Origin of the sequence: Pseudomonas sp. AE27, from assembly GCF_037113495.1 — a bacterium.
In the GTDB taxonomy this organism is placed as follows: domain Bacteria; phylum Pseudomonadota; class Gammaproteobacteria; order Pseudomonadales; family Pseudomonadaceae; genus Aquipseudomonas; species Aquipseudomonas palmensis.
This window is the reverse complement of sequence record NZ_CP146966.1, coordinates 3,898,148-3,954,297: the sequence shown is the minus strand read 5'-3', so window position 1 is coordinate 3,954,297 and position 56,150 is coordinate 3,898,148. Positions and strand designations below refer to the sequence as shown.

Sequence of the window (56,150 nt, the reverse complement as noted above, 5' to 3'; positions counted from 1 at the left end):
CTGTAGTGCTCGGCCTGCAGCACCAGTTCTTCCTTGCGTGCGCCGGCGTAGTCCTGCCAGGTGCCGAGCAACTGGTCGAGCAGCGGTGACAGGCGGTGCAGCTTGCCGCGCAGGATGTCGCGCTGGGCCACGCCATTGGCCAGGGCCTCGACCAGCGGGCCGGCGGCTACCAGCGAGTTGTAGTCCTGTTCCATGCGCCGCACGTCGCGGAAGGCTTCTTCGCAGGCGGCGATGTAGTCGACGCTGCCCGAGCGCAGGCTGTGCTCGAACGCATCGAGGAACAGCTGCTTGAGCTTGGCCGCGGTAATCTCGCGCATGTGCAGCAGGTTGATGAACAGGGCGCGGAAGGTCTTCAGGCTCTGCTCGCTGGTGGAGCGCAGCGGAATCAGGGTCAGGTCCAGCGGCACCGAGGTGTGCCCGCCCACCAGCAGCCGGCGCAGTTCGTCGGGCTTGAGCTCGTAGGCTTTCAGGCCGTTGCGCTCCAGGTTGGTGAACAGCTCCTTCTGGCGCAGGCAGGTGTCGTTCTTCTGGTAGTGGCCCAGGTCCAGCTCGCCGGCATAGGCGAAGAACTGGTGGCCGAAGCCGCCGCCAGGGCCGCGCCCGACCACGCCGATCACGTGCGGGCCGTGGGGCAGGTTGACCTCGCAGAGGATGTAGCTGGTGTCGCTGGCGAAGTAGAAGCGGCGTGACTGCTCCAGGCTGTACTTGCCGAAGCTCATGTCCGACATGCGCGCCAGGATCGGGAACTGCAGGGCGTTGATCGACGCACTCTTGCCCAGGTTGTTGGCGCCGTACACCGACAGCGGGTGCTCCAGCGGGAACAGGCCCAGGCTGTAGCCGGCGGTGTTGAGCAATGCAAAGCGGCGAATGCCGTAGCGGTCCTGGCTCATGCGTCAATCTCCTGTTGCTCTTGGGCAATGGCACGGGCCAAGGCGTCTTCTTCGCTTTCCTCGAACGGGCTCAGGTCGAGCGGGTCGTCGGTCCTGTTCAGCTCTTCAGGGGTTTCTTCCACCACCAGCACCGGGGTCGGCAGCGGCAGGGCACTGTGCAGGCTGGCGGCCAGGTCGCGGTCCTGCTGCACCGACAGGCACACGTCGAGGAAGCGGTGCATCGGCGGCAGGAAGCGGTAGATGCCGTTGTCTTCGCTGGCAAAGCCGAGCTGGGTCATGCGGCGCATGATCTTCTCTTCCAGCTCGTCGGGGGTCTGCACCTCGGCCTGCAGGAACAGGTCGCGGTACTTTTCCAGCAGCGAGGGCAGCTCGTCGCGCCCCAGGCTGCCGCCGTCGAGCACCGACATCGGGTCGCGGCCCTGGTCGGCCAGGTGCTCCACCAGGATGAAGGTGAACAGCGACAGGCGCTGGGCGGTCTTGTTGACCTGGGCAGCAGCCAGTTCCGGCACGAAGTAGTAGAAACCACGGGTGTCGCACACCAGTTCGAAGCCCAGGGCCTTGAACAGGCCGCGGTACTGGTCCTGGAAGTTCGACAGCTGGGCGTACAGCTCCGGGTCGCGCCGGCTGATGTGGAAGCCCTTGAACAGCTCGCGGAAGATCGGTGCGAGCTGGGACAGTTCGGAAAGATCAAGATGCATGGGTAGGGCTCGCAGTAGGCTCGGGCGACGGTTCGCGGCTTGAAGTCAGGGCGAACGAGCGCAGGCTGACCAGGTGTTCCTGAGTGGTGTACTCGCGGCGCTCCAGGCGCGCGCGGGTAAAGCGTTTTTCCCGCGACAGGCGCGAGAACCAGTACAGCAGTTCGTCGGTGGCGCCTTCGGGCTCCTGCTCCAGCAGCCACACCATCAGGTCGGGCAGCGGCAGGGCGTCTTCGCAGCGCTCGAGCATTTCCTTGACCGTGCGCGGTGCACGCGGCGCGGCGCCCTTGTGGCTCTTGTGCGCCTTGGGGAACTGCGCCGGCTTGGCTTCGAAGCGGGCCAGGGCATACACGTAGGCCTCGACCTGGCTGGCGCTGCCGAGGAAGGTGCTCTGCGGGCGGGTGAACAGCGGCATGGCCGCCTGCGGCACGGCGTCGATGCCCTTGCGCCGGATCACCGACAGCGCCAGTGCGGCGCCACGGGTCACGGCGTTGTGCCGGCGTGCCTCTTCACGCAGCGGCAGCAGCAGCTCGCGGGCGTGGCGCAGGGTCAGCTGGGCGCTGGTCTGCATCTCGAGGATGCGCGCGTGGGTGCGCAGCAGCATGTCGTCATCGACCAGGTGGCCCAGTCGCGCCTGCTCGCCCAGCAGGCGCAGCAGCACGGTCTCGACCTTGCGCACGCCCTGTTCGAAGGCGCCGTCGGCGTTCACCAGCTGGATCATCGGCTCGACGTATTCGTCCCAGGTGGCCAGCACTTCGGCGTAGCGCTGGCGCAGCGGGATCTGCCGGTCGCTGGTCTTGGCCCGCTCGGCCACCGCCACCAGCGCCTGCTCGTCGTTGTCGAGTTTTTTCAGCACGTCACGCACGCGCATGTCGAGCAGACGCAGCTGGCGCGCCAGGTCGTTGCCGTCGCGGATGTCGAAGGCGTCCTGGATATGCCCGGCCAGGCGCTCGAGGTGGCGCAGGTAGGCTTCGATCTCCAGGCACAGGCCCAGGCGGTGCTCGCGCCGCAGGTAGGCCAGGAAGTCGTGGATCTGGGCGTTGAGCTCGAAGCGGTTCGGGCTCTTGGCCACCGGGACCAGGATGTCCAGGCGAATCCACACGTCCAGCAGGTTGGTGATGTCCTGGGGCGTACTGTCGAGCTGTTGTGCGGCCAGTTGCCCGCGCAGCTCGGCCAGGCTCAGGGTGCCCCCGTCGAAGCGCTCGCACAACGGCTCGAGCAGGGCCCAGTGTTCGGCTAGGGCGCGCAGGACGCGCTTGGGTTCGATCATTGGCGGGTCGACTCGCTGCCAAGTAAAAGCGCCGATTGTACTGCATCAGGGGGGGATCGATTCACCCCCTGATCGTTTGCCGGTGTTGTCGGGCGGTTTTGTGCCTGCAACGGCGGCGTAACGGCGGTAGAATGCTCGCCCCGACTTATCCACAGATGGCCGCCCTTTGCTTACCGAGTCCCGCCGCCGCGCCTACCTGAACGCCATGCAAGTGGTGCACTGGCTGCCGCGCGCCGAACTGCCGTTCGCCGCGCCATCGCGCCCCGAGCTGCTGCGGGTACCCGAACCGCTGGTCGAGGCGCCGGTGGTGCTGCCGGCAGTGGTGGCCAAGGCGTCTGCACCGGCTGCCAAGCCGGCCGAGCGGCCAAAAATCGAGATTCCGCGACCGACGGTCAGCGCCAAGCCGGCCAGCAAGCCGGTGCTCGATGCCGAAGAAACCGCCGCCGTGGTCAAGCCAGCGCTGGTACCGCCGCCCCGCTTTGCCTTGCAGTTGCTGCGTGCCGGCGATTGCCTGGTGCTGGTGGAGCTGGTCACCGGTCAGCCGTTCCAGAGCCGCGACCCGTCCTACCTGCTGCTCAAGGACATGCTGCGCGCCGCCGGCCTGCCCGACAGCCCGCAGATCATCGGCGAGCCGGTACGCTGGCCGTTGCTGGTGCGCGGCACTCTCGACCAGGGCCCGCTGGCGGCGCGTGATTTTGTCCAGGGTTTCATCCAGGCCCGCCTTGAAGAGGCGCCCTGCAGCTGCCTGTGGCTGGTCGGCCTGCCGGCGGTGCGCTTTGCCGGTGAAGCCGACGAGCAGGCGTACTACCGCGAATTGCCGGTGGAGGGCCTGGGCAACTGCTGGGCCTTGCCTGGCCTTGAACTGTTGATGGACGAGCCCGCCCGCAAGGCGCACGTCTGGCAAGCCATGCGCCGGCTGATGGCGCGCTGGAAACCACGCAATGAGTGACAACATCAGTTTTCGCCGCATGACCGAGGCGGATCTGGATGCCGTGCTGAAGATCGAATACGCCGCCTTCAGCCACCCGTGGACCCGGGGGATCTTTCTCGACGGGCTGAAGAACTACGAAATCTGGCTGATGTTCGAAGGCCAGCAGCAGGTGGGCCACGGCGTGATCAACGTGATCATCGACGAGGCGCACCTGCTCAACATCACCGTCAAGCCCGAAAGCCAGGGCCGTGGCCTGGGCCTGCGCCTGCTCGAAGAGCTGATGAAGCGCGCCTACGCCAGCAACGGCCGCGAGTGCTTCCTCGAAGTGCGCGCCAGCAACCAGTCGGCGTATCGCCTGTACGAGCGCTTCGGCTTCAACGAGATCGGCCGACGACGCGACTACTACCCGGTGGCGGGTGGCCGCGAAGATGCGCTGGTGATGGCCTGCACGCTGTTCGAAGAATAACCCTTCAGCGCTCGCGCTTGCCGTCCAGCGGGTCGCGGCGCGCCAGTTCGGCCTCGTCCAGGCCGTTGCCGCCGCCAATGTCATCTTCGTCGACTACGCTCAGGTCCCAGTCGGCCGGGTGGTCGCCGCCGACTTCATCGGCTGAGCGGGCGCCGTCTTCGGGGATCAGGGTTTCGGGCGTCAGGTCATCGTCGCTGGGGTCGTAGTGCGTGTCGGTCACCGGTGGGTCTTGATCGAAGTCCAGCGGCTGCACCGAGCCCATCTTGTCCTCGATGGTATCGATCGGTGCGGGTTCCGGGGCATGCGGCGGGCGATGTGATTCGGTCATGTCTATTCTCCTGCGGGTGGCCTGTAAGGGGTGGACCGGCCACTGGCGGGAAGATTCAAAGGCGTGACCCGAACGGGGTGGCGCCAGTCACACATGCGCATTCCCATGAGGCTTGACCATGCACGATCTACAAGAACTGATTGATAACAACGCGCGCTGGGCCGATGCGATCAAGCAGGAAGATCCGGACTTCTTCGCCAAGCTGGCGCGTCAGCAGACTCCGGAATTCCTCTGGATCGGCTGTTCGGATGCGCGGGTGCCGGCCAACGAGATCGTCGGCATGCTGCCGGGCGACCTGTTCGTGCACCGCAACGTGGCGAACGTGGTGCTGCACACCGACCTCAACTGCCTGTCGGTGATCCAGTACGCGGTGGACGTACTCAAGGTCAAGCACATCCTGGTGACCGGGCACTACGGTTGCGGCGGCGTGCGGGCCTCGATGCAGGACCGTCAGCTGGGCCTGATCGACGGCTGGCTTCGGGCGATTCGCGACGTGTACTACGAGCATCGTGTGGAATTGTCCAAGCTGGCGACCGAGGAAGAGCAGGTCGACCGCCTGTGCGAGCTGAACGTGATCCAGCAGGTGGCGAACGTGGGGCACACCAGCATCGTGCAGAACGCCTGGCATCGCGGGCAGAGCCTGTCGATCCATGGGTGCATCTACGGGATCAAGGACGGCCTGTGGAAAAGCCTGAACACTACCATCAGCGGGTTCGAGCAGCTGCCGCCGCAGTACCGGTTGCGTCCGCAGGACTGACCGCCCATTGGCTGTTGCAGGAGCCAGCCTGGCTGGCGAAGGCCGCGCTACCTGTCCGTGGTGCGGCCTTCGCCGGCAAAGCCGGCTCCTACAGGTTGCGTAACGCCCGCGTCATTACCCCCGTATTGCACTTGGCATGGGCCTGCTCCGGCGTCATCTGGCGTACCGTGCGGAAAAACAGCCCGCAGGTCTGCTTCTTCTCCTTCACCTGCCATTTTTGCGTGCATGCCCCCAGCGTGGCACTTGCATCCGCCTTCGGGTTGCGCCCCATTCCCGCCTGCCAGCACGCCGCGCTCAAGTCCTGCCCCATCATCCGCAAACCCGCCGCATCGGCCTTGTCCGGGTCGTTGTCGTTGTTCTTCGGGTCGGCGGCGTACCAGATCGCGCTCGGGTGATTTGCGCCCAGCACCGGCACGTTGCGCCCAGGCACCGGGCTGATGCTCACCAGCCCCAGTACCTTCACCTCTGGCCCGTACTGCTGCTGCACCCAACTGCGCACCGGCGCACCGAACGCCACCATCGGCAGGCTGGCGCCGTCAGCGGCCGCGGTCATGTCCCTGACCATGCGCACCTGGTAGTCGGTGAAATACCCGTACACCCCTTCAAGGTCCTTGCCGGCACTGGCTGGCGCGGCAATCGGCGCGATGTCCACGATGGTCTGGTAGGCCGGGGTGTGTTGCGCCGGCACGCCGTTGAAGGTCAGCAGCTGGGCCCAGCGGTCGGTGGTGTTGGAGCGCAGGTAGTCCTGGGCCTGGGTCAGCGAGTAGTCCGGCGGAAAGTGCAGCAGCTCGATGCTGCGCCGGTTCTCCAGGGCCATGCCCAACGGCAGGAACAACGCCCAGTTGTACGCCCACTTGCCCTCGCGATTGAGCCGGTCGGCACCTGCATAGGCCAGTTCGCCGCTGTCGAGCAGGGCCTTGAGCGGGGCCGCGTAGGTGGTCGGTACGCCGCTGATGTCGGCATGCAGCTGGTCGTGCTCGCGACGCACCGTCACCGTGGCGGTCGGGTAGCCATCGCGCTGCACGCTCTGGGTCAGGTAGTGCTCCACGGTGCGCTCCAGCGACCAGTCGCGAAAGCAGATCACCCCGCAGTTGTTGGGGTAGGCGAATAGGCGGGTCACGCGCTGCGCATCGCCCAGCGGTACGCGGGCGTCGGCCAGCACGGCGCTGCTGGCGGCAAGGGCGATCAGGCCCAGGGCAAAAGGTGTACGCATGTTCAACTCCTTGTCGATGAACTCCCGATGTGCGGAAGGCTTGCCATACTGGGGTAGTTCTCAGGACGAGGGGAAGGGGGCAGGACCATGAAGGGGTATCCGGGCATTGCACTGTTCGCCGGGCTGTTGAGCGTGTTGCCGGCCCACGCCGACGAGCGCGACCTGTGGTCGTTCGCGCAGTGGACGGGCAGCCACGATACGCGCGCGTTTCGCGAAATGCTGGTGCAGGCGCGGCTGTATGGGGTAGTGCCGTTGTACCAGCTGCTGCGCTCGGCCAGCGACTGGCGCCTGTGCAACGCCGAACCGTTCGCCGTGGCGCCGCCCGACCAATGGCCGGCGGTACGCTCGACCCTGCAGTTGCTCAAGACCCTGGGCGAGCAGCAGCGCCTGAAAACCTACGAAGTGGTCTCGGCCTATCGCAACCCCACCCTCAACCGCTGCGCCGGTGGTGCCCGCGACAGTGCGCATACCCGCGCCTTCGCGATCGACCTGCTGCTGCCGGCGTGGGCCGATCCGCGACCATTGTGCGAGTTCTGGCAGACCCAGGGCCAGGTCTGGAACATGGGGCTTGGCCGCTACCCGTCGGGGCGCATCCATATCGACACCGCCGGCTACCGCACCTGGGGCGGCGACCTGAGTGCCGACTCGTCGTTTTGCCCGCGCCTGGCGCCCAGCTCCTGAACAGCTCGGCGATGGCGGGGCGAGGAACTCCTGGGCCCCGCAAGGTACGGAAGTAGTTCACCCCCTGCACATCAACCCGCCCCGAGGAACCGCCCAATGCTCGAATCGACCTGGACTGCGCTCAAGCATCATCAGCGTGTGCGCGAGATTGTCGTGGTGCTGGCCAACTTCGGCGCCCAGGACGTGCTGTTCCGCCTGGGGCTGGGCAGGCTGCTGGGGGAGGCCGAAACGGTGGCCGGCCTGCCCGCCGACGAAGGCACCCCGCAACGCGTGCGGCGGGCGCTGGAGGCGCTGGGCCCGACCTTCGTCAAGCTCGGGCAGATCCTCTCCAGCCGCAGCGACATTTTGCCGGCGGCATGGATCGACGAGTTGCAGGCCCTGCACAGCAGCGCCGCTACCTTGCCCTGGGCGCAGCTGCAGGCCCAGGTGCTCGAAGACCTGGGCGCCGAACTGGACCAGGTATTCGCCGAGTTCGACACCACCCCGCTGGCGGCGGCGTCCATGGCCCAGGTGTATCGGGCACGCCTGCTCGGGGGCGAGGAGGTGGTGGTCAAGGTTCAGCGTCCGGGGCTGCGGCGCAAGATGACCGCCGACCTGCAACTGCTCGAAAGCGTTGCGCAACTGGTCGAGCAAAACACCGCCCTGGCCGACTACCAGCCGCGCAAGATGGTGCGGCAACTGGCCCGGGCCATGCTCGAAGAGTTGGACTTCACCCAGGAAGGCAGCCACTGCGACGCGGTGGCGGCCAATTTCGCCAGCCAGCCGCACATCGTCATTCCGCGCATCTACTGGGCCCACAGCAGCGAGCGGCTGCTGGTGCAGCAGTACCTGCCCAGCCATACCCCGCTGGAGCGCGAGGCGCTGATCGAGCAGGGCCTGGACCCGAGCCTGCTGGCCAGCCGCGGCGCCGCCGCGTTCATCAAGATGCTGCTGGAGGACGGGCTGTTCCATGGCGACCCGCACCCGGGCAACCTCAAGGCCATGGACGACAACCGCGTAGGGTTCATCGACTTCGGCATGGTCGGGCGCCTTGGCGAGCGCCGTCGGCTGGAGGTGATGACGTTCATGCGCGCCCTGACAGAGGGCAACAGCGATGCACTGGTGACGGTGCTGGTGGACTGGAACGACGACGGCGTGCGCAACATGCCCGCCATCGAGCAGGCGGCCGGCGAGTACATGGCGCGTCACGGCGGCAAGGCGCTGAAGATGGGCGCGCTGATCGAGGATTTTCTGGGGCTGATGCGCGAATACCGCCTGCTGCTGCCCCCGGACCTGCTGGTGCTGTTCAAGGCCCTGGTGACCGCCGACGGCGTACTGACCCGGCTGGACCCGCAACTGGACCTGGTGGCCACCGCCAGACCGGCGATCAGGGCTCAGCTCAAGGCGCAACTGAGCTGGAAGATTGCCAAGCGCCTGGGGCTCGATGGCCTGGAACTGGGACGCGGCCTGCTCGGCGAATTGCCGCAGCTGACGCGGCTGCTGGTGAACCGCTTCAAGCATGGTGTGCTGGAGATGCGCGTCGATGTGCCGGGGCTGGAGCGCCTGGAGCGTTCGTTGCGCCTGGCCTCGACGCGGCTGTCGCTGGCGTTGCTGATCAGTGCGCTGGTGATTGCCTTCGGCCCGCAGATCGCCGCTGCCGGTCCGGTGTGGCTGGGCTTGCCCGCCGTCAGCTGGCTGGCGGCGATCGCCACCCTGGGCGGCTTGCTGGCGTTTTTGCGCAGCCTGTTCAAGAGCCCGTGAGCCAGTCGGCAAAGCGCCGCTGCGCCGTGCCGGCAGCGAAGGGCTCGGGGCTCAGCAGGTAGTAGGCCGAACCGTCCTCGGTGAACCCGTAGGGTGCCACCAACTGCCCGCTGTCGAGCTCGTCCTGCACCATCATGCGCGAGGCCAGCGCCACGCCCAGCCCGGCCAGGGCGGCCTGGATGCACAGGTAGAAGTGTTCGTAGCCGGCGCGGCTGCTGCCCCTGGCCGACTGGCCGCTCAGGCGCAGCCAGTGCTTCCAGGCGTCGGGACGGGTGGCGCTGTGCAGCAGGCGGGTACCGGCAAAGCCCTTGCCGGGCAGTGCCAGGTCGGCGCGACACACCGGCCCTACTGCCTCGTTGCAGAGCTTGAGGCTGTGCAGGCTGGCATCCCAGTGGAAGTCGTCGCGGCGCAGCGCCAGGTCGATGCCGCTGCGGGCAAAGTCCACCGGCCCGCCGGCGGCCACCAGGTGCAGCTGGATGTCCGGGTGCGCGGCATGGAACGCCGGCAGCCGCGGGATCAGCCACTTCATCGCGATGGTCGGCTCGCATGACAGCACCAGCACGTTGTCGCGGGCCTGCTGCAGGCGTTGCACGCTGGCGTGCAGCTGCTCGAACACCGACAGGGTGGTGTCGTGCAGGGCGCGCCCGGCCGGCGTGAGGAAAATGGCGCGGTTGCGCCGCTCGAACAACTGCACCCCCAGGGATTCTTCCAGCAGACGCACCTGACGGCTCACCGCACCGTGGGTGACGTTGAGCTGCTGGGCCGCGCGCACGAAGCTTTCGGTCTGGGCGGCGACGTCGAAATAGCGAAAGGCGGCGAGGGCGGGCAGTTTCATATGTGTGAGGAAAACTAGCGGATTTGCGCCACTATAAATCGCTTTTTTGCCGTGCTGAAGCTTTCGATAATGGCGCTGCGCAGAATCATCTGCGTCATTTCATGGAGTATCGACGGTGGGTGAATTGCTGGCGGTGGCCTTGATTACCGTATTGGCGGTGATCAGCCCGGGGGCGGACTTTGCCATGGTGACACGCAGCAGCTATGCGTTTGGCAGGCGCAGCGGATTGCTCGCCGCCCTGGGGATTGCCTGCGGCGTGCAGGTGCATGTGGTGTACACGGTGCTGGGGGTGGCAGTGCTGATCAGCCAGTCGCCGGGGCTGTTCATGGCCATGAAGGTGGTGGGGGCAGGGTACCTGATCTACCTGGGGTATCGGTCGCTGCGCACTCGTGCGCCGGTGGCCCTGGAGGGCGCGGCGGGGGTGACGGGGCGCGGTGCATGGGGGGCGTTCGCATCGGGCTTTCTGACCAATGCGCTGAACCCCAAGACCATGCTGTTCGTGGTCAGCGCCTACAGCCAGGTGGTGCAGCCGGGGGCCTCGCTGGGGCTCAACTTTGCCTATGGGGCGTTCATGTCGCTGGCGCATTGGGTGTGGTTCAGCCTGGTGGCGCTGTTCTTTTCGCGGGAGGCGTTGCGCCAGGCGATGCTGCGCCGCCAGCGCATGGTGGACCGGGTGATCGGGGTGGCGTTGATCGGCCTGGGGGTGGCGGTGGTGTTCGTGAATGTGCGCTGAGCGCCTGGCCGCTGCGCTGGCTTGCCAGCGAAAGGCGCACCACCGATCCCGCCATTGCATCTCCCACCAGCGGCGCCATAAGATATAACCATTCTCATTTAGTGCCGCCGACATGAAAGCCACCCCACCCGCCGACAGTCTCGCTTCGTTGTACAAGGGCTACCACGGCTGGCTGCTGGTGTGGCTGCGCCAACGCCTGGACTGCCCGCACAACGCTGCCGACACGGCCCAGGACACTTTCATGCGCCTGCTCAGCGCCGGCAGCTATGTGGCCCCGCGCGAGCCGCGGGCCTTCCTGGCCACCGTGGCGCGGCGTCTGCTGATCGACCGCGGGCGCCGGCAGAAGCTCGAACAGGCCTACCGCGAAGCGCTCGCCCGGCATGTCGAGTACCTCGACCAGGCACCTTCTCCCGAGCAGATGCTGGCCGCCCTCCAGGCCCTGGAGCACATTGCCCGCGCCCTCGACCTGATGAGCGTGCGTGCCCGCGAAGTGTTCATCCTGCGTCACCTCGAAGGGCTCAGCCATGCCGAGATCGCCGCACGCCTGAACGTCTCGACCAAGACGGTGCAGAACCACCTGGTGCAGGCCCTGCTGCACTGCCACGCTGCCACGGATCCTGCCCTGTGAACCTGCCTGCGGCCACCCTGCGCAAGGCTGCCGAATGGCTGGTGCGCCTGGACGACAGCGCCAGTGCCGGCGACCAGCAGGCCTTCGAGGCATGGCTGGCCAGCGACCCGCAGCACCTGGAGGCCGTGCGCCAGTTGCAGGGCAGCCTCGCGCCACTGCGTGAACTGCCCCGTGCGCCGGCCCGCGCGGCGCTCAAGCGCATTGCGCCGCAACCCCGTGGCAAGCGCGCGCTCAAGGCGCTGGCAATCAGCCTGGGCCTGCTGCTGCCGGCCGGCCTGGTGCTGCAGCACTATCCGCCGGCTTATCTGATGGCCGATATCCGTACCGGCAGCGGCCAGTGGACTACACAGCAATTGCCGGACGGCAGCCGCATCAGCCTGGATGGCCGGTCGGCGGTCGACCTGCAGTTCGACGCCCAATCGCGCACCCTGCGCCTGCTCAGCGGCGAGATCCTGCTGGATGTGGCCAAGGACGCCAGTCGCCCGTTCCGCGTGGTCACCGAACACGGCAGCATCCGTGCCCTGGGCACCCGCTTCATGGTCGAGCGCAGCGAGCACAGCACACGCCTGGCCATGCTCGAGTCGAGCACCGAGGTCAAGAGCGCCGGCAGCAGCCGCACGGTCAGCGCCGGCCAGCAGGTGCGCTTCGACGCCACTGGCATCCAGCCACTCCAGGCGGTCGACGCCGCCGGGCTGGAGCAGGCCTGGGCCAGCCACCAGATGATGGTCAAGGAGCAGCCGCTGGGCGAGGTGCTGGAACGCCTGGCACGCAACCACGGCGGCTACCTGCTGTTCGATACCAAGGCGCTGGCGCACCTGAACGTGACCGCCGTGTTGCCCGCCGACGACAGCGAGCGGGCGTTGCGCCTGCTGGCGCGCAGCTTCCCGATCCGGGTGCAGCACTACACCCCGTGGGTCACGCGAGTCACTCTTGAATAGAAATCCTTATCAAACGCTTCCAGTTCCCGTTACCTGTGCGTCCTTGTATTAGCCAATACATCGGAGAGTCGGGAACATGCCTTCACACAAGCCCCTCAAGCCCAGCCGCGCCCTGGCGCTGGCGGTTCATCTAGCCCTCGGCACGCTGCCGCTGCTGGCCCTGCAGCCGGCGCATGCGCAACAGCAGGTGCAGCGCTATGCCATCCCGGCCGGGGCGCTGGGCGACGTGCTGAGCCGTTATGCCCGCGAGTCGGGGGTGGCCATTTCGTTCAATGCCGGCCAGGTCGCCAACCTGTCCAGCGCCGGGCTGCAGGGCAACTATGCCCTGCAGGACGGCTTCGCCGCGCTGCTGTACGGCCACGGCCTGCAGGCCCAGGCCAGCAGCGACGGCTACGTGCTGGTGGCGCTGCCGGCGGCCAACGGCGCGGTGGAGCTGGGCGCCACCAGTATCAACGGGCAGGTGCTGGGGAGCACCACCGAGGGTACCGGCTCCTACACCACCGGGCCGATGCAGACGGCCACCAAGCTGCCCCTGAGCATCCGCGAAACCCCGCAGTCGGTGAGTGTGATCACCCGCCAGCGCATGGACGACCAGGACATGCAGAGCCTGGAAGATGTGCTCAAGAACACCCCCGGCATGTCCATGACCAAGGACGGCCCGCAGCGCCCGACCTTCTATGCTCGCGGCTTCACCGTCGAGAACCTGATGAACGACGGGCTCTCCAACGACCTGTCGCATTACCTCTCGCGGGACATGAACTCCACGCCCGACATGGCGATCTACGACCACGTCGAGGTGGTGCGCGGCGCCACCGGCCTGATGCAGGGCTCGGGCACGCCGTCGGCGGCGATCAACATGGTGCGCAAGCGCCCCACGGCCGACCCGCGCCTGAGCATCACCGGCAGTGCCGGCAGCTGGGACAACTACCGTACCGAGGTCGACGGCTCCGGCGCGCTCAACGACAGCGGCACCCTGCGCGGCCGGATGGTCACCGCCTACCAGACCCGCAACAGCTTCCAGGACGTGGCCGATACCGAGCGCTCGGTGTTCTATGCCATCGGCGAGGCCGACCTGAGCGACAACAGCACCTTCACCCTGGGGCTGTCGAACCAGAGCGTCAACAACACCTCCACCTGGGGCGGCCTGCCCACTGGCATCGACGGCAGCGACCTGCACCTTTCGCGCTCCACCTACCTGGGCAACGACTGGGAATACTGGGACCAGGACAACACCACCCTGTTCAGCCGCCTGGACTATCGCCTGGACAACGACTGGAAGCTGCTGCTGGCGGCCAGCCGCACCTGGTCGAAGCTCAAGATGCTCGGCAGCATGACCGAGCGCATGGGCGATGAGGGCGAGGTGTTCGGCCAGTACCTGGGGCAGTACCACTACGACGACGAGCAGAGCAGCTATGACGCCTATGCCACCGGGCCGTACCAGTTGCTGGGGCGTACACACGAACTGGTAGTCGGGGCCAGCCGCCGCGAGCTGACCTTCGAGGGCAAGGGCAACTACAGCGACGACCTGATCGGCATGAACATCCATGCCTGGGACCCCGGCAGCCTGCCCAAGCGTCGCCTGGACCTGAACTACTGGCACCAGGACCGCGAAACCTCGCAGACCGGCACCTACGTCACGTCGCGCTTCAACCTGGCCGACGACCTGAAGCTGATCGTGGGCGGGCGCCTGGACTGGTACGACAGCGAATCCCAGACCCGCAACGGCACGCGCCTGGGCAAGCCTGTCAACGTGAGCGTCACGCGCAACCTGACCCGCTACGCCGGGGTGATCTACGACCTGGATGCGCAGCATTCGGTGTACGTGAGCTACACCGACATCTTCAAGCCGCAGTCCGAGCAGGACGCCAGCGGCAGCGAACTCAAGCCGATCGAGGGCAAGAACTACGAGGTGGGGATCAAGGGCGAGTACTTCGACGGCGCATTGAATGCCAGTGCCGCGGTGTTTCGCATCGACCAGGAGAATCGCGCCAAGACCCTGGAGCGCTACCAGTGCTCCGACCTGGTGCCCAGCTGCTCCGAGGCGGCGGGCAAGCTGCGCAGCGAGGGTATCGAGCTGGAAGTGAACGGCACCGTGCTGCCGGGCTGGGAGCTGGGCGCGGGCTACACCTTCGCCCAGGTCAAGTACGTGAAGGACGGCGACCCGGCCAACGAGGGACGGCTGTTCGACACCGACATCCCGCGGCACGTGTTCAAGGCGTTCACCACCTACCAGCTGCCGGGCGAGCTCGAGCGCTGGAAGGTCGGCGGCGGGGTGTACCGGCAGAATGCGATCTACAACAAGGGTGACAACTGGTACGCCACCGACAGCACCTACCGCATCGAGCAGGATGCCTACACCTTGGTCGACCTGATGCTCAGCTACAAGGCCTCCGAGCACCTGGACGTGCGCCTGAACGTGAACAACGTGTTCGACACCAGGTACTACCAGAGCATTGCCACCAACACGGTGTATGGCGGCAACTTCTACGGTGACCCCCGCAATGCGATGCTGACGTTGCGCTGGTCGCTCTGAAAGGATCAGGCCGGCTCCTGCGGGCGTGCAGGGGCCGGCCTTGCCGGCGAAGCGGCCGGCACTTTTCTTCAGGCATGAAAAAAGGGCCTACCTTTCGGTAAGCCCTTTTTAGTACTTGGTGGCTACACAGGGACTTGAACCCCGGACCCCAGCATTATGAATGCTATGCTCTAACCAACTGAGCTATGTAGCCAAGTGGCGCGCATTATTCGCTCGAAACGATGTTGTGTCAACACCCAATTTCAAAAAATTTAACGCCCGATCAACCGCTTAGCCAAAAACCCCTCAGAACCTGTAGGTGAAGTTGGTCATCACGTTGCGTGGTGCGCCGTAGGTGCCGTACAGGCCGGCCATGCTGTAGTACTCGCGGTCGAACAGGTTGTTCAGGTTCACCGAGGCTTCCAGGTGCTCGTTGATGTCGTAGCGCGCCATCAGGTTGGCGATGGCATAGCTGCCCTGGGTGAAGGTGTGCAGGTCGTTGCCCACCTTGCTCTGCCAGTTCACGCCACCGCCCACGGTCACCTTGTCCAGCACCCCCGGCAGGCGATAGCTGGTGAAGGTCTTGAGGCTGTGACGCGGCAGCACGGTGTTGATGCGCTCGTCCTGGTTGTCGGTGGTCAGGGTATAGGCATACCCCGCCGACGCCTGCCAACCCTCGGCCAGTTCGCCGTTGATCTCCATCTCGATGCCTTTGGAGGTGGTGTCCTGCTTGGCCTCGTACACGTTGTCGTGCTGCCAGATCGCCAGGTTGTCCTGTTCGAGCTTGAACACCGCCACGCTGGAGTTCAGCTTGCCGTCGAAGTGGCTGCCCTTGATGCCCATCTCGTAGCCGATGCCCTGCATCGGGTCGATGGGCTTGAATTGCGCGTCCTGCACCCACGACCCCTGCGGGTTGAAGATCTTGGTGTAGCTGGCATACAGCGACCAGGTGTCGTTCAGGTCGTACACCACCCCGGCATAGGGGATGAACACGCCGGTTTCCTTGCGGTCGGTGTTGCTGCTGGCCGCGCCATAGGGGCGGTCCTCGGTCTTGCGCTCCCAGTCGATCAGGCGGCTGCCCAGGATCAGGTTCAGGTCGTCGCTCAGGTGCAGGCGGGTGGTGAGGTAGGCGGCGTACTGGTTTTCTTCCTGTGACGACTTGCCGCTTTCGGTAAACGGCGGCTTGGGCTGCTTGCCGTCCCAGTCGAAGATGTTGTCGATCGACGCACCCGGGGTGGCGTTGTAGTCGTAGCGCCAGCCGCCCCACTCGGGCACGCTCTGGCTGAACTGCGACAGGGTCACGCCGCCAATCAGTTCGTGCTCGCGCTCGAACAGGCTGAACGGGCCGGTCACGTACAGGTCCAGGTTGTCCTGGCGCGGGGTGCCCGAGAAGCGCACCGGCAGCTGGCTCATGCCGCTGCCATCCGGGTTCAGATCGCCCATGACGAAGCCGAACAGCTCATCGAACTTGTTTTCCGAGTGGCTGTACTCGAGCTTGCCGCTCCAGCCGTTGCCCAGTTGCTGCTCCACCGAGGCGAAGTAGCTGGTCTGTTCGTGGTCGTTGTACGACCAGGTGGGTGCGCTGTTGATCGAGCGGCTGAGGTTGCTGCGCTCACCGTTGCTGAACCGGGTGGGCAGGCCGCTGCGCAGCGGCGAGTCGACGTCGGTGCGCAGGTAGCTCAAGCCCAGGGTCAGCAGGGTGTCTTCGCTCAGGTCGAATTCGGTGATGCCGTACAGCAGCTGGGTGTCCTGCTTGTAGCGGTCGACCCAGGCCTTTTCGGTCTTGTAGTCGGCCACCAGGCGGCCGCGCACGTTGCCGCTTTCGGTCAGCGGGCCGGACACGTCGAAGCCGCTGCCGTAGCGGTCCCAGGTGCCGGCCGAGCCGGTGATGCTGGCCTGGCCCTCGTAGGTGGGGCGCTTGCGGATCAGGTTGATGGTCGCCGACGGGCTGCCCATGCCGCTGATCAGGCCGCTGGCGCCGCGCACGATCTCCACCCGGTCGTACATCGCCATGCTCTGGGTGTAGTTGTCCATGCGCGTGGTGGTAGGCACGCCGTCCACTTCGTAGTTCTGGATCACGAAGCCGCGCGAATAGTAGCTGTCGCTCTCGGCGCCCAGGCCGTCACGGGTGACGATGATGCCCGGGGTGGCTTCCAGGGTATCGGTCAGGGTGCTCAGGCGCTGGTCGTCCAGGCGCTGGCGGGTCATCACGGTCAGCGCCTGCGGGGTTTCCCTGGGCGTGAGGTTCAGGCGCGTCGAACTGCTGGAGGAGTAGGTGGTGTACAGCCCGGTGCCTTCGGTGGTCGAGCCTGGCGCCTTGCCCGAAATGCTCACGGCATCCAGTTGCAGGCCGCTGCCCAGATCCACCGGCAGCTCGATCAGGAAGCTGTTGGGGTTGGGCTGGCTCAGCCGTGCGCTGCTGCCGGTGAGGGTGCGCAGCGCCTGTTCGGCGGTGTACTGGCCCTGCACCTCGGGGGACACGATGCCCGCTACCTGGTTGGCGTCATAGATCACCTGGTAGCCGCTTTGCGCGCTGAACAGCTCGATGGCATCGACCAGCGACTGCGTCGAGATATGGAAATCGATGCGTTGCGTCTGGGCCTGAGTGGCCTCGGCGGCCTGCACGGCGGCGCCTGGCAGCAGCGCCAGCAGGCTGGCGGCCAGGATCGCGCTGGCCAAGGGTCGACGGGTGAATGCGACGTCACGTGGGTACTGCATGGTTCCTCCCCCAAGAAGGTGCAAATGGTAATGCTTCTTATGTTGGGGGTGTGACGCAGCAGAAACGGGAATTACCGCGCCGCCGGCAAAATATTTTCAGCGCACGATCAGCCAGTGCCCCAACACGGCATCGGCACGCAGTTTCTGGCTGCTGAGCAGGGCATCGAGGGCGCTGTCGGCCTGGTCCAGGTTGAAGCTGCCGCTGACCCGTCGCTGGCCGGCGGCCTCGTTGAGCAGCACCAGGCGGGTGCCCTTGTAGGTGGCCAGCTGTTCGAGCACCTGCTGCAACGGCACATCGCGCACCCGCAGCTGACCGTCGCGCCAGGCCAGCAGGCGTTCGGCATCCACCGTCTGCGGCGCATCGAGCCGTTCGCCGTGCAGGGTCAGGCGCTGGCCGGGGCTCAGGCGCTGGCGCTGGCTGGCGGTGCTGACCTCGACGCTGCCGCTGAGCAGCACCACGTCATCGTGCTCGCCACGGCTGACCGAAAAGCGCGTGCCCAGCACCTGCACCCGGGCCTGGTCGACCTCCACCACGAAGGGCCTGCCGTCGTGCACCACGTCGGCGAACACCCGGCCCTGGCGCAGGCGCACGGTGCGGGTGTCGCCGTCGAGGTCGATGTCCACCGCGCTGGCGCTGTCCAGGCGCAGGCGCGAACCGTCGGCCAGTTGCACCTCGCGGCGCTCGCCGGCGGCGGTGGCGTAGTCGCTGCCCAGGGTGTGCAGCGAGGGCACCAGCAACCCGCTCAGGCCGGCGCCCAGCAGCAGGCTGGCGGCGGCCGCATACAGCGGCCAACGGCTTTTCTTGGCGCGGTGCCGGTCGGCCTTGCGCACCCGGTGGGCGGGCAGCTCCAGGGTCTGCCAGAGCTGTTCGACGGCGGCCAGCGCGGCGGCGTTCTGTGCGTCGTGCACCCAGGCGTCGAAGGCGTCGCGTTCGGTGGGCGTGAGGTCATCGGCACGGCGCCGGGTAAACCAGTGCAAGGCCTGCTGTTCGCGTTCAGCGCTGGGGGAGTGATCGGGCGTCATTCGGCTTCGTTCGGCTGGCGCGCGTGCAGGGCGGCGGCCGCGCAGTGGCTCAGGGCTTTGTTCAGGTGGCGCTCCACGGCGCGGGGCTCCAGGCCCAGGCGTGCGGCGATGTCCTTGTAGCTCATTTGCTCGACCCGGGCCAGCAGAAACACCTCGCGGGTGGGCGAGGGCAGGCCGTCGATCAGGCGCTCCAGCTGGTCGAGGGTATTGCCGGCCACGGCGCTGCGCTCGGGGCTGGTGTCGGTGAGCAACTGGTCGAGGGCCTGCTCGTCGCTGACCCCGCGCACCTGGTTGCGGCGCGCGTGGTCGATGCTCAGGTTGCTGGCGATGCGGTAGAGGAAGGCGCGCAGGTTGCCGACCTCGCTGCGCTCGCTGTGCATCAGGCGCACGAAGGCGTCCTGCAAGAGGTCGCGCGCGGTCTCCCGGCAGCGCACCCGACGGGTGAGAAAGGCCAGCAGCTCGTTGCGGTGGCGCTGGTAGAGCAGCGTCAGGCTTCGGTCTTCCTGATTGTCGGGCATGGTCTTACCGGGGGTGGATGTTGCCTGAGCGGGCGCCTTCGCCGGCAAGGCCGGCTCCTACAGAGCGGTGTGGTGCCCGTAGGAGCCGGCCTTGCCGGCGAAAGGTCGCGCCGCAGACTAGCGTTACTGAGAATTATTAACAAGTAGCCCATTCACTGAAAAGAATAGTGCGCTTGCTAACGAATTCTGGATAATTGGATCCCGATCACCCGATGGACGTTTTCCCATGGCCTTGAGCACTGCCCCGTCAAGTACGCCCGCCAGCACCGCCGCGCCCAGCCAGAGCAGCCCGCTGGTGATGCGCATCATCGCTGCCTGTGCGCTGGCGCACCTGATCAACGACCTCATCCAGGCGGTGCTGCCGTCGATCTACCCGCTGCTCAAGGCCAACTACGGGCTGAGCTTCACCCAGGTGGGGCTGATTACCCTGACCTTCCAGATCACCGCCTCGCTGCTGCAACCGGCCGTCGGTTTCTATACCGACCGCAAGCCGATGCCCAACCTGCTGCCCCTGGGCACCCTGTGCACCCTGGTGGGCATCGTGATGCTGGCGTATGTCGGCAGCTTCCCGATGATTCTGCTGGCTGCGGCACTGGTGGGCATCGGCTCCTCGACCTTCCACCCGGAAACCTCGCGCATCGCGCGCCTGGCCTCGGGCGGGCGCTTCGGCCTGGCGCAGTCGACCTTCCAGGTCGGCGGCAATGCCGGCTCGGCGTTCGGGCCGCTGCTGGCCGCCGCCATCATCATCCCGTTCGGCCAGGGCAACGTGGTGTGGTTCGGCCTGTTCGCGCTGTTTGCAGTGATCGTTACCTACGGCCTGAGCCGCTGGTACCGCGGCCACCTGGCGCTGTTCAAGGCCAAGGCCGGCCAGGCCGCCACCCACGGCCTGAGCCGCAACCGGGTGATCGGCGCGCTGGTGGTGCTGGGCCTGCTGGTGTTCTCCAAGTACTTCTACATGGCCAGCCTGACCAGCTACTTCACCTTCTACCTGATCGAGAAGTTCGACCTGTCGGTGGCCAGTTCGCAGCTGTACCTGTTCCTGTTCCTGGGGGCGGTGGCTGCCGGGACCTTCTTCGGCGGGCCGATCGGCGATCGCATCGGGCGCAAGGCGGTGATCTGGTTCTCGATTCTGGGCGTGGCGCCGTTCACCCTGGCGCTGCCGTATGCCGACCTGTTCTGGACCAGCGTGCTCAGCGTGATCATCGGCTTCATCCTGGCTTCGGCGTTCTCGGCCATCGTGGTGTACGCGCAGGAGCTGGTGCCGGGCAACGTGGGCATGATCGCGGGGATCTTCTTCGGCCTGATGTTCGGCTTTGGCGGTATCGGCGCGGCGCTGCTGGGCTACCTGGCAGACATTCACGGCATCGAGTACGTGTACACGTTGTGTTCGTACCTGCCGCTGTTCGGGCTGCTGGCGATTCTGCTGCCGTCCACGCGCAAGCGCTGACAGCGCGCCGGCCAGGCGTCGATGCGATTGACGCCTGGCCGGGGTTTCACCTAGAGTGCCGGCCTTCCTTTTCCTGTAGTCGACCCATGAAACGTTTCTCCCGTCCTTGCGCAGCAAAGCCGCCGGTAGTCCAGGCCCTGCTGTGCGACTGGCCGTGCGATACGGTGCTCAAGCGTCGGCGCAGCGTCCTGTTCGCCTTCACCTTTTCTCCTCCGCGCGCCTGAACTGACCGTCGCTTTCAGAACACAGTCATGTTGATGCCTGCGCGCATGTGCGCGTCGGCGGGTTTCGGAGTTGTAGATGAACACGCGTTTGCTGGCGGGCCTTCTGTTCGCCGTTTCGATCGTAGGGTTGAGCCTGGGCGCCACCCTGCCACTGGTTTCCCTGCGCCTGCTCGATGCCGGGGCCAGCACCCTGCACATCGGCATCCTGTCGGCCGCGCCCGCTGCCGGCATGATGCTCTCGGCGTTCCTGGTGGACGCCTGCTGCCGCCACCTCACCCGGCGCACCATCTACCTGCTCAGCTTCGGCCTGTGTGCCCTGAGCGTGGGGCTGATCGAGTGGGCGTTCGACTCCACCTGGCTGCTCGGCCTGCTGCGCCTGGGCATGGGCGTGGGCATGGGGATCGCGATCATCCTGGGCGAATCCTGGGTCAACGAACTGAGCGAAGAGCACAACCGCGGCAAGGTCATGGCGCTGTACGCCACCGCCTTCACCGGTTGCCAGATGCTCGGCCCGACCATGCTTGCGCTGTTCGGCACCCATAGCCCTTGGGTGATCATCGTGGTCAGCGGCTGCTATGCCCTGGCCCTGGCGAGCATCGTGTGGACAGTGCCCAACGACTATGTGGAGCACGGTGACGACGGCGAGAAGAGCTTTACGCTGGGCGGCTTCTTTCGTGTGGCGCCGGCCCTGTGCATGGGCGTGCTGTTCTTCTCGTTCTTCGATGCGGTGATTCTCTCGCTGCTGCCGGTGTACGCCACCAACCACGCCTATGCAGTGGGCGTGGCAGCGCTGATGGTCACGGTGATCCTGACCGGCGACATGCTGTTCCAGTTGCCGCTGGGCTGGCTGGCCGACCGCTGCGAGCGCACCACGGTACACCTGGTGTGCGGCGTGGTGGCGATGCTGATCGGCCTGGCGCTGCCGTGGCTTATCCAGGTGCAGTGGCTGCTGTGGCCGGCGCTGGTGCTGCTGGGGGCGGTGGCGGGCGGGGTGTATACCCTGGCGCTAGTGCTGATCGGCCAGCAGTTCAAGGGCCAGGACCTGGTCACGGCCAATGCCAGCGTCGGCCTGTTGTGGGGTGTGGGCAGCCTGGTGGGGCCGCTGGTCAGTGGCGCGGCCATGGACGTCGCCCCCCATGGCCTGCCGATGGCACTGGCGGCGATGGCCGCGCTGTTCGTGTGCTTTGCCCGCAGCTCGCGGCGCAAGGCCTATGCGGCCCGCACCGCGCAGTAGCGGCCGGCCTCAGAAGCTTGCGCGCAGGGTCAGCGAGACGTTGCGCGGGTCGCCGTAGTAGTACCCCGTGGCCGTGGCGCCCACCTTCTTGTAGTAGTGCTTGTCGAACAGGTTGTTGGCGTTGAGCTGCAGCGAATAGTGCTGGTTGAAGCGGTAGCCCAGCAGCGCGCTGTACACCGCATAGCCGCTTTGCGAGGCCACGGCACTGCCGTTGCGCGAGTAGATGTCGCTTTGCGCACTGACCCCGCCACCCACGGTCCAGGCGTCGTATGCCCCCGGCAGGCGGTAGCTGGTGAACAGCTTCAACTGGCGCTTGGGGTCGGTGGGGCGCAGCACGTTGCCGGTGTTGCTGAGGGTGTCCTTGAGGTACTCGGTGGTGGTGTAGGTGTAGCCGCCCGAGACCTGCCAGCCGGGCAGCACTTCGCCGGTCACTTCCAGTTCGAACCCTTCGCTGCGGTTCTTGCCGGCGGCCACCTTGCAGTGGCCGCTGGTGTAGTTGGGCAGGCACGGGTCGGGGCTGCCCAGGTCATCCAGGGCGTTGCCCACCTGGTAGATGCGGAACACCGCCAGCGAGGTGTTGAGCCTGCCATCGTAGAACTCGCCCTTTATGCCCAGCTCGTAGGCTTCGCCAGTGACCGGGTCGAGCACCGCGTTGGACGCATCGGTGGCGCTTTGCGGGTTGAAGATCTCGGTGTAGCTGCCGTACAGGCTCAGGTTGTTGTTCAGGTCGTAGATCAGCGCCGCATACGGCACGATCTCGCGGTCGACGCTGTACTTGCCTGAGGTCTTGAGGTTGTTTTCCTGCTCGTAGTCGTACCAGTTGATGCGCGCGCCGATCACCGCGGTCAACGGGTCGGCCAGCGAGATGCGCCAGGTGGCGTGCGCCGCCTGCTGGGTGGTGCGGGTCATCACCGGCTTTGCGCTGATGTTGATCGACGGCTCGGGCAGGCTGGTCTTGGGGTCCCATTCGCGAATGTCGAACACCCCGGAGGCCGTGAAGTTGGTGGCCGAGGCAGTGGAGTCGTTGCGGATGCGCTCCACGCCCACCATCAGTTCGTGCTCGCGGCCCAGCAGCTGGAAGGGGCCGTTGAGGGTGGCGCTGAGGTTGGTCTGCTCGCTTTCGCCGCCGTCGCCCTCGGTCACCTGGTAGTTCATCAGGTAGGGGTTGGTGGTGCTGGCGCGGGTGAAGTAGGTCTGCTTGAAGCCGTGGTCGTCGAGGCGAAACTGCGTGCGGGTGCCCGATACCTTGAGCGTCCAGTCGTTGTCGAACACATGCTCGAGTTCGGCGAAGGTCTGCAGGTTGCTGCGGTTCCATCGGTTCCAGTCGGCGCCCAGGTAGGTGCTGCGCGAGAGCTTCAGCGGCGAGCCATCGAAGTTGGCTGGCAGGCCGCCCCACGAGCCGGTGGCCTCCAGCTCGGTGTATTCGATGCCACCGGTGAGTGTGGTGCGTTCGCCCAGGTCGGCGGCCAGCACGCCGTAGAACACGTTCTTGCGCTCCATGCGGCTGTCCTGGAACGAGTCCTTGTCATCGTGCACGGCGATCATGCGGCCGCGGATCGCGCCGTTGTCGGTCAGCGCGCCTGACAGGTCGGCCACGTAGCGCTGAGCATCCCAGGAGCCGGCGGTGACGCTGGCCGAGGCCTGGAAGTCCCGGGTAGGGCGCTTGCGCACCAGGTTGACGGTGCCCGAGGGGTTGCCCGCGCCGCGCAGCATGCCGGTGGCGCCGCGCAGGATCTCGGCGCGGTCGATGATCGCCGAGTCACTCTGGATGAACGAGCCGCCGCCACTGCCTTGCACCACGGTGGCGCCGTCATACTGGATGGCGTCGATCTGGTAGCCGCGCGAGTAGTAGGTGACGCGCTCGCTGTCGACGTAGTCGACCACCACACCCGGGGTCTGCTCCATCAGGGTGGTGAGGTTGGTGATGTTCTGGTCGTCCAGGCGCTGGCGGGTCAGCACCGACACCGATTGCGGCGTGTGGCGCAGGGTCTGGGGCATCTTGCCGATGGTCACCGCACCGGTGGTGTACGAGCCGCTGTGCTCGGTGGTTTCGCCCAGGCGGTCGCTGGAGATGCTGGTGGCGCCCAGCTCCAGGGCGTCGCCGATGTCCACCGCCGGCAGCAGCAGGAAGCTGTTGGCCGACTTCTGCTGCACCTGCACGCCGCTGCCCTGCAACAGCAGCGCCAGGGCCTGGGCGTTGTCGTGGCTGCCGGACACGCCGGCGGTGGTCTTGCCCTGCAGGCTGGCGGCGTCATACGACAGGTTCAGCCCACCCTGGCGGGCCATCTGCTCAAGTGCTGCGTCCAGGGGCCCTGCGGGAATGTTCCAGCGTTGCACCTGCTGGGTGGCCGCAGGTGCGGCAGCGCCCAGCAACGGCGCAGCGGCGGCGCTCAGGGCCAGGCCGAGCAAGGCGCCACGCACGGCGCGCTGAAGGGGATCGGGGCGGGCAACACTTGGGTGGATCATTCGGGGCTCCTGAGAAGAGACAGACGTTTCGCCTTTATCCCTACAGGCCGAAGCTGAATGAGAAACCACCTCATTTATTTTTCAAACAGATTCAAGCCGGGCTGACACTGACCCAGTAGCGGGTGCGGTAGTCGATGCGAATCGGCAGTGCTTCGGCCACCAGCGCCAGGATCTGGTCGGTGTCGGCCAGCTGATAGGTGCCGAACACCTTCAACCCGGCCACCGCCTCGGCGCAGCGCAGCACGCCGGGGCGGTAGCGCGACAGCTCGGCGATGAACTCGCCCAGGGGCATCCGCTGCACGCTGAGCACGCCTTCGCGCCAGCCCCACGGGTCGGCGTGAGTCACGGCCGGGCCGACCTGGCCGCTGGCGCTGAACAGCAGTTGCTCGCCGGGGCGGGCGATGCGCGGCGCGGTGCCGTTGCCGGGGTACAGCGTCACACTGCCCTGGCGCACCGCCAGCAGGGTGCCGTCGGTACGTTCGCGTACCAGCAATTGCGAGCCTTGCGTTTGCAGTACACCGTCACGGGTGGTCACGCGCAGTGGGCGTGGGTCGTTGCCGGTATCGATGGACACCTCGCCCTGGATCAGGCTCAGCGCGCGCAGGTCGGCCGCGAAGCGCAGGTCGATGGCGCTGGCGGTGTTGAGCTGGATCACGCTGCCGTCGTTGTTGTGGAAGGTGCGCCGCTCACCGGTGGCGGTGTGCTTGTCGGCCAGCAGGGTGGGCAGCCCGAGCGGCTCGCGACCGACCCAGCCCAGGGTGCCGGCGGCGCCGAGCAGGCCCAGCAGCTTGAGGCTGTCGCGCCGGCTGATGCTGCGTCGCTGCGTGCCCTCCAGGGTGCGCCGACTGAGCTCGCGGGGCAGGCTGCTGAACTCCTCGCTCATGGCCTGGACCTGGGCCCAGGCCAGGGCGTTGTGCGGGTGCTGGTCGAGCCAGCGACCAAAGGCCTGTTCGGCCTGTACGGTGGGCGTGTTGTAGCGCAGTTGCACCAGCCATTCGATGGCCTGGTCGACGTGGGCCTGGCCCGGTGCTGGCTCAGCCCCGGGCATGGCGCAACCGATAGCAGACGCCCATGGCCTTGGCCAGGTCGCGCTCCACCGTGGCGCGGGACACACCCAGCTGTTCGGCGATTTTCGGGCAGCTCATGTCGTCCAGTTGCGCGTGCAGAAACACCTGGCGCACCCGTGGCTTGAGCTGCATCAGCAGGCGGTCGAGGCGTTGCAGGGTATCGAGGATCATCCAGCGCTGTTCTTCGCTGGGCGCGTGCGCGGCGGGCAGGTGGGCCAGGCTTTCGAGGTAGGCCTGTTCCAGGGCGCGGCGACGAAACTGGTCGATCATCAGGCCGCGGGCGATGCTGCTCAGGTAGGCACGCGGCTGCTTGAGCGGGTGCGCGTGGCGAGCCTTGAGCAGGCGCACGAAGGTGTCCTGGGCCAGGTCGGCGGCGTGGGCGTGACAGCCAACGCGGCGCTGCAGCCAGGTGTTGAGCCAGGAGTGGTGGGTACGGTAGAGCAGGTCGACCTCGGACGGAGGGAGCGTGTCGCTGGTGGGCATCGTCGGTCGGGGCCTGCGCGCAAGAAGTGATTGTGAATCGTTCGCATTCTATGCGGGGAGCAGGGCGCGATGCAATTGGTGGGCGTGCGGGCCTCTTCGCCAGCCGTTCTTCAGCCAGCCACCCGCAATCCCGAGCTCGCCCGCACCTGCAACTGCGGCGCCAGAATGATCGACTCCACCGCTTCACCCTTGATGCGCTTGAGCAGCAACTCCACCGCATGCCGACCCATCTCGGCCAGTGGCAGGCGCACGCTGGTCAGCGGCACGATCAGTTCGTTGGCCAATGGTGTGTCGTTGAAACCCACCACGGCGATGTCCTTGCCCGGCTCCAGGCCCTTGTCCCGCGCGGCGCCCATCAGGCCGATGGCCAGAAAGTCGTTCACCGCGAAAAACGCCTGGGGGCGCGGGTTCAACCCCAGCAGGTACTCGCCCTGCTTGTGCCCGGTGAGGCTGTCGAACGGGCCATTGAGCGTCCATTCCGGGCGCAGGGTAATGCCCTGTTCGCGGTAGTACCGGGTAAAGCCGCGGGTGCGGTCGGCACCGGTGGAGGCGTGCCGCTCGCCCGCCAGGATCGCCACGTCGCGACAGCCCAGGCGGTACAGGTGCTCGGCCGCCAGCCAGCCGCCCAACTCGTCGTCGCTGCCCGCCGTGAGGTGCCCGGCAATCTGCCGGCTGACCAGCACGTAGGGGATGTGCTTGCGCCCCAGCAGCTCCAGCAATGGCTGCTGCTCGCCCACGTGCGAGTCGCCCACGATCAACCCCGCCACCGAGCGGCGCAGGGCATGCTCGGCCCGCGCCAGCTGGCGGGGTTGCTGATCGTCGGTATTGGACACGAAGGTCAGGTAGCCAGCCTGTTCGGCGGCGGCGTCGATGCTGTCGTAGATGGTCGCCATCACCAGGTCGGTAAGGCGCGGCATGAGCACGCAGATCTCCTGGCTTTTGCGCAACTTCAGGTTGGATGCCTGCGTGTTCGGCCGATAATCCAGCTCTTTTGCCAACGCGCGAATACGCGCCACCACCTCGGCCGATGCCGCGCGCTCGACCCCGGCAGGGTCGCCATTGAGCACCCGCGACACGGTGGAAACGTGCACCCCGAGGGCGGTTGCCATGGACTTCAAGGTGGCAGGGCGTGATGGAGTGGGCATGTTCGAGGGGCTTCCAACCGTGGCTGATTTCGGGGCGCGATTCTAACCCAATCGACGGCTTGTCTCGGCAAACAACCTTTACCCAAACGATTGACTAAATGTTTTTGTGTGAATACATTCGCTCAACCCAAACGTTTGGGCAACACAATAAAAATACGCCGGACGCGGCCGCATTTTTGACTTCTGCCATCACTTGAAGAGTCAGATCCCTATGAACAACCCACCCGTTCCGCGCTTTCGCTACCAGATTTTCTTCCTGATCATGCTGATGGCGCTGCTCAACTACATCGATCGTGGTGCCATTTCGTATGCCTCGGCCAGCATTCTCCCCGAGTACGGTTTCGACAAGGCCGACTGGGGCAACGTGCTGGGCTATTTCGGCTACGGCTACATCGTCGGTGCGTTGATCGGCGGCATCCTGGCCGACCGTTTCGGCGCCAAGCGCGTATGGCTGATCGCCGGCGGCACCTGGTCGATCTTCGAGATCGCCACCGCCTTTGCTGGCGACATGGGCCTGGCCTTCATGGGCGGTTCGGCCATGGCCGGCTTTGCCACCATCCGCGTGCTGTTCGGCTTTGCCGAAGGCCCGGCGTACTCGGTGATCAACAAGAGCGTGGCCAACTGGGCCACGCCCAAGGAGCGCGGCTTCGTGGTCTCGGTGGGCCTGCTCAGTACACCGCTGGGCGCCTTGCTCACCGCCCCGGTGGCGGTCGGCCTGCAGACCCTGACCGGCGACTGGCGCAGCATGTTCGTGGTACTGGGCGTGGTCAGCCTGGCGCTGCTGATCTTCTTCATGACCCGCTTCACCAACACCCCGGATGAAAACCCGCGGGTGTCCGAGGCCGAGCGCGAGTTCCTGCGCCAGGAGCGCGCCGCTGCCGCCAACGCCAGCACCCCGACCACCAGCGTTGCGCCGATCTGGCACTTCTTCAAGAACAAGGACCTGCTGCTCAATGCGGTGGGCTACTTCTCGTTCGTGTACGTCACCTTCCTGCTGCTGACCTGGACCCCCAAGTACCTGCAGGACGAGTTCCACTACAACCTGTCGTCGCTGTGGTACATGGGCATGATCCCGTGGACCGGCGCCTGCTTCACCGTGCTGCTGGGCGGCAAGATCTCCGACCTGCTGCTGCGTCGCACCGGCAACCTGAAGGTGGCGCGCAGCTGGCTGGCCGCAACCTGCCTGCTGCTGACCACGCTGTGCTTCATGCTGGTGTCGCAGGCCCAGACCGTATGGGGCGTGATCGCCCTGATGACCCTGGCCAACGCCCTCAACGCGCTGCCCAACTCGGTCTACTGGGCCGTGGTGATCGACACCGCGCCATCCAACCGCGTCGGTGCCTACAGCGGCATGACCCACTTCATCGCCAACACCGCCTCGTTCATCGCGCCGATGCTCACCGGCTACCTGACCGTGCGCTATGGCTACTCGTCGATGTTCGTGGCCGCCGCCGTGGCCACGGCCCTGGGCATGAGCGCGATGCTGATGGTGCGCCCCGGCAGCCGGCAGGTTGTCCCTTCCCCTACACCTGCAACGGTTTGATGGAGTTGCCTGTATGAACCTGGCCAAGCCAACCCACACTGGATACTTTTTTGGCCTGTCGGTCGGCGACCTGGCGCGGCGCCTGCGCGCCGGCAGCCTGACGAGTGTCGAGCTGACCCAGGCCGCGCTCGACAGCATCGAGCGCCTGAACCCGGCACTGAATGCCTTTGTCGCCGTGGATGCCGAAGTGTCGCTGGCGCAGGCGCGCAAGGCCGACGAACTGTTTGCCCAGGGCCTGGACCTGGGCCCGCTGCACGGCATACCGGTAGCGATCAAGGACAACATCGACACCTTCGACCACGTGACCACCTATGGTTCGGCGCACTTCGAAGGCTTTCGCCCCACGCAGGACGCCCTGTGCGTGCAGCGCCTGCGCGAGGGCGGCGCGGTAATCGTGGGCAAGACCCTGACCCACGAGTTTGCCTATGGCCCCACCGGCGACCGCTCGCTGCAGGGCGCGGCGCGCAACCCGTGGGATGCGCGCTGCATCACCGGCGGTTCGAGCGCCGGCAGTGCAGCGGCGGTGGCCAGCGGCATGGTGCCGCTGGCGCTGGGTACCGACACCGGCGGCTCGATCCGCATCCCGGCGGCGTTGTGCGGCGCGGTCGGCTTCAAGCCGTCGTTCGCTGCCGTGCCGCTGGACGGGGTGTTCCCGCTGTCGTCGAGCCTCGACCACGTGGGCCCGATTGCCAACCATGTGGACGATGCCCGGGTAGTGTTCGAAGTGATCGCCGCGCGTACCTGCGCGCCGGCCACGCTGCGTCGCCCGCTGCGTGTAGGCTGGATCGAGCCGGGCACTTTCGGGCCATTGGACGCCGACGTTCAGGGGCAGGTGTACCAGGCTGCGCAGCAGCTGTTTGGCGATGCACTGGAGCAGACCGGCGAGCTGGAGCCGTTGGTGGCGCAGCTCAAGGACACCTTGCTCACCCTGCAGCGCGCCGAGGCCTACGACGTGCATGCCGAGCGCATGCAGACGGCGCCGCAGCTGTTCGAGCAGGAGGTGCGCGAACGCCTTGAGCTGTCACGCGAGGTCAGGGGCTGGCAGTACATTCGCGCCCAGGCCGGCCAGGCTCGGCTCAAGGCGGCGATGGCGCGGCTGTTCGAGCGTTATGACTTCCTGGTCTCGGCCAGCGTGCCGATCACCGCGACGCCGGTGGATGCGCGCGAGGTACAGGTGGGTGAGCAATGTATCGACGTGCGTGCTGCAGTGCTCAGTTACACCAGTGCCTGGAACCTCACCGGCCTGCCGGCCATCAGCCTGCCGGCAGGGCAGGTGCGGGGCATGCCGGTGGGGCTGCAGGTGATCGGTGCGGCGGGTGCCGACGATCAGCTGCTGCAGTTGCTGGCGCAGCGCTACGTTCGCACTTGATGCAGCCTCAGAACGTCCACTTGGCATTCACCATGGCATTGCGCGGTTCGCCGTAGGAGCCTGAGTTGAAGGTGCCCAGGCCGTCGTAGTAATGGGTGTCGAACAGGTTGTTGAGGTTCAGGCCGACCGTGAGGTGTTCATCCACCGCATAGTTGGCCAGCAACCCGACCACCCCGTAGTCACCCTGGTGTGCCTTGGTGCCGTAGGTGCCGTTGACCGCGTAGATGTCGCTCTGCCAGACCAGGTTGCCGCCCACGGTCAGGCGGTTCAACTGCCCCGGCAGGCGGTAGGTGGTGCCGAGCTTGAACAGGTTCATCGGCTGGTTGGTTTCGACCCGATTGCCGTCCTTGTCGTGGGATTCACGGTAGGTATAGCCGCCGATGATGTTCCAGCCCGGCAGCACTTCGCCGGACACTTCGGTTTCGATGCCGCGCGTGGTGGTACCGGCAATGGCCCGGTAGATTTCGCGCCCTTGGGGCGACTCGCCAACGTACTGCGGGGTGTTCTTCTGCTGCACTTCGAACAGTGCCAGGCTCGCATTCAGCGCACCGTCGTAGAACTCGCCCTTGATGCCCAGTTCGTAGTTGTCGCCTTGCAGCGGCTCCAGCGAGGTGTTGCTGGCAGTCTTGTAGTAGGTCTGCGGCTGGAAGATGTTGGTGTAGCTGGCGTACACCGAGAAGGTGTCGTTCAGGTCCAGCACCACACCGGCATACGGGGTGACCACGCCGGATTTTCTGGTACGGTCGCGGCTGGTGCTGGCGCCGGTCAGTTCGTCGCTGCTGTCGTCTTTCTGATCCCACCAACTGACCCGGGTGCCGAGGATGATCGACAGCGGGTCATAGGGTTTGAGGCGCAGGGCCGTGTAGGTGCCCGACTGGCTCAGGCGGGTCAGGCTTTCTTCGGTCTTGGACAGGTGCGGCTTGCCGCCCGGGTTGCCATCCCACTGGTTGATATCGTCGACCGCCGGGTTGGCACGTTGATAGGTCGGGTAGTTGAGGTGGGTGTAGGCGATGTTGGCACCCACCACCAGTTCATGCTCGCGCCCACCCAGCTCGAACGGGCCGCTGGCGTACAGGTCGGCGTTGTCCTGGGTCTGGTAGCTGTCCAGGCGGTTGATGTACATCGACACGCCGGCGCCGGTCTGCGGGTCGGGCGCCCCGGCACTGGCCGAACCGGTCACGCCGCGGCGGTAGGCGTACTGGTGGCTGTAGGACGCCTTGAGGCTCCAGTCGTTGGCGAGTTTCTGCTCCAGCACGCTGGTGAAGTTGTACTGGGTGTTGTCCAGGTAGCTCCAGCGGGCTCCGGGGTTGAACGAGCGGGAAAAGTTCGTCGCGCTGCCATTGTTGTTGAACAGCGGAATGTGCCCGAAGCTGACCCCGTCGGAGTTGTTGTTCTGGTAGTCCAGGCTCACGCGCAGCAGGGTGCTTTCGCTCAGGTCGAAATCCAGTGCGCCGTAGATCACGCGCTTGTCGGTCTTGTACCAGTCGACGAACGAGTTGGCGGTTTCATAGGCGCTGACCAGGCGGCCGCGCACCGCACCCGAGTCGGTCAGCGGGCCGGCGACGTCGAATTCGCCCCGGTAGCGGTCCCAGGCCCCGGCTTCTCCCGAGACGTAGCCCTGGAAGTCGGCCGTGGGCCGCTTGCGCACCAGGTTCAGGGTGGCCGAGGGCGAGCCCGCACCGCTGAGCAGGCCGGTGGCACCGCGCACCACTTCGACACGGTCGTAGATCGCCATGTCCGACAGGGTGCTGGTGAATTGCTGCGACTCGTTGGCCACCTGGGTCGGGATGCCGTCGTACTGTATGTTCTGGATCTGGAAACCGCGCGAGTAGAAGGTATAGCGGTCGCTGTCGCGGTGGTTGCTCGACAGGCCGGGGGTGAACTTGACCACATCGTCGAGCGAGGCAAGCTTGTGGTCGTCCAGTACCTGGCGCGGGATCACGGTGACCGACTGCGGGGTTTGGCGCAATGACAGGCCGAGCTTGGTTGCGGTGCGGGTCTGGCCGGTGGTGTAGGCGCCGGTGTTCTCGGTGGTCTCGCCCAGGCCTGCGCCGTTGATGCTGGTGGCGCCCAGTTCCACGGCGTTGCCGGTGGGGGCGGTGATCAGCTGGTAGCGGTTTTCGCCAGTGCGCACCACGCTCAGGCCCGTGCCGGCAAGCATGCCGTGCAGGGCCTGCTCAGGGGTACTTGCACCGGTCACGGGCCGGCTCTGTTTGCCGGCGGTCAGGGCGGCGTCGCTGGCCAGGTAGATACCGGCCTGGCTTGCCAGCTGGTTCAACTGGCTGGCCAGGGGGCCGGCAGGGATGTCCAGTGGCGCGGCGGTGGCGGCGCCGCTGGCGAGTGCAATGAGCAGGGCCAGGGGGCGTTTCAACAGGGCAGGGGCAGAGGCGAGTGGCATGCAGAATCCTTCGGGCGCGCAGGGGTGAAAGGGTGTTCTCCTCTAATTCGAATGAGCCGCAAAAACCGGAAGCACCTGACGCTTTTTATTTTTCGGCAGGCTCCAGGGTCACCCACCAGTCGAAGCGTCGCGACACTCGCACCGGCAAGGCGCTTTCGAGCATGGCAAGCACCTGGTCGGTATCGTTGAGCGGGTAGGTGCCCATGACCCTTAACGATGCGATCAGCGGGTTCACCGCCAGGTGCCCGCGTCGATGGTCGGCCAGCTCTGCAATGAAATCCCCCAGTGGCATGTCCTGCGCCACCAGCAGGCCTTGGCTCCAGGCCTGGCGTTGGGCGCAGGCCGGCGTGGTGGCGGCCATGGTGCTGGCATCGAAGCCCAGGCCCTGCCCCGCATTGGCCACCCGCTGTATTGCGCTGGCGGCACAGGTGGCGCGTACCGCGCCGTCGTACACGTTGAGCAGGGTGCGGGCGCCCTGCTGGCGCACACTGAAGCGCGTACCCAGGGGCACCAGGCTGCCGGCCCGGGTCTGCACCTGGAAGGGCCGCGCCTCAGCGGCGGTCTCGATCAGCACTTCACCGCTGTACAGGGTCAGCAGCCGGCGCTGCCCGTCCAGTTGTACATCCAGGGCGGTGGCGCTGTTGAGCCACAGGAGGGTGCCGTCGGCCAGCACCTGGCGACGTACCTCGCCCACTGCGGTGGTGGTGCCGGCAGTGAGCGCTTGCAGGTCGTCCACCCAGTGGCGTTGCCAGCCCAGCCAGCCCAGCGTTGCCCCACCGCTGAGCACGCACAGGCTGCTTAGCACCTGGCGGCGGGAGCGTTGCGTACGCCGCAGGCTGGCGAGCGTCTGATGCGCCGCCCCGGCTTGCGGTTGCAGGCTGTCGAAGCGCTGGCTGATGCGCTCCACGTAGGTCCAGGCGATACGATGCTGTTCCTGTTGTTCCAGCCACTGTTGCCACTGGCCCCGCAAGGCCGCATCGGCTGGCGCGGCGCGCAGGCGTGCGAACCAGTCGGCGGCCTGCTCCAGGGTGGCAGAGTCCAGGGCCGCGCTCACAGCAAGGCCCCGTCCAGCTCCACTTCCAGCAGCAGGCACTGGAGCATGGCCTGGGCCATGTACTTGGTGACCGTGCGTTCGCTTACACCCAGCTGCGTGGCGATCTGGCGATAGTTCAGGCCCTGCAGTTGCGCCAGGCAAAAGGCTTCGGCCACAGGTGCCGGCAAGCGTTCGAGCATGGCCTGCAATTGGCCCAGGGTCTCCAGGATCAACGCCTGGTGCTCTTCGGAGGGGGCGATGCGTTGCGGCTGGTTGGCCAGCGTCTGCTGCCATGCACGCTCGACCTGCTTGCGGCGCTGGAAATCCACATACAGGTGTTTGGACACCGTACTCAGGTAGGCCCGCGCATGCCCGTCGCTACTGAACTCGCGCGGTTGCGCGAGCAGGCGCAGGAATACGTCGTGGGCCAGCTCTGCGGCATCGTGCACGTTGCCCAGACGCCGCGCCAGCCACTGCTGGATCCAGCCGTGATTGTCGCTGTAGAGGCTGGCCACGTTGGTACGGTAGCCGCAAGGAGGGGAGGTCATCGTGTGGCGCCCGTACCGAATGAGAATAGTTATCAAGTATATTCAGCCGGCGGGCATTGGGCAATCAGCGCAAGCAAGGGGCTGGCTTGCGCTGATGGGGGGTCAGATACGTGCGAGTGCCTGGGCCAGGTCTGCGCGCAGGTCATCGAGGTCTTCCACGCCTACCGACAGGCGCACCAGGGCGTCGCCAATGCCCAGTTGCGCGCGCGTCTGCTCGGGGATGGTGGCATGGGTCATGATCGCCGGGTGCTCGATCAGGCTTTCCACACCGCCCAGGCTTTCGGCCAGGGCAAAGATCTGTACCTGCTCCAGGAAGCGTCGGGCACCGGCCAGGTCGGTAGCCAGGTCGAGCGAGATCATCCCGCCAAAACCGTGCATCTGCTGGCGCGCCAGGGCGTGCTGCGGGTGCGAGGGCAAGCCGGGGTAGTACACACGCGCCACCTGCGGTTGCTGTTCGAGCCACTGCGCCAGTGCCAGGGCATTGCTGCAGTGGCGCTCCATGCGCAGGGCCAGGGTCTTGACCCCGCGCAAGGTGAGGAAGGCATCGAACGGGCCGGCGATGGCGCCCACCGCGTTCTGTATGAAGCCCAGGCGCTCGGCCAGCTCGGCGTTGTCACCCACCACGGCAATGCCGCCGATCACGTCCGAATGCCCGTTGAGGTACTTGGTGCTCGAGTGCACCACGATGTCGAAACCCAGTTCCAGCGGGCGCTGGATCCATGGGCTGGCAAAGGTGTTGTCGGCCACGCAGAGGATGCCGCGTGCGCGGCAGAGGCGTGCGATGGCCGCCAGGTCGCTCAGGCGCAGCAGCGGGTTGCTCGGGGTTTCGATGCACACCATGCGCGTGTCGTCCTGCAACGCTGCCTCGAACGCGGCAAGGTCGGACAGGTCGACGAAGCTGAAGCGGTGCCCGGCGCTGCGCCGACGCACCCGTTCGAACAGGCGGAAGGTGCCGCCGTACAGGTCATTGCCCGAAACGATGTGGGAGCCGGCATCCAGCAGTTCGAGCACCGCCGAGATCGCCGCCAGCCCGGAGGCGAAGGCGAACGCCTGGGTGCCGCCCTCCAGATCGGCCACGCAGCGCTCCAGTGCCCAGCGCGTGGGGTTGTGCGAGCGCCCGTAGTCCAGGCCCTTGTGCACGCCGGGGCTCTGCTGGATGTAGGTGGAGTTGGCATAGATCGGCGGCATCAGCGCGCCGGTGGACGGGTCGGGCGATTGCCCTGCATGGATCACGCGGGTGGCGAAGGCGGTCTTGTCGTGCTGGGTCATGGGAGTGCTCTGCGCAAGTGGTTAAGCATATCGACACGGGTGATCAGGCCGTGAAAGCCCGAGGCGTCGGCAATGATCGCCACCAGGCCACGGTCCAGTTCGGCCTGCAGCGCCGCCAGGCTGGCAGACGGCGGCAGGGTTTCCAGCTGGTCGGTCATGGCGCTGGCCACGCTCAGGGAGAAGTGCGACGGGTCTTCATGCATGCCCAGCAGGATGTCGGATTCATCGATCACGCCCACCAGGCGCTGGCCGTCGACCAGCACCGGCAATTGCGACACGTCGGCCAGGCGCATGCGCTGGAAGGCAGTGAGCAGGGTGTCGTCGGGGCGCACGCTGATCACCCGGCCATCCTCGAAGCGCCGCGCGATGAGGTCGCGCAGGTCGCCGTAGCGGGTGCGCTGCAGTAGGCCCTGGTCGGTCATCCACTGGTCGTTGTAGACCTTGGACAGGTAGCGCGTGCCAGTGTCGCACACAAAGCTGACCACCCGCTTGGGTTCGGTCTGCTCGCGGCAGTAGCGCAGCGCGGCGGCCAGCAGGGTGCCGGTGGAGGAGCCGCCCGGAATGCCTTCGGCGCGCAGCAGCTGACGCGCATGCTCGAAGCTTTCTTCGTCGCTGATCGAGTAGGCCTGGCGCACGCTGGAGAGGTCGGCGATCGAGGGCACGAAGTCCTCGCCGATGCCTTCCACTGCCCACGCCCCAGGCGTGATCAGGGTGCCGCTGCGGCTGTACTCGGCCATCACCGAGCCCACCGGGTCGGCCAGCACCATGGCCAGGCCCGGCTGTACGCGCTTGAAGAAACGGGTCAGCCCGGTAAGGGTGCCGGCCGAGCCCACGCCGACCACGATGGCGTCCACATCGTGCTGGGTCTGCGCCCAGATTTCCGGGGCGGTGCTGGTCTCGTGGGCCAGCGGGTTGGCGGGATTGTTGAACTGGTCGGCGAAGAACGCATCGGGGATGTCCGCCGCCAGCCGTGCGGCCACGTCCTGGTAATAGTCGGGGTGGCCCTTGCCGACGTCGGAGCGGGTGATGTGCACCTCGGCGCCCATGGCCTTGAGGTGCAGCACCTTCTCGGTGGACATCTTGTCGGGCACCACCAGCACCACCCGGTAGCCCTTGGCCCGCCCGACCAGCGCCAGGCCCAGGCCGGTGTTGCCGGCGGTGGCCTCGACGATGGTGCCGCCGGGGCGCAGGCGCCCGTCGCGCTCGGCGGCATCGATCATGGCCAGGCCGATGCGGTCCTTGATCGAGCCGCCGGGGTTCTGTGATTCGAGTTTGAGGAACAGTGTGCAGGGGCCGGTATCGAAGCGGCTCACCTGCACCATCGGGGTGTTGCCGATCAGGGCAAGTACGGCGGGGTTCGAGGCGTTGGGCATGACGTCATCTCGCTTCGGGGTCGTTTGACCTTAGGCGCAGATCAGGGGCCTCGCAACCCTGTCCGGCCAGCCGGTTGCGCCTCCAGGCGCAGCGCTGTCGATGTCTTTGCATGAGCAGAACTTGATTTGATGTGAAATTAAATGAGTTTGTCTCATTCTGCGGCCCTGACGACAATGGCTGCCATCACCCCCTAAGGAGAGCATTGTCATGGCATTGGCCCACTCACTCGGATTCCCCCGTATCGGTCGCGACCGCGAACTGAAAAAGGCGCAGGAAGCGTTCTGGAAAGGCGAGCTCGACGAGGCGGGCCTGCGTGCTGTGGGCAGCGAACTGCGCAAGGCCCACTGGGCCCTGCAGCGCCAGGCCGGCATCCAGTTGCTGCCGGTGGGCGATTTTGCCTGGTACGACCAGGTACTGACCCATTCGCTGATGTTCGGCGTGGTGCCCGAGCGCTTTCGCCCGCAGCACGGCAAGGCCACCCTGCAGACCCTGTTCGGCATGGCGCGTGGCGTCAGCGACAGCTGTTGTGGCGGTGCGCATGCCCAGGAGATGACCAAGTGGTTCGACACCAACTACCACTACCTGGTGCCTGAATTCAGCGCCGACCAGCAGTTCAGCCTGGGCTGGGAACAATTGTTCGAGGAAGTGGCCGAGGCCAGGGCCCTGGGCCACGACGTCAAGCCGGTGGTGATTGGCCCGCTGACCTACCTTTGGCTGGGCAAGACCAAGGGCGGCGACTTCGACAAGCTCGAGCTGCTCGAGCGCCTGCTGCCGCTGTACGGCGAGATTTTCCAGCGCCTGGCGGCACAGGGTGTGGAGTGGGTGCAGATCGACGAGCCGATCCTGGCGCTGGACCTGCCGCAGGCGTGGAAGAACGCCTTCGAGCGTGCCTACAACCTGATCCAGCGCGACCCGCTGAAAAAGCTGGTTGCCACCTACTTCGGTGGCCTGGAGGAGAACCTGGGGCTGGCGGCCAACCTGCCGGTCGACGGATTGCACATCGACCTGGTGCGCGCCCCCGAGCAGTACCCGACCATTCTCGACCGCCTGCCGGCCTACAAGGTGCTGTCGCTGGGTGTGGTCAACGGCCGCAACGTGTGGCGCTGCGACCTGGACAAGGCCCTGGCCGTGCTGCAGCACGCCCATGAACGCCTGGGCGAGCGTCTGTGGGTGGCGCCGTCGTGCTCGCTGCTGCACAGCCCGGTAGACCTGGGCCGTGAAGACGCCCTCGATGCCGAGCTCAAGAGCTGGCTGGCCTTTGCCGTGCAGAAGTGCGAGGAAGTCGCGATCCTGGCCCATGCCCTCGACCAGCCCGAGGCGGCCCCGGTGGTGCAGGCCCTGGCCCGCAGCCGTGCGGTGCAGGCCAGCCGCGCTGCCTCCACGCGCATCCACAAGCCGGCGGTGCAGGCCCGTGTGGCAGCCATCAGCGAGAAGGACAGCCAGCGCCACTCGCCCTTTGCCACGCGAATCGCCCGCCAGCGTGCCCGCCTGAACCTGCCGCTGTTGCCGGCCACCACTATCGGTTCGTTCCCGCAGACCGGTTCGATTCGCCTGGCACGCCAGTCGTTCAAGCAGGGCAAGCTGAGCGAGGGCCAATACGTGGAGGCGATGCACAGCGAGATTCGCCACGCCGTGCAGGTGCAGGAGCGCCTGGGCCTGGACGTGCTGGTGCACGGTGAAGCCGAGCGCAACGACATGGTCGAGTACTTTGCCGAGCAGCTCGATGGGTACGTGTTCACCCGCTTCGGCTGGGTGCAGAGCTACGGTTCGCGCTGTGTGAAACCGGCGGTGATCTTCGGCGACCTGAGTCGACCGCATGCCATGACGGTGGAGTGGATCCGCTACGCACAGGGCCTGACCGACAAGGTGATGAAGGGCATGCTGACAGGGCCGGTGACCCTGCTGATGTGGTCGTTCCCGCGTGAAGATGTGTCGCGCGAGGTGCAGGCGCGGCAACTGGCGCTGGCCATCCGCGATGAAGTGGTGGACCTGGAGGCGGCCGGCATCAAGATCGTGCAGATCGACGAGGCGGCGTTTCGTGAGGGCCTGCCGCTGCGCCGGGCGCAGTGGCAGCAGTACCTGGACTGGGCTACCGAAGTGTTTCGCCTGTGCGCCTCGGGCGTGCGCGACGAAACCCAGATCCACACCCACATGTGCTACAGCGAGTTCAACGATGTGATCGAATCGATTGCCGCCATGGATGCCGACGTGATCACCCTCGAAACCTCGCGTTCGGACATGGAACTGCTGGAGGCATTCGAAGCCTTCCACTACCCGAACGAGATCGGCCCGGGGGTTTACGACATTCACTCGCCCCGGGTGCCGGAGGCTTCGGAAATGGCCGAGCTGCTGCGCAAGGCTGCCCGGCGCATTCCGGTCGAGCGCCTGTGGGTCAACCCGGACTGCGGCCTGAAGACCCGCGGCTGGCCGGAAACCGAGGCGGCGCTGGCGAACATGGTGAGTGCTGCCCGCTTGTTGCGCAACGAGCTGGGGTGATCGTTCGAGGCTTGTTGGCCGCCACCACGACCTGTTGGCGAACGAACAAGCCTGGCAACGCCGATCCTGCAGGCCATGGCCTGCAGGATCGGCGTTGCATCAGCGTGTGCCCGCTACCGCACGGGCACGTGCCGCGTGCAGCTTCTTGTAGCTGTCGATCAGGCGCAGGTGACGGTCCAGACCTTCGAGCTTCATGCTGGTGGGGGTCAGGCCGTAGAAACGCACGCTGCCATCCACCGAGCCCAGTACGGCATCCATGCGCTCGTCCCCGAACATGCGCCGGAAGTTGACGGCGTAGTCTTCAAGCGCCATCTCGTCGTCCAGCACCACTTCCAGCACCACGTTCAACGCCTGGTAGAACAACCCGCGCTCGACGGTGTTGTCGTTGTACTGCAGGAAGGTCTCCACCAGCTCCTTGGCCTCCTCGAAACGCTCCAGCGCCAGGTGAATCAGCAGCTTGAGCTCCAGGATGGTCAACTGACCCCACACCGTGTTGTCGTCGAACTCGATGCCGATCAGTGTGGTGATGTCGGTGTAGTCGTCCAGTTCGCTGTCTTCGAGGCGCTCGACCAGCGCTTGCAGGGCGTCATCGTCCAGGCGGTGCAGGTTGAGGATGTCGGCACGGAACAGCAGCGCCTTGTTGGTGTTGTCCCACACCAGGTCGTCGACCGGGTAGATCTCCGAGTAGCCCGGTACCAGGATGCGGCAGGCGGTGGCACCCAGGTGCTCGTACACCGCCATGTACACTTCCTTGTCCATGCCTTCGAGGATGCCGAACAGGGTGGCAGCTTCTTCGGCGTTGGAGTTTTCACCCTGGCCGGAGAAGTCCCACTCGACGAACTCGAAGTCGGCCCTGGCACTGAAGAAGCGCCACGACACCACGCCGCTGGAGTCGATGAAGTGCTCGACGAAGTTGTTCGGCTCGGTCACCGCCTGGCTTTCGAAGGTCGGCTGCGGCAGGTCATTCAGACCCTCGAAGCTGCGCCCTTGCAGCAGCTCGGTGAGGCTGCGCTCCAGCGCCACTTCAAGGCTTGGGTGCGCGCCGAACGAGGCGAACACGCCGCCGGTGCGCGGGTTCATCAGGGTCACGCACATTACCGGGAACTCACCGCCCAGCGACGCATCCTTGACCAGCACCGGGAAGCCCTGGGCCTCCAGGCCCTGGATGCCGGCGAGGATGCCGGGGTACTTGGCGATGACGTCCTGCGGCACGTCGGGCAGGGCCAGCTCGCCTTCGAGGATCTCGCGCTTGACCGCGCGCTCGAAGATCTCCGACAGGCACTGCACCTGCGCCTCGGCCAGCGTGTTGCCGGCGCTCATGCCGTTGCTCAGGTACAGGTTTTCGATCAGGTTGGACGGGAAGTACACCACCTCGCCATCGGACTGGCGCACGAAGGGCAGGGCGCAGATGCCACGCTCGGTGTTGCCCGAGTTGGTGTCGTACAGGTGCGAGCCACGCAGTTCGCCGTCGGGGTTGTAGATGTCGCGGCAGTGGGCGTCGAGGATCTCGGCCGGCAGCGCGTCCTTGCGGCCCGGCTTGAACCAGCGCTCGTCGGGGTAGTGCACGAAGTCGGCGTTGGCGATGTCCTCGCCCCAGAACTGGTCGTTGTAGAAGAAGTTGCAGTTCAGGCGTTCGATGAACTCGCCCAGTGCCGAGGCCAGTGCGCCTTCCTTGGTTGCGCCCTTGCCGTTGGTGAAGCACATGGGCGAATGCGCATCGCGGATGTGCAGCGACCAGACGTTGGGCACGATGTTGCGCCACGAGGCGATCTCGATCTTCATCCCCAGCCTGGCGAGGATGCCCGACATGTTGGCGATGGTCTGTTCCAGCGGCAGGTCCTTGCCGGCGATCACGGTGCGCGTCTGCGCCTGGGCGTCCAGCATCAGCAGGGCCTGGGCGTCGGCATCGAGGTTGTCGACTTCCTCGATCACGAACTCGGGACCGGTCTGTACCACCTTCTTCACGGTGCAGCGGTCGATGGAACGCAGGATGCCCTGGCGGTCCTTGGCCGAGATGTCGGCCGGCAGCTCGACCTGGATCTTGAAGATCTGGTTGTAGCGGTTTTCCGGGTCGACGATGTTGTTCTGCGACAGGCGAATGTTGTCGGTGGGGATGTTGCGCGTTTCGCAGTACAGCTTGACGAAGTAGGCCGCGCACAGGGCCGAGGAGGCCAGGAAATAGTCGAACGGGCCGGGTGCCGAACCATCGCCCTTGTAGCGGATGGGTTGGTCGGCCACCACCGTGAAGTCATCGAACTTGGCTTCAAGTCGAAGGTTGTCGAGAAAATTGACCTTGATTTCCATGCGGGAATACCGTGCTGAAAGTGCGAAACGAATTGGCCGCCATTATCCGGCTTTTTGCCTGGAAGTCTTGGCATGTCACCCGAAGGCGTGACCGACACCGGTAAAAACAAAACCCCCTGAGGCGTAAACGCTCAAGGGGTTTGGTGTGCGTCGGGCGTCGTGGCGACCCGGCTCGGGGCTTAGACGTTGAAGCGGAAGTGCATCACGTCGCCATCCTTGACGATGTAGTCCTTGCCTTCCAGACGCCATTTGCCGGCTTCCTTCGCGCCGCTTTCACCGTTGTACTGGATGAAGTCGTCGTAGGCGACCACTTCGGCACGGATGAAGCCCTTTTCGAAGTCGGTGTGGATCACGCCGGCCGCCTGAGGCGCGGTGGCGCCCACGCGAACGGTCCAGGCCCGCACTTCCTGCACGCCGGCCGTGAAGTAGGTCTGCAGGTTGAGCAGCGAGTAACCGGCACGGATCACGCGGTTCAGGCCTGGCTCTTCGAGGCCCAGGGCTTCGAGGAACATGTCTTTCTCTTCACCGTCTTCCAGCTCGGCGATCTCGGCTTCGATCTTGTTGCAGACCGGTACCACGATCGCGCCCTCTTCCTCGGCAATGGCCTTGACCACGTCCAGGTGCGGGTTGTCTTCGAAGCCGTCTTCGGCAACGTTGGCGATGTACATCACCGGCTTGCTGGTCAGCAGGTGGAAACCGCGTACCAGCGCCTTCTCGTCGTCGGCCATGGTCTTCATCAGGCTGCGCGCCGGCTTGCCTTCGGTGAAGTGCGCAATCAACTTCTCGAGGATGGCCTTTTGTGCCAGGGCATCCTTGTCGCCGCCCTTGGCGTTGCGCGCGACCTTCTGCAGTTGCTTCTCGCAGCTGTCCAGGTCGGCGAAGATCAGTTCCAGGTCGATGATCTCGATGTCGCGCTTGGGGTCGACGCTGTTGGAGACGTGAATCACGTTCTCGTCTTCGAAGCAGCGGACCACGTGGGCGATGGCATCGGTTTCACGGATGTTGGCCAGGAACTTGTTGCCCAGGCCTTCACCCTTGGACGCACCTGCCACCAGGCCGGCGATGTCGACGAACTCCATGGTGGTCGGCAGCACGCGGTTGGGCTTGACGATCGCAGCCAGGGCATCCAGACGTGGGTCGGGCATCGGCACGATGCCGCTGTTCGGCTCGATGGTGCAGAAGGGGAAGTTTTCTGCCGCGATGCCGGATTTGGTCAAGGCGTTGAACAGGGTGGACTTGCCGACGTTGGGCAGGCCGACGATGCCGCAATTGAAACCCATGGTGAATCCCTCTTCGTGGAGTCAGGCCTTTTGGCTGTGCAGCTCTCTCATCGCACGCGTCCAATCGCCGGCGAGGATGTCCGGCAGCACGCCGAGGGCAAAATCGATACTGGCATCGAGTTTTTCCTGCTCGGCGCGGGGCGCCTTGCCAAGGACAAAACCGGACACCTTGGTGCTGTCACCCGGGTGGCCGATGCCAAGCCGCAGACGGTGAAAGTCTTTGTTGTTGCCCAGCTGCGCGATGATGTCGCGCAGGCCGTTGTGCCCGCCATGGCCGCCGCCTTTCTTGAGCTTGGCGACGCCGGGGGGCAGGTCGAGTTCGTCGTGGGCCACCAGGATGGCATCTGGCGGGATGCGGAAGAAGTTCGCCAGTGCAGCAACGGCCTGGCCGCTACGGTTCATGTAGGTGGTGGGGATCAGCAGACGAACGTCCTGGCCCTGATGGCTGAATTTAGCCGTCAGGCCGAAATACTTGCGGTCAGCGGTCAGGTTGACGCGCTGGGCGCTGGCAATGCGTTCCACGAAAAGAGCCCCTGCGTTATGCCGGGTCTGTTCGTATTCGGGGCCGGGGTTTCCCAGGCCGACGATCAGTTGGATGGCGGTCACGTCAGGGGCTCTTCCTTGGAGTTGTGGGTTGCAGCGCGGGGCTGCAACCCGGTCAACGCCGGCGTGTCGAGTGGATTACTCGGCAGCGCCTTCTGCTTCAGGCGCAACACGCGGAGCGTGAACGTTTGCAACAGCCTTGTCATCACCGTGGGCCAGAGCGACGAACTCTACGCCTTTCGGAGCTTTGAGGTCCGACAGGTGGATGATGGTACCGATTTCGGCCTTGGCCAGGTCGACTTCGATGAACTCAGGCAGGTCTTTGGCTTCGCAGGAAACTTCGATCTCCGACACTACGTGGGAGATTTCGCCGCCTTTCTTGACCGGTGCTTCTTCGTTGACGAAGTGCACAGGAACGATAGCGGTCAGTTTCTGGCCAGCAACAACGCGCACGAAGTCGGCGTGCATGATGAACTGCTTGGCTGGGTGACGCTGCAGGGCCTTGACGATGACGTTCTGCTTGGTGCCGTCAACGTTCAGTTCGATCACGTGGCTGAAGGCAGCTTCGTTTTCGAACAGCTTGGCGATTTCCTTGGCCACGATGGTCAGGGATTGCGCTTCTTTGTCACCACCGTAGACAACGGCAGGAATTTGGGCGGCGAGACGACGCAGGCGGCGGCTCGCACCTTTCCCCAGGTCGGTACGCGCTTGGGCGTTCAGAGTGAAATCAGTCATGTTGTTTCTCCAAAATAGCCAGACCCCGGCGGCGTTTGCGACCAGCGCCAAACCGGGGAGGGCAAAAAAGCCCCGCCCCAACAACCAGTGCTGGGGCGGGGCGCTTTACGTCAACGTGATCTCGCGAGGGCCAGGCCCTCAGCGGAACATCGCGCTGATCGATTCTTCGTTGCTGATGCGGCGAACCGCTTCGGCCACGACCGGTGCGATATCCAGTTGACGGATACGGTCACAGGCTTGTGCTGCAGCGGACAGCGGGATGGTGTTGGTCACCACCAGTGCGTCCAGCACGGAGTTTTCGATATTCTCGATCGCGCGACCCGACAGGACAGGGTGCGTGCAGTAGGCGTAAACCTTTGCCGCGCCGTGTTCTTTCAGGGCCTTGGCCGCGTGGCACAGGGTGCCGGCGGTGTCGACCATGTCGTCGACGAGAATACACGTACGTCCTTCGACGTCGCCGATGATGTGCATCACTTCGGAGTGATTGGCCTTCTCGCGGCGTTTGTCGATGATACCCAGATCGACGCCCAGGGACTTGGCAACAGCACGTGCACGCACGACGCCGCCGATGTCCGGGGACACGATCATGAGGTTCTCGAAACGCTGGTCTTCGATGTCATCCACCAGAACGGGGGAGCCGTAGATGTTATCTACCGGAATATCGAAGAAACCCTGGATCTGGTCAGCGTGCAGGTCGACGGTGAGAACACGGTCGATCCCGACGACGGTGAGCATGTCGGCAACCACTTTGGCGCTGATAGCTACACGCGCCGAACGCGGACGGCGATCCTGGCGGGCATATCCGAAGTAAGGAATCACGGCAGTGATTCGAGACGCTGAGGAGCGGCGGAAGGCATCGGCCATCACTACCAGTTCCATCAGGTTATCGTTGGTTGGCGCGCAAGTCGGCTGAATAATGAAAACGTCTTTACCACGAACATTTTCATTGATCTCAGTGCTGATTTCGCCGTCGGAAAACTTACCGACAGAGACGTCACCGAGAGGGATATGCAGCTGACGTACGACACGCCGAGCCAGATCGGGGTTAGCGTTCCCCGTAAAGACCATCATCTTGGACACGCGCAGTACCTGAAGGCTGAGGGTATACCTGGATGAGTATAGGAAAATGGCAGGGGCGGCTGGATTCGAACCAACGCATGGCAGGATCAAAACCTGCTGCCTTACCGCTTGGCGACGCCCCTGTATCTGTTGCTGCGAGTACCTGATACTCGATTCCTAGAGCAGACCTTGCAGCGTGCGATGCAACATTGAGATGTTGCTTCCTTTAGCCACAAACCCTGTTTGGGTCTCTGTAAGAAGGGCCAAAACTTTATCAGCTTCAGCTTTGCTTGGGAAGGCCCCAAACACACAACTTCCAGTTCCGGTTAGCCTAGCATCCGTGAATTTACCTAGTAAATTCAGTGAGTTACGTACTTCCGGGTAACTCTGCTCTACTACCGGTTGGCAGTCATTACGACTGTTTCCCTTGGGAACGGGGCGCATCTTAATGGGCGGTGAATTACGTGTCAACAACGGATGCGAAAAAATTTCTGCTGTACTTACAAATACTTGCGGTACCAGCACGACGTACCAGGGTTCCTCGGGGTCGACGGGGGTGAGCTTCTCGCCCACGCCTTCGGCAAACGCCGCGTGCCCGCGCACGAAAACCGGCACGTCGGCGCCCAGTGTCAGGCCCAGCTCGGCCAGCTGGTCTTCGCTGCAGCCAAGCTGCCAGAGGTGGTTGAGACCGAGCAGGGTGGTGGCGGCATCCGAACTGCCACCGCCGATGCCGCCGCCCATGGGCAGTACCTTCTTCAGGTAGATGTCCACGCCCAGGGGGCAGCCGGTCAGTTGCTGCAGCTTGCGCGCCGCGCGCACGATCAGGTTGCTCTCGTGGGGCACATCCTTGAGGTCGCTGTGCAGGATGACCTGGCCGTCGTCGCGCAGGTCGAAACTCAGTTCGTCGGCATGGTCCAGAAACTGGAACAGCGTCTGCAGCTCGTGGTAGCCGTCGTCGCGGCGGCCGAGAATGTGCAGCATCAGGTTGAGCTTGGCCGGGGCCGGCAGGGTCAATCGGCTCATCATCAATGCCCCAGCTGGCGCGGTTGCCATTCCTTGACCACCACGGTCACGTCGAGGTCTTGACCGTGCAGCTTGAGGCGTTCGGGCAGCCAGTAGCCGTTCTGTTCGGTGTAGCTCAGGTACTCGACGCTCCAGCCGTCCTGCTTGAGGCTGGCCAGGCGGCTGTCGCCGTCCAGGGTCAGCTGGCTCTTGCTGTCGGGGGCGGGCAGGCCGCGTACCCACCACACCAGGTGCGACACCGGCAGTTCCCAGCCCAGTTGCTCGGCCAGCAGGCTTTCCGGGCTTTGTGCCTCGAAACGGCCCTGGTTGGCCACTTCCAGCACCACCTGGCCCGGACGGCCGGTGAGCCGTGCGGCGCCGCGACCCAGCGGGCCGGACAGGCGAATGTCGTAGTAGTCCTGGCGTTGCAGCCAGAAGAGGGTGCCACTGCCGGAGTCTTTCGGTGCGCGGATGCCCACCTTGCCGTTGATCTGCCAGCCGTCGAGGGTACTCAACTGCTGTTTGTGTTCACGCCACAGTTGCGCGTTGCCCTGGCCCTGCACGGCCTCGCGGGAGCCGAAGCTGGAACAGCCGGCAAGCACGGCGATCAGGCTGAAGGTGATGAAATGGCGCAGTAACATAAGCTTATAGAGTCTCGGATCCGGTCAGGCGCAAGACGGTCTTGCGCAGAATAGGGCTGTCGGGCTGGCCTTCGAAGGCCTTGGCCCAAACCTGGCGGGCTTCACGACGCTTGCCGTTGGCCCACAGCACTTCGCCCAGGTGCGCCGCGACCTCGTGGTCGGGGAAGCGCTCCAGGGCCTGGCGCAGCAGGCGCTCGGCCTCGTCCAGGTTGCCCATGCGGTAGTTGACCCAGCCCAGGCTGTCGAGCACGGCCGGGTCTTCGGGGTTGATCTGCAGGGCTTTCTCGATCAGGCCCTTGGCTTCGGCATAGCGGGTGGTACGGTCGGCCAGGGTGTAGCCCAGCGCATTGAGCGCCATGGCGTTTTCCGGTTCGCGCTGCAGGATGCTGCGCAGGTCCCTTTCCATCTGGGCCAGGTCGTCGCGCTTCTCGGCGAGCATGGCACGGCTGTACAGCAGGCTCAGGTCGTCCGGGTACTGCCGGATCGCTGCCTGCAACACCTGCATGGCCTGGGCGTCCTTGTCATTGTTGCCAAGGGTTTCGGCCTCGATCAGGTACAGCTGGATCGCGTAGTCCGGCTGCGCCTCGCGGGCTTCGGCAAGGCGCCGGCTGGCCTCGTCGGTGCGCCCGTTGGCAATCAGGATGTCGGCCTGGCGCAGTTGCGCGGGCAGGTAGTCGTTGCCAGGGCCGACCAGGGCGTACTCGGTCAGGGCCGCTTCGGAATCGTTGCGCTCTTCGAAGATGCGCCCCAGGTTCAGGTGCGCCGCATCCACGTGGCTGTCGCGCTCGATCAGTTCCTGCAGGTAACTGGTGGCTTCGTCGAGCGCCTTGGCCTCGATGCTCACCAGCGCCAGCGAATAGCGCAGTTCGTCGTCTTCGGGGTATTGCTGCAGCAGGTTGGCGAACTCGACCTTGGCGTCGTCGATGCGGTCCTGCTCCACCAGGGTGCGCGCGTAGGTCAGGCGCAGGCGCTTGTCGTCGGGGTTGCGGGCGATGGCCTTGCGCAGCAGCGGCAGGGCTTCGGGGCCACGGTCGAGCGATTGCAGCAGGCGCGCGCGCAACAAGATCGGGGCAATTTCACCGTCCGCCGGCGGGTGGGCTTCGAGCAGCGCCAAGGCGGCCTCGGACTTGCCGTCCTGCTGCAGCAGCAGGGCCTTGCCGAACACCAGCTGGCTGTTGTCGGGGTACTTGACCAGCAGGCGGTCGAAACTTTTCTGCAGGCCGTCGCGGGTGTCCTGGTCGGTTTCGGCCGCCGACAGCGCGAGAAAGTCGAAATGCGTGTCGCCCTGACCCTGCAGCACCTTCTCCATGAACACCATCGAATCGTCATAGCGTCCGCTGCGCGCCAGCTGGATGGCGGCGGCGCGTTGTGCGTCGAGGTTCTCGGGGTCGTTCCTGGCCCATATCAGTGCGGTATCGAGGGCGGCCTGATCGGCGCCCAGGTACTCGGCAATGCGAAATGCCCGCTCGGAAATGCCCGCGTCCTGGGTCTTGATCGCCTGGGTGACGTAGTTGTCCAGGGCGATATCGAAGCGGTTGCGCTGCCCGGCGAGCTCGGCGGTCAACAGGCTGTACACCGTGTCCTGGGTGAACGAGCCGTACACCGTGGGCTTCTTGGCCTCGGCGACCGTGGCCGCATCGTCGGCAGGCGCCGTGGCGTCCCGGGCGCCCGGGGTCAGCGTCTGGCAACCCTGGAGCAAGGCAAAGGCGAGGAATAACGCGGAAGATCTATTCATAGGGAGGATTTGGGCGGCTTACCTGCGGTCGGATCATCATGACACAAGGATCATGGCAAACCCATCGTCGATGGGGCTTTTGGATACAGACTATAAGAGACAATAACGAGCGGTGGTTGTTCTCTATCCAGCGAAGTAGGACAATTATCGGCTTCTCGTCACAATCAGCGACCTTGAATGGCCTTTCTTGCCCTCGGTATCAACCATAAGACTGCCTCGGTAGACGTACGCGAGCGCGTGGCGTTTACGCCCGAGCAGCTGGTCGAAGCCTTGCAGCAGCTGTGTCGACTGACCGCCAGCCGCGAAGCTGCGATCCTTTCGACCTGCAATCGCAGCGAACTGTACATCGAACAGGATCACCTGGCGGCGGACAGCGTACTGCGCTGGCTGGCCGATTATCACAAGCTGAGCCTGGATGAACTGCGCGCCTGCGCCTATATCCATGAAGATGATGGCGCCGTGCGGCACATGATGCGGGTGGCCTCCGGGCTCGACTCGCTGGTGCTGGGCGAGCCGCAGATCCTCGGCCAGATGAAATCGGCCTATGCCGTGGCGCGCGAGGCCGGCACCATCGGCCCGCTGCTGGGGCGCCTGTTCCAGGCGACCTTCAGCGCCGCCAAGCAGGTGCGTACCGATACCGCCATCGGTGAAAACCCGGTGTCGGTGGCATTTGCCGCCGTGAGCCTGGCCAAGCAGATCTTCAGCGACCTGGGCCGCAGCCAGGCCCTGCTGATCGGTGCCGGCGAAACCATCACGCTGGTGGCGCGACACCTGCACGAACAGGGCGTGCGCCGCATCGTGGTGGCCAACCGCACGCTGGAGCGCGCCAGCACCCTGGCCGAGCAGTTCGGTGCCCATGCGGTGCTGCTGTCGGACATCCCGCAGGAGCTGGTCAACAGCGATATCGTGATCAGTTCCACTGCCAGCCAGTTGCCGATCCTGGGCAAGGGCGCGGTCGAGAGTGCACTCAAGCAGCGCCGGCACAAGCCGATCTTCATGGTCGACATCGCCGTGCCCCGCGACATCGAGGCGCAGGTGGGCGAGCTGGACGACGTGTACCTGTACACCGTCGACGACCTGCACGATGTGGTGGCCGAAAACCTCAAGAGCCGCCAGGGCGCCGCCCAGGCCGCCGAAGAGCTGGTCACCGTGGGCGCCGAGGACTTCATGCTGCGCCTGCGCGAGCTGGCTGCGGTGGATGTGCTCAAGGCCTACCGCCAGCAGAGCGAGCGCCTGCGCGACGAAGAGCTGCAAAAGGCCCAGCGCCTGCTGGCCAACGGCAGCAACGCCGAAGAGGTGCTGGCGCAGCTGGCCCGCGGCCTGACCAACAAATTGCTGCACGCGCCGAGCGTGCAACTGAAAAAGCTGTCTGCCGAAGGCCGCCTCGATGCGCTGGCCATGGCCCAGGAACTCTTTGCCCTCAACGAGGGCTCCACGGATAAAACCCCGCAATGAAAGCGTCGCTGCTGAATAAACTGGACACGCTCCAGGACCGTTTCGAGGAATTGACCGCCCTGCTGGGTGACGCCGAAGTGATTTCGGACCAGACGCGCTTCCGTGCCTACTCGCGCGAATATGCCGAGGTCGAGCCCGTGGCACAGACCTACGCGCAGTGGCGCAAAGTGCAGGCTGACCTGGAGGGTGCCCAGGCCTTGCTCAAGGACAGCGACCCGGACCTGCGCGAAATGGCGGTCGAAGAAGTACGCGAGGCCAAGGAGCAACTGGCCGCTATCGAAGGGCAACTGCAACGCATGCTGCTGCCCAAGGACCCCAACGACGGGCGCAACGTGTTCCTCGAGATCCGTGCCGGCACGGGTGGCGACGAGGCGGCGATCTTCTCCGGCGACCTGTTTCGCATGTACTCGCGTTATGCCGAGCGTCGCGGCTGGCGCCTGGAAATCCTCTCCGAGAACGAGGGCGAGCACGGCGGCTACAAGGAAATCATCGCCCGCGTCGAGGGCGACAGCGTGTACGGCAAGCTCAAGTTCGAGTCTGGCGCACACCGCGTGCAGCGGGTGCCGGAAACCGAGTCCCAGGGCCGCATCCACACCTCCGCGTGCACCGTGGCGGTGCTGCCCGAGCCTGACGAGCAGGTGGCCATCGAGATCAACCCGGCCGACCTGCGGGTGGACACCTACCGCTCCTCCGGCGCGGGCGGCCAGCACGTGAACAAGACCGACTCGGCCATCCGCATCACCCACTTGCCCACCGGCATCGTGGTCGAATGCCAGGAAGAGCGCTCGCAGCACAAGAACCGCGCCCGTGCGATGTCCTGGCTGTCGGCCAGGCTCAACGACATGCAGACCAGTGCCGCGCAGAACGCGATCGCCAGCGAGCGCAAGCTGCTGGTGGGCTCGGGCGACCGCTCCGAGCGTATCCGTACCTACAACTATCCACAGGGCCGGGTGACCGATCACCGCATCAACCTGACCCTGTACTCGCTGGATGAAGTACTGGCGGGCGGCGTCGATGCGATCATCGAGCCGCTGCTGTCCGAATACCAGGCCGATCAACTGGCCGCACTGGGTGAGTAAATGACCATCATTGCCAGCCTGCTGCGCGGGGCGCAGCTACCCGACTCGCCCACCGCGCGCCTGGATATCGAGCTGCTGCTGGCTGCGGCCATCGGCAAATCGCGCAGCTACCTGCACACCTGGCCCGAGCGCATCGTCAGCAGCGAAGCGGCCGCAACCTTCGCCACCTACCTGCAGCGGCGCAGCGAAGGCGAGCCGGTGGCCTATATCCTCGGCCAGCAGGGCTTCTGGAAGCTTGACCTGGAAGTGGCCCCGCACACGCTGATCCCGCGGCCGGACACCGAGCTGCTGGTGGAGGTCGCCCTTGAGCTGCTGCCGGCAACGCCATTGCAGGTGCTCGACCTGGGCACCGGCAGCGGCGCCATCGCCCTGGCCCTGGCCAGCGAGCGCGGCGGCTGGCAGGTGACGGCCGTCGACCGGGTGCCCGAAGCCGTGGCCCTGGCCGAGCGCAACCGCCAGCGTTTGCAGCTGGACAACGCCAAGGTGCTTGCCAGCCACTGGTTCGACGCCCTGCAAGGGCAGCGCTTTGCGCTGATCGTCAGCAATCCGCCCTACATCGCCGAGCAGGACCCGCACCTGGCGGCCGGCGACGTGCGCTTCGAGCCCAGCAGTGCGCTGGTGGCCGGCAGCGACGGGCTCGACGACCTGCGCCAGATCATCACACAGGCCCCGCAGCACCTGCTGCCCGCCGGCTGGCTGCTGCTGGAACATGGCTATGACCAGGCTGCAGCGGTGCGCGAACTGCTGGCGCGACACGGGTTCGAGCAGATCCAGAGCCGCACCGACCTTGGCGGCCATGAGCGCATCAGCCTCGGGCGCCTGGCATGCTGAACGACGAGGAGCTGTTGCGCTACAGCCGGCAGATCCTGTTGGCCCAGGTGGATATCGACGGGCAGTTGCGCCTCAAGGGCAGCCGGGCACTGATCGTCGGCCTGGGCGGCCTGGGTTCGCCGGTGGCGCTGTACCTGGCGGCGGCCGGTGTCGGCGAGCTGCACCTGGCCGACTTCGACACGGTCGACCTGACCAACCTGCAACGCCAGGTGATGCACGACACGGCCGCCGTGGGCCTGAGCAAGGTCGATTCGGCCATGGCCCGGCTGCAGGCGATCAACCCGCAGGTCGCCCTGGTTGCCCATCGCCAGGCCCTGGATGAAGACTCCCTGGCCCAGGCGGTGGGGGCGGTCGACCTGGTACTGGACTGCTGTGACAACTTTGCCACCCGCGAGGCGGTGAACGCTGCCTGCGTCGCGGCCGGCAAGCCGCTGGTCAGCGGTGCGGCCATTCGCCTGGAAGGCCAACTGTCGGTGTTCGATCCGCGCAACCCGCTCAGCCCCTGCTACCACTGCCTGTACGGGCATGGCAGCGAAGCCGAGCTGACCTGCAGCGAAGCCGGTGTGCTCGGCCCGCTGGTAGGCCTGGTGGGCAGCCTGCAGGCGCTGGAGGCCTTGAAGCTGCTGGCCGGGTTTGGCGAGCCGCTGGTGGGTCGCCTGCTGCTCGTCGATGCCCTGGGGACGCGGTTTCGCGAGCTGCGGGTCAAGCGCGACCCGGCCTGCAGCGTGTGTGGCGCCGGCCATGCGTGAAGCGCCGGTCGGGGTGTTCGATTCGGGCGTGGGCGGGCTGTCGGTGCTGGCGGAAATCAGCCGCCTGCTGCCCGACGAGTCGCTACTGTATGTGGCGGACTGCGGGCATATTCCCTATGGCGAGAAGTCGCCCGAGTTCATCCGCCAGCGCTGCCGCCTGGTAGCCGAATTCTTTCAGCAGCAGGGCGCCAAGGCCATGGTGCTGGCCTGCAACACCGCCACCGTGGCGGCGGTGGCCGATCTGCGCGAGCGCTACCCGCACTGGCCGCTGGTGGGCATGGAGCCGGCGGTAAAGCCGGCGGCAGCGGCCACCCGCAGTGGCGTGGTAGGGGTGCTGGCAACCACTGGCACCCTGCAGAGCGCCAAGTTCGCCGCGTTGCTGGATCGCTTTGCCAGCGACGTTCGTGTAGTTACCCAGCCGTGTCCGGGGCTGGTGGAACTGATCGAGGCGGGCGACCTGGACAGCCCCGCACTGCGCCAGTTGTTGCAGGGCTATGTCGAGCCGCTGCTGGCCGCCGGCTGCGACACCCTGATCCTGGGCTGCACCCATTACCCCTTCCTGAAACCGCTGCTGGCGCACATGGTGCCGCCGGCCGTGGCCATCATCGATACCGGCGCTGCCGTGGCCCGGCAACTCCAGCGTTTGCTGGGTGAACGGGACCTGCTGGCCCACGGCCCGGCGCAGCCTGCGCAGTTCTGGACCAGCGGCAGTCCGGCACATTTGGTAAAGATTCTGCCGATGTTGTGGAATAAATCTGACAGTGTGCGAAGCTTCGACTTGTAAAAAAACTGTGAAAAATGCATTTTTTCCTGAACTATCGTACTACTGCCGATTTCTATTCAATCGTCTGATGAGACACAAAACCACAACAGCATTTAGGAAAAGGGACGTTTCTCATGAAGAAACTGCTTTGCTTGGCTGCGATTGCAGCCGTTACCCTGGGGCACTCTTTCACCGCAAACGCCGCTGACGCCTCGTTTTCCGTAGGGCAGACCGGTGACTCGACCATGGTCTATCGCCTTGGGCTGCAGTCCAACTGGGACGCCAGCTGGTGGCAGACCAGCGTCGGCCGCGTGACCGGCTACTGGGACGGTGCCTACACCTACTGGGACGGCGACAAGACTTCCAGCAACCACAGCCTCTCGTTCGCGCCCGTGTTCGTCTACGAGTTCGCCGGTGAGTCGGTCAAACCCTACATCGAGGCGGGTATCGGTGTAGCGGCCTTCTCCAGCACCAAGCTTGAAACCAACAAGCTCGGCTCGTCGTTCCAGTTCGAAGACCGCATCGGGTTCGGCTTGCGCTTCGCGGGCGGACACGAGGTAGGCGTGCGCGCCATCCACTATTCGAACGCGGGCCTGCAAAGCCCCAACGATGGCGTGGAAAGCTATTCGCTGCACTACCGCATGCCGCTCTGACGGTCGGCCGGTACCCTGCACCACGAAAAAGGCCCTGACTTGCGTCAGGGCCTTTTTTCATTTTGGCAGCGGCCACAGCTCATTGACCGCTAACGCCTGCAGGGTCAACTGCTGCGGGCGTTCGCCCAGGCGTTGCAGGATGGCGCTGGCAGCCGAACTGGCGTCCCACTCATCCGGGATGGCAGTGGGTGTGTTCATGGCCTGTGCAGGTGTCTGAGGGGCCACGATGGTCAGGTCGATGCCGTGTGCGACCAGCAGGGGGCGGGAGTCTTCGAACAGTGACGCGATGCTGTTGGCAGGGCGCCGCGGCTGGCCGGGCTCGCCCAGCTGCAGGGCAGAGTACGCACTGAGAATCCCCACCACCTGCGGGGCGCGCCCCTTGTCCAGAAGGGGGAGCGCGCCATCGAGGCAGTGCGAGGCGGCGGCCAGGTTGCTTCGCACCACGTCCTGCAGCAGTGTCTGGGTAATCGGCAACGGCAGGTAGTCGCAGGTGCCGGCGTTGACGATCAGGCCGTCGATGGCCTGCCATTGTTCGGTCAGGGTGGCGCAGGCGCGCCTGGCCTGCGGCAACTGGTGCAGGTCGCCAGCAAGCACAAGGACCCTACCGGGATAGTCAGTCTCAAGGGGGTGTGCATCGTCGCGATTGCGAACACTGAGCGCCACCTTGCAGCCCTGTTCAAGCAGCGCCTCTGCCAAGGCATGCCCAAGACCGTTGCTGGCACCGGTAATCCAGATGCGCCGAGGTCGATCACTGCTCAAGATCCTTTCCTCAATCGTTGCGTTTAGGTAAGTGTTTGAACGCATCCAGTGCGCGTTGGCGACTAGAACTTAAGTCTACAATTGCATGAGGATAGACATCTATTGCAAACAAGTCGCTCTGGGCACTGGGTAAATGGACGGCCTTGTGGTCCAGGTTGTCGCGTTCAGGCAGCCAGTGCTTCAGAAATCGCCCTGCAGGGTCGAAGCGTTGTGACTGGCTCACCGGATTGAAGATCCGAAAGTAGGGCACGGCGTCGGTACCGGTCGAGGCGCTCCACTGCCAGCCGCCGTTGTTGGCGGCCAGGTCGCCGTCGATCAGGTGGCGCATGAAGAAGCGTTCGCCTTCACGCCAGTCGATCAGCAGGTTCTTGGTCAGAAACATGGCCGTGACCATGCGCAGGCGATTGTGCATCCAGCCTGTGGCGAGCAACTGACGCATGGCCGCATCCACGATAGGGATGCCGGTGCGGCCCTGTTGCCAGGCCAGCAGGTCCTGTGGCGCGTTGCGCCAGGGCAGGGCTTCGGTATGTGACTTGAAGGCACGGTGGCGGGAAACCTGCGGGTAGCCCACCAGGATGTGCTTGTAGAACTCGCGCCACAGCAGTTCGTTGATCCAGGTGATGGCGCCGGCATTCCCGCTGTCGAATTCGCCAAAGTTGCAGGCCAGGGCGGCATGCAGGCACTGGCGGGGGGAGATCACCCCGGCGGCGAGGTAGGCCGACAGCTGGCTGGTGCCAGGCACGGCAGGAAGGTCGCGCTGTACCGGATAATCCTCGATGGCCTCGTCGACAAAGCGCGCCAGGCGGCGCCCGGCTTCATCCTCGCCTGCCGGCCACAGCGTGCGCAACGCGTCGGGCGGCGTCTCGAAGCCGGCCACCTGGGTGGGGACGGTGTCGCTGGCAATGGCCAGCCGGGCCTGGGCTGCCGGCACCGCTACCCGTGAGGGAAGCCCCAGGTGAAGGCGTTCGTAGCACACCTTGCGAAACTGGCTGAACACCTGGAAGTAACCGCCGCTGCGGGTCAGGATGCTGCCGGGCTTGAACAGCAACTGGTCCAGGTAGCTGTGCACCTGGATGTCGGCCTGGCGCAATGCCTGCTGCACGGCCTGATCGCGACGTTGTTCGTGTACCCCGTATTCCTCGTTCAGGTGCACGGCACTGACCGCATGTTGCCTGCACAGCGCGAGCAGCACCCGAGGCGCATCGGCCCACTGGTCGGCATGCACAATCAGCAGGGGGATGTTCAGGGCGTCCAGTGACTGGCGCAGGCTGTGCAGGTTGCGCAGCCAGAAGTCCACCTTGCACGGGGCGTCGTCGTGGGCGAGCCACTGCCCGGGGCTTACCAGCCACACCGCCAGGGTGGGGCCGCGCGAGCAGGCAGCGGCCAGCGCAGTGTTGTCGTGAACGCGCAAGTCGTTGCGCAGCCAGATCAGTTGCATACGAAATCCTGTGAATGTGGGGGAGACGTCAGGTGGCCAGCAGGCCCAGCAACAGGGCGGGCAGCGCCACCACAGAGGACGGCAGATGCACGTTGCCTGCCTGCAGGCCCGCCGCCTCGGCATGCTCCTTGTAGAGCGCGGCCATGCTGCCC

Annotated in this window: 50 protein-coding genes and 2 tRNA genes (2 of these 52 running past the window's edge); 21 read left to right on the top strand and 31 right to left on the bottom strand. The window is 65.5% G+C overall.

The features are described 5' to 3' along the window. The 3 genes in view from mksF to mksB are tightly spaced (each overlapping or abutting the next) and all read right to left on the bottom strand, a layout consistent with a single transcriptional unit that may run on beyond the window. Window positions 1-890 carry the start of an Mks condensin complex protein MksF gene (gene mksF, locus V9K84_RS18190; RefSeq protein WP_054916262.1) on the bottom strand. Its footprint begins 1,945 nt before the window's first position, so the window shows 890 of its 2,835 coding nt (coding positions 1-890); the start codon lies at window positions 888-890; its stop codon lies off the left edge, out of view. Next, on the bottom strand, window positions 887-1,588 hold the full coding sequence (mksE, locus tag V9K84_RS18185; protein ID WP_043859813.1) for an Mks condensin complex protein MksE: 702 nt from the start codon (window positions 1,586-1,588) through the stop codon (window positions 887-889). Before mksE ends, mksF begins: the two co-directional genes overlap by 4 nt. Then, complete coding sequence (mksB, locus tag V9K84_RS18180) at window positions 1,578-2,855, bottom strand: Mks condensin complex protein MksB (protein WP_043859814.1); 1,278 nt, start codon at window positions 2,853-2,855, stop codon at window positions 1,578-1,580. The genes mksE and mksB overlap by 11 nt, the downstream gene beginning before the upstream one ends. Before the next feature lie 166 nt (window positions 2,856-3,021). Here mksB and V9K84_RS18175 point away from each other — a divergent pair, with 166 nt between their 5' ends. Together V9K84_RS18175 and rimI are read left to right on the top strand one after the other, a co-directional pair. Next, on the top strand, window positions 3,022-3,804 hold the full coding sequence (locus V9K84_RS18175; protein WP_043859815.1) for a hypothetical protein: 783 nt from the start codon (window positions 3,022-3,024) through the stop codon (window positions 3,802-3,804). After that, window positions 3,797-4,252: a ribosomal protein S18-alanine N-acetyltransferase gene (gene rimI / locus V9K84_RS18170; RefSeq protein WP_043859816.1), complete on the top strand. Its 456-nt coding sequence runs from the start codon at window positions 3,797-3,799 to the stop codon at window positions 4,250-4,252. The genes V9K84_RS18175 and rimI overlap by 8 nt, the downstream gene beginning before the upstream one ends. 4 nt (window positions 4,253-4,256) lie before the next feature. Here rimI and V9K84_RS18165 read toward each other — a convergent pair whose 3' ends face one another. Then, on the bottom strand, window positions 4,257-4,580 hold the full coding sequence (locus tag V9K84_RS18165) for a serine kinase/phosphatase (RefSeq protein WP_088515256.1): 324 nt from the start codon (window positions 4,578-4,580) through the stop codon (window positions 4,257-4,259). Between the two features lie 118 nt (window positions 4,581-4,698). On the opposite strand from V9K84_RS18165, the gene can reads away from it, so the two are divergent. Then, entirely contained in the window at window positions 4,699-5,337 is a 639-nt protein-coding gene (gene can / locus V9K84_RS18160; protein WP_043859818.1) for a carbonate dehydratase, read from the top strand. Window positions 5,338-5,425: 88 nt separating this feature from the next. Here can and V9K84_RS18155 read toward each other — a convergent pair whose 3' ends face one another. Beyond that, window positions 5,426-6,550, bottom strand: coding sequence for a hypothetical protein (locus V9K84_RS18155; protein ID WP_043859819.1), 1,125 nt, complete (start codon window positions 6,548-6,550; stop codon window positions 5,426-5,428). A gap of 87 nt (window positions 6,551-6,637) precedes the next feature. Here V9K84_RS18155 and V9K84_RS18150 point away from each other — a divergent pair, with 87 nt between their 5' ends. Both V9K84_RS18150 and V9K84_RS18145 read left to right on the top strand, forming a co-directional pair. Continuing rightward, window positions 6,638-7,231 (top strand): D-Ala-D-Ala carboxypeptidase family metallohydrolase, encoded by a 594-nt coding sequence (locus tag V9K84_RS18150; RefSeq protein ID WP_088515257.1) that lies wholly within the window; start codon window positions 6,638-6,640, stop codon window positions 7,229-7,231. Window positions 7,232-7,327: 96 nt separating this feature from the next. Continuing rightward, complete coding sequence (locus tag V9K84_RS18145) at window positions 7,328-8,971, top strand: AarF/UbiB family protein (protein WP_088515258.1); 1,644 nt, start codon at window positions 7,328-7,330, stop codon at window positions 8,969-8,971. Here the strand turns inward: V9K84_RS18145 and V9K84_RS18140 are convergent. Next, window positions 8,958-9,806 carry a LysR substrate-binding domain-containing protein gene (locus tag V9K84_RS18140; RefSeq protein WP_088515259.1) on the bottom strand — a complete coding sequence of 283 codons (849 nt, stop codon included), beginning with the start codon at window positions 9,804-9,806 and terminating at the stop codon, window positions 8,958-8,960. The two genes, V9K84_RS18145 and V9K84_RS18140, sit on opposite strands and share 14 nt — an antisense overlap. A 115-nt stretch (window positions 9,807-9,921) precedes the next feature. Between V9K84_RS18140 and V9K84_RS18135 the strand changes: the two genes are divergently transcribed. The 4 genes from V9K84_RS18135 to V9K84_RS18120 all read left to right on the top strand — a co-directional run bounded on the left by V9K84_RS18135 (window position 9,922) and on the right by V9K84_RS18120 (window position 14,638). Then, window positions 9,922-10,539: a LysE family translocator gene (locus V9K84_RS18135; RefSeq protein WP_078481780.1), complete on the top strand. Its 618-nt coding sequence runs from the start codon at window positions 9,922-9,924 to the stop codon at window positions 10,537-10,539. A gap of 112 nt (window positions 10,540-10,651) precedes the next feature. Continuing rightward, a complete protein-coding gene (locus V9K84_RS18130; protein ID WP_043864306.1) occupies window positions 10,652-11,167 on the top strand; it encodes a sigma-70 family RNA polymerase sigma factor in 516 nt (171 codons plus the stop codon). Then, window positions 11,164-12,105 carry a FecR family protein gene (locus tag V9K84_RS18125; RefSeq protein ID WP_256582860.1) on the top strand — a complete coding sequence of 314 codons (942 nt, stop codon included), beginning with the start codon at window positions 11,164-11,166 and terminating at the stop codon, window positions 12,103-12,105. Before V9K84_RS18130 ends, V9K84_RS18125 begins: the two co-directional genes overlap by 4 nt. Before the next feature lie 76 nt (window positions 12,106-12,181). Then, complete coding sequence (locus V9K84_RS18120) at window positions 12,182-14,638, top strand: TonB-dependent receptor (RefSeq protein ID WP_058540622.1); 2,457 nt, start codon at window positions 12,182-12,184, stop codon at window positions 14,636-14,638. Between the two features lie 116 nt (window positions 14,639-14,754). Here V9K84_RS18120 and V9K84_RS18115 read toward each other — a convergent pair. The 4 genes from V9K84_RS18115 to V9K84_RS18100 all read right to left on the bottom strand — a co-directional run bounded on the left by V9K84_RS18115 (window position 14,755) and on the right by V9K84_RS18100 (window position 18,876). Next, window positions 14,755-14,831 (bottom strand) — tRNA-Met (locus tag V9K84_RS18115). 92 nt (window positions 14,832-14,923) lie between these two features. Then, window positions 14,924-17,335 (bottom strand): TonB-dependent receptor, encoded by a 2,412-nt coding sequence (locus tag V9K84_RS18110; protein WP_058540623.1) that lies wholly within the window; start codon window positions 17,333-17,335, stop codon window positions 14,924-14,926. Window positions 17,336-17,431: 96 nt separating this feature from the next. Continuing rightward, window positions 17,432-18,358, bottom strand: a complete 927-nt coding sequence (locus V9K84_RS18105; RefSeq protein ID WP_058540624.1) for a FecR domain-containing protein — start codon at window positions 18,356-18,358, stop codon at window positions 17,432-17,434. Next, window positions 18,355-18,876 carry a sigma-70 family RNA polymerase sigma factor gene (locus V9K84_RS18100; RefSeq protein ID WP_088515260.1) on the bottom strand — a complete coding sequence of 174 codons (522 nt, stop codon included), beginning with the start codon at window positions 18,874-18,876 and terminating at the stop codon, window positions 18,355-18,357. The genes V9K84_RS18105 and V9K84_RS18100 overlap by 4 nt, the downstream gene beginning before the upstream one ends. Window positions 18,877-19,102: 226 nt before the next feature. Between V9K84_RS18100 and V9K84_RS18095 the strand changes: the two genes are divergently transcribed. From V9K84_RS18095 to V9K84_RS18085, 3 genes are all read left to right on the top strand, one after another. Continuing rightward, window positions 19,103-20,323, top strand: coding sequence for an MFS transporter (locus V9K84_RS18095; protein WP_088515261.1), 1,221 nt, complete (start codon window positions 19,103-19,105; stop codon window positions 20,321-20,323). A gap of 86 nt (window positions 20,324-20,409) precedes the next feature. After that, window positions 20,410-20,547, top strand: coding sequence for a hypothetical protein (locus V9K84_RS18090; RefSeq protein WP_168186857.1), 138 nt, complete (start codon window positions 20,410-20,412; stop codon window positions 20,545-20,547). Window positions 20,548-20,623: 76 nt separating this feature from the next. Then, on the top strand, window positions 20,624-21,781 hold the full coding sequence (locus tag V9K84_RS18085) for an MFS transporter (RefSeq protein WP_043864312.1): 1,158 nt from the start codon (window positions 20,624-20,626) through the stop codon (window positions 21,779-21,781). A gap of 9 nt (window positions 21,782-21,790) precedes the next feature. Here the strand turns inward: V9K84_RS18085 and V9K84_RS18080 are convergent, their stop codons facing one another. The 4 genes from V9K84_RS18080 to V9K84_RS18065 form a co-directional block, all read right to left on the bottom strand. Continuing rightward, on the bottom strand, window positions 21,791-24,247 hold the full coding sequence (locus V9K84_RS18080; protein WP_088515262.1) for a TonB-dependent receptor: 2,457 nt from the start codon (window positions 24,245-24,247) through the stop codon (window positions 21,791-21,793). Window positions 24,248-24,338: 91 nt separating this feature from the next. Continuing rightward, window positions 24,339-25,295 (bottom strand): FecR domain-containing protein, encoded by a 957-nt coding sequence (locus V9K84_RS18075; protein WP_043864314.1) that lies wholly within the window; start codon window positions 25,293-25,295, stop codon window positions 24,339-24,341. Beyond that, window positions 25,282-25,797: a sigma-70 family RNA polymerase sigma factor gene (locus V9K84_RS18070; protein WP_043864315.1), complete on the bottom strand. Its 516-nt coding sequence runs from the start codon at window positions 25,795-25,797 to the stop codon at window positions 25,282-25,284. Before V9K84_RS18070 ends, V9K84_RS18075 begins: the two co-directional genes overlap by 14 nt. Window positions 25,798-25,907: 110 nt before the next feature. Continuing rightward, window positions 25,908-26,906: a LacI family DNA-binding transcriptional regulator gene (locus V9K84_RS18065; protein WP_229589130.1), complete on the bottom strand. Its 999-nt coding sequence runs from the start codon at window positions 26,904-26,906 to the stop codon at window positions 25,908-25,910. Window positions 26,907-27,153: 247 nt separating this feature from the next. Here V9K84_RS18065 and V9K84_RS18060 point away from each other — a divergent pair, with 247 nt between their 5' ends. Together V9K84_RS18060 and V9K84_RS18055 are read left to right on the top strand one after the other, a co-directional pair. Beyond that, on the top strand, window positions 27,154-28,485 hold the full coding sequence (locus V9K84_RS18060) for an MFS transporter (protein WP_043864317.1): 1,332 nt from the start codon (window positions 27,154-27,156) through the stop codon (window positions 28,483-28,485). Window positions 28,486-28,498: 13 nt separating this feature from the next. Then, window positions 28,499-29,854, top strand: coding sequence for an amidase (locus V9K84_RS18055; RefSeq protein WP_058540628.1), 1,356 nt, complete (start codon window positions 28,499-28,501; stop codon window positions 29,852-29,854). A gap of 7 nt (window positions 29,855-29,861) precedes the next feature. On the opposite strand, the gene V9K84_RS18050 is transcribed toward V9K84_RS18055, so the two are convergent. The 5 genes from V9K84_RS18050 to V9K84_RS18030 all read right to left on the bottom strand — a co-directional run bounded on the left by V9K84_RS18050 (window position 29,862) and on the right by V9K84_RS18030 (window position 36,475). Further along, entirely contained in the window at window positions 29,862-32,252 is a 2,391-nt protein-coding gene (locus V9K84_RS18050) for a TonB-dependent receptor (RefSeq protein ID WP_043864319.1), read from the bottom strand. A gap of 85 nt (window positions 32,253-32,337) precedes the next feature. Beyond that, window positions 32,338-33,306 carry a FecR domain-containing protein gene (locus tag V9K84_RS18045; protein WP_238596461.1) on the bottom strand — a complete coding sequence of 323 codons (969 nt, stop codon included), beginning with the start codon at window positions 33,304-33,306 and terminating at the stop codon, window positions 32,338-32,340. After that, window positions 33,303-33,833, bottom strand: coding sequence for a sigma-70 family RNA polymerase sigma factor (locus tag V9K84_RS18040; RefSeq protein ID WP_043864320.1), 531 nt, complete (start codon window positions 33,831-33,833; stop codon window positions 33,303-33,305). Before V9K84_RS18040 ends, V9K84_RS18045 begins: the two co-directional genes overlap by 4 nt. 102 nt (window positions 33,834-33,935) lie before the next feature. Next, window positions 33,936-35,102 (bottom strand): PLP-dependent aspartate aminotransferase family protein, encoded by a 1,167-nt coding sequence (locus tag V9K84_RS18035; protein ID WP_043864321.1) that lies wholly within the window; start codon window positions 35,100-35,102, stop codon window positions 33,936-33,938. Beyond that, complete coding sequence (locus V9K84_RS18030; RefSeq protein WP_043864322.1) at window positions 35,099-36,475, bottom strand: cystathionine beta-synthase; 1,377 nt, start codon at window positions 36,473-36,475, stop codon at window positions 35,099-35,101. The genes V9K84_RS18035 and V9K84_RS18030 overlap by 4 nt, the downstream gene beginning before the upstream one ends. A gap of 208 nt (window positions 36,476-36,683) precedes the next feature. Here V9K84_RS18030 and metE point away from each other — a divergent pair, with 208 nt between their 5' ends. After that, on the top strand, window positions 36,684-38,972 hold the full coding sequence (metE, locus tag V9K84_RS18025; RefSeq protein WP_088515263.1) for a 5-methyltetrahydropteroyltriglutamate--homocysteine S-methyltransferase: 2,289 nt from the start codon (window positions 36,684-36,686) through the stop codon (window positions 38,970-38,972). Between the two features lie 99 nt (window positions 38,973-39,071). Here the strand turns inward: metE and V9K84_RS18020 are convergent, their stop codons facing one another. From V9K84_RS18020 to V9K84_RS17980, 9 genes are all read right to left on the bottom strand, one after another. After that, window positions 39,072-41,276 carry an OsmC domain/YcaO domain-containing protein gene (locus tag V9K84_RS18020; RefSeq protein ID WP_058540633.1) on the bottom strand — a complete coding sequence of 735 codons (2,205 nt, stop codon included), beginning with the start codon at window positions 41,274-41,276 and terminating at the stop codon, window positions 39,072-39,074. Window positions 41,277-41,455: 179 nt separating this feature from the next. Further along, window positions 41,456-42,556 (bottom strand): redox-regulated ATPase YchF, encoded by a 1,101-nt coding sequence (gene ychF / locus V9K84_RS18015; RefSeq protein WP_054916246.1) that lies wholly within the window; start codon window positions 42,554-42,556, stop codon window positions 41,456-41,458. Between the two features lie 21 nt (window positions 42,557-42,577). Beyond that, the gene (pth, locus tag V9K84_RS18010) at window positions 42,578-43,162 is read right to left on the bottom strand and encodes an aminoacyl-tRNA hydrolase (RefSeq protein ID WP_043864326.1); all 585 of its coding nucleotides are present in this window, start codon (window positions 43,160-43,162) and stop codon (window positions 42,578-42,580) included. Window positions 43,163-43,237: 75 nt separating this feature from the next. After that, entirely contained in the window at window positions 43,238-43,834 is a 597-nt protein-coding gene (locus V9K84_RS18005; protein ID WP_043864327.1) for a 50S ribosomal protein L25/general stress protein Ctc, read from the bottom strand. Between the two features lie 138 nt (window positions 43,835-43,972). Next, a complete protein-coding gene (locus V9K84_RS18000) occupies window positions 43,973-44,914 on the bottom strand; it encodes a ribose-phosphate pyrophosphokinase (RefSeq protein ID WP_010225730.1) in 942 nt (313 codons plus the stop codon). Window positions 44,915-44,961: 47 nt separating this feature from the next. Further along, window positions 44,962-45,036, bottom strand: a tRNA-Gln gene (locus tag V9K84_RS17995). 34 nt (window positions 45,037-45,070) lie between these two features. Next, complete coding sequence (ispE, locus tag V9K84_RS17990; RefSeq protein ID WP_043864328.1) at window positions 45,071-45,919, bottom strand: 4-(cytidine 5'-diphospho)-2-C-methyl-D-erythritol kinase; 849 nt, start codon at window positions 45,917-45,919, stop codon at window positions 45,071-45,073. Beyond that, the gene (lolB, locus tag V9K84_RS17985; protein ID WP_043864329.1) at window positions 45,919-46,536 is read right to left on the bottom strand and encodes a lipoprotein insertase outer membrane protein LolB; all 618 of its coding nucleotides are present in this window, start codon (window positions 46,534-46,536) and stop codon (window positions 45,919-45,921) included. Before lolB ends, ispE begins: the two co-directional genes overlap by 1 nt. Window positions 46,537-46,540: 4 nt before the next feature. After that, window positions 46,541-48,271 carry a tetratricopeptide repeat protein gene (locus tag V9K84_RS17980; RefSeq protein WP_054916245.1) on the bottom strand — a complete coding sequence of 577 codons (1,731 nt, stop codon included), beginning with the start codon at window positions 48,269-48,271 and terminating at the stop codon, window positions 46,541-46,543. A gap of 177 nt (window positions 48,272-48,448) precedes the next feature. On the opposite strand from V9K84_RS17980, the gene hemA reads away from it, so the two are divergent. From hemA to V9K84_RS17950, 6 genes are all read left to right on the top strand, one after another. Further along, window positions 48,449-49,726: a glutamyl-tRNA reductase gene (gene hemA / locus V9K84_RS17975; RefSeq protein ID WP_043864331.1), complete on the top strand. Its 1,278-nt coding sequence runs from the start codon at window positions 48,449-48,451 to the stop codon at window positions 49,724-49,726. Then, a complete protein-coding gene (gene prfA, locus V9K84_RS17970; protein WP_054916244.1) occupies window positions 49,723-50,805 on the top strand; it encodes a peptide chain release factor 1 in 1,083 nt (360 codons plus the stop codon). Before hemA ends, prfA begins: the two co-directional genes overlap by 4 nt. Beyond that, the gene (gene prmC / locus V9K84_RS17965) at window positions 50,806-51,636 is read left to right on the top strand and encodes a peptide chain release factor N(5)-glutamine methyltransferase (protein WP_088515265.1); all 831 of its coding nucleotides are present in this window, start codon (window positions 50,806-50,808) and stop codon (window positions 51,634-51,636) included. Continuing rightward, window positions 51,630-52,385: a molybdopterin-synthase adenylyltransferase MoeB gene (locus V9K84_RS17960; protein ID WP_078481516.1), complete on the top strand. Its 756-nt coding sequence runs from the start codon at window positions 51,630-51,632 to the stop codon at window positions 52,383-52,385. Before prmC ends, V9K84_RS17960 begins: the two co-directional genes overlap by 7 nt. Then, window positions 52,378-53,169 (top strand): glutamate racemase, encoded by a 792-nt coding sequence (gene murI / locus V9K84_RS17955; RefSeq protein ID WP_043864474.1) that lies wholly within the window; start codon window positions 52,378-52,380, stop codon window positions 53,167-53,169. Before V9K84_RS17960 ends, murI begins: the two co-directional genes overlap by 8 nt. A 113-nt stretch (window positions 53,170-53,282) precedes the next feature. After that, entirely contained in the window at window positions 53,283-53,801 is a 519-nt protein-coding gene (locus V9K84_RS17950; RefSeq protein ID WP_043864335.1) for an acyloxyacyl hydrolase, read from the top strand. A gap of 57 nt (window positions 53,802-53,858) precedes the next feature. Here the strand turns inward: V9K84_RS17950 and V9K84_RS17945 are convergent, their stop codons facing one another. The 3 genes in view from V9K84_RS17945 to V9K84_RS17935 are tightly spaced (at most 28 nt apart) and all read right to left on the bottom strand, a layout consistent with a single transcriptional unit that may run on beyond the window. Next, window positions 53,859-54,560 carry an SDR family NAD(P)-dependent oxidoreductase gene (locus V9K84_RS17945; protein ID WP_168186858.1) on the bottom strand — a complete coding sequence of 234 codons (702 nt, stop codon included), beginning with the start codon at window positions 54,558-54,560 and terminating at the stop codon, window positions 53,859-53,861. A 10-nt stretch (window positions 54,561-54,570) separates the two neighbouring features. Beyond that, on the bottom strand, window positions 54,571-55,998 hold the full coding sequence (gene phrB, locus V9K84_RS17940) for a deoxyribodipyrimidine photo-lyase (RefSeq protein ID WP_088515267.1): 1,428 nt from the start codon (window positions 55,996-55,998) through the stop codon (window positions 54,571-54,573). Between the two features lie 28 nt (window positions 55,999-56,026). Further along, window positions 56,027-56,150, bottom strand: partial view of a MerR family transcriptional regulator gene (locus V9K84_RS17935; RefSeq protein WP_043864337.1) — the end only. The gene runs 767 nt beyond the window's last position; the window shows 124 of its 891 coding nt (coding positions 768-891); its start codon lies beyond the right edge, outside the window; it ends in the stop codon at window positions 56,027-56,029.

Coding starts and splice junctions, on each gene's coding strand:
- V9K84_RS18090 (WP_168186857.1), top strand. CDS start 20,410: ATGAAACGTTTCTCCCGTCCTTGCGCAGCAAAGCCGCCGGTAGTCCAG.
- V9K84_RS18080 (WP_088515262.1), bottom strand. CDS start 24,247: ATGATCCACCCAAGTGTTGCCCGCCCCGATCCCCTTCAGCGCGCCGTG.
- V9K84_RS18065 (WP_229589130.1), bottom strand. CDS start 26,906: ATGGCAACCGCCCTCGGGGTGCACGTTTCCACCGTGTCGCGGGTGCTC.
- murI (WP_043864474.1), top strand. CDS start 52,378: ATGCGTGAAGCGCCGGTCGGGGTGTTCGATTCGGGCGTGGGCGGGCTG.
- prmC (WP_088515265.1), top strand. CDS start 50,806: ATGACCATCATTGCCAGCCTGCTGCGCGGGGCGCAGCTACCCGACTCG.
- prfA (WP_054916244.1), top strand. CDS start 49,723: ATGAAAGCGTCGCTGCTGAATAAACTGGACACGCTCCAGGACCGTTTC.
- ispE (WP_043864328.1), bottom strand. CDS start 45,919: ATGATGAGCCGATTGACCCTGCCGGCCCCGGCCAAGCTCAACCTGATG.
- mksB (WP_043859814.1), bottom strand. CDS start 2,855: ATGATCGAACCCAAGCGCGTCCTGCGCGCCCTAGCCGAACACTGGGCC.
- V9K84_RS18120 (WP_058540622.1), top strand. CDS start 12,182: ATGCCTTCACACAAGCCCCTCAAGCCCAGCCGCGCCCTGGCGCTGGCG.
- V9K84_RS18145 (WP_088515258.1), top strand. CDS start 7,328: ATGCTCGAATCGACCTGGACTGCGCTCAAGCATCATCAGCGTGTGCGC.
- V9K84_RS18165 (WP_088515256.1), bottom strand. CDS start 4,580: ATGACCGAATCACATCGCCCGCCGCATGCCCCGGAACCCGCACCGATC.
- V9K84_RS17980 (WP_054916245.1), bottom strand. CDS start 48,271: ATGAATAGATCTTCCGCGTTATTCCTCGCCTTTGCCTTGCTCCAGGGT.
- V9K84_RS18105 (WP_058540624.1), bottom strand. CDS start 18,358: ATGACGCCCGATCACTCCCCCAGCGCTGAACGCGAACAGCAGGCCTTG.
- phrB (WP_088515267.1), bottom strand. CDS start 55,998: ATGCAACTGATCTGGCTGCGCAACGACTTGCGCGTTCACGACAACACT.
- hemA (WP_043864331.1), top strand. CDS start 48,449: ATGGCCTTTCTTGCCCTCGGTATCAACCATAAGACTGCCTCGGTAGAC.
- V9K84_RS18050 (WP_043864319.1), bottom strand. CDS start 32,252: ATGCCACTCGCCTCTGCCCCTGCCCTGTTGAAACGCCCCCTGGCCCTG.
- can (WP_043859818.1), top strand. CDS start 4,699: ATGCACGATCTACAAGAACTGATTGATAACAACGCGCGCTGGGCCGAT.
- V9K84_RS18130 (WP_043864306.1), top strand. CDS start 10,652: ATGAAAGCCACCCCACCCGCCGACAGTCTCGCTTCGTTGTACAAGGGC.
- V9K84_RS18155 (WP_043859819.1), bottom strand. CDS start 6,550: ATGCGTACACCTTTTGCCCTGGGCCTGATCGCCCTTGCCGCCAGCAGC.
- V9K84_RS18150 (WP_088515257.1), top strand. CDS start 6,638: ATGAAGGGGTATCCGGGCATTGCACTGTTCGCCGGGCTGTTGAGCGTG.
- V9K84_RS17960 (WP_078481516.1), top strand. CDS start 51,630: ATGCTGAACGACGAGGAGCTGTTGCGCTACAGCCGGCAGATCCTGTTG.
- V9K84_RS18110 (WP_058540623.1), bottom strand. CDS start 17,335: ATGCAGTACCCACGTGACGTCGCATTCACCCGTCGACCCTTGGCCAGC.
- V9K84_RS18140 (WP_088515259.1), bottom strand. CDS start 9,806: ATGAAACTGCCCGCCCTCGCCGCCTTTCGCTATTTCGACGTCGCCGCC.
- V9K84_RS18035 (WP_043864321.1), bottom strand. CDS start 35,102: ATGACCCAGCACGACAAGACCGCCTTCGCCACCCGCGTGATCCATGCA.
- V9K84_RS18055 (WP_058540628.1), top strand. CDS start 28,499: ATGAACCTGGCCAAGCCAACCCACACTGGATACTTTTTTGGCCTGTCG.
- V9K84_RS18040 (WP_043864320.1), bottom strand. CDS start 33,833: ATGACCTCCCCTCCTTGCGGCTACCGTACCAACGTGGCCAGCCTCTAC.
- V9K84_RS18085 (WP_043864312.1), top strand. CDS start 20,624: ATGAACACGCGTTTGCTGGCGGGCCTTCTGTTCGCCGTTTCGATCGTA.
- metE (WP_088515263.1), top strand. CDS start 36,684: ATGGCATTGGCCCACTCACTCGGATTCCCCCGTATCGGTCGCGACCGC.
- ychF (WP_054916246.1), bottom strand. CDS start 42,556: ATGGGTTTCAATTGCGGCATCGTCGGCCTGCCCAACGTCGGCAAGTCC.
- V9K84_RS18070 (WP_043864315.1), bottom strand. CDS start 25,797: ATGCCCACCAGCGACACGCTCCCTCCGTCCGAGGTCGACCTGCTCTAC.
- V9K84_RS17950 (WP_043864335.1), top strand. CDS start 53,283: ATGAAGAAACTGCTTTGCTTGGCTGCGATTGCAGCCGTTACCCTGGGG.
- V9K84_RS18020 (WP_058540633.1), bottom strand. CDS start 41,276: ATGGAAATCAAGGTCAATTTTCTCGACAACCTTCGACTTGAAGCCAAG.
- V9K84_RS18030 (WP_043864322.1), bottom strand. CDS start 36,475: ATGCCCAACGCCTCGAACCCCGCCGTACTTGCCCTGATCGGCAACACC.
- V9K84_RS18075 (WP_043864314.1), bottom strand. CDS start 25,295: ATGCCCGGGGCTGAGCCAGCACCGGGCCAGGCCCACGTCGACCAGGCC.
- V9K84_RS18005 (WP_043864327.1), bottom strand. CDS start 43,834: ATGACTGATTTCACTCTGAACGCCCAAGCGCGTACCGACCTGGGGAAA.
- V9K84_RS18095 (WP_088515261.1), top strand. CDS start 19,103: ATGGCCTTGAGCACTGCCCCGTCAAGTACGCCCGCCAGCACCGCCGCG.
- V9K84_RS18100 (WP_088515260.1), bottom strand. CDS start 18,876: ATGCCCGACAATCAGGAAGACCGAAGCCTGACGCTGCTCTACCAGCGC.
- rimI (WP_043859816.1), top strand. CDS start 3,797: ATGAGTGACAACATCAGTTTTCGCCGCATGACCGAGGCGGATCTGGAT.
- mksE (WP_043859813.1), bottom strand. CDS start 1,588: ATGCATCTTGATCTTTCCGAACTGTCCCAGCTCGCACCGATCTTCCGC.
- V9K84_RS18060 (WP_043864317.1), top strand. CDS start 27,154: ATGAACAACCCACCCGTTCCGCGCTTTCGCTACCAGATTTTCTTCCTG.
- lolB (WP_043864329.1), bottom strand. CDS start 46,536: ATGTTACTGCGCCATTTCATCACCTTCAGCCTGATCGCCGTGCTTGCC.